Origin of the sequence: Janthinobacterium sp. PSRC1-1 (assembly GCF_049897525.1) — a bacterium.
GTDB lineage: Bacteria > Pseudomonadota > Gammaproteobacteria > Burkholderiales > Burkholderiaceae_D > Janthinobacterium > Janthinobacterium tructae.
The window spans coordinates 1-56,744 of record NZ_JAFCWK010000012.1 but is presented as its reverse complement, the minus strand read 5'-3'; the positions used below and the strand labels follow the sequence as shown (position 1 = coordinate 56,744).

Sequence of the window (56,744 nt, the reverse complement as noted above, 5' to 3'; positions counted from 1 at the left end):
TCTGCAGCCAGGCTTTGGCGCGCCGGAAGCGGCAGGTCCGGGTCGAGCTGCATGATGCCGCGCTTGCAGCGGCCACTGCCCGTGTAGTTAGTCCACGTCCAACGCGCGATCGAGCGTATCGTTGCCTTCAGTGACGATACAGGCAGATCCTGGGCAAAGCCTTGCTGCGTGAATCTATTCAAGTCGTGGGCTTTGGCATCGAGCCAGCGCACGAAACTGTCGTAGTTCCCACTCTGACGCTCGCGGTTGACGATGGAGTATGCGTAGTGACGCAAATGCTCGAACAACAGGCAATGGCGAGAGTGCGCAATGTCGTCTACCTTGACTCTCTTGGCCCAAGGGGCCGCCACGGCCAGGTCGACGTAGTCGGCCAGGGCGCCCAGCTCGTACACTGAGTTGTGTAACTCCTCGGTCGACCACCATGGATGTCCTGGCGTCTTGGCCACCGGCCCTGAGTGGAAATTGGGATCTGCGCGCAGCGCTATCGAGAATGCTGCGTAGACGGCCTTCATGAAAGCGATAGGCTTGTCGCGCGCGGCATCAGTCGTGCACACCGGGGGAATCGCATAATAAAGGTGGCTATTGCCGGAAGCGCGATTTCGCACGATCAGGTTTGGCGCAGGCAGGCCTGCATCTTCCCATATCATGGAATTTGCATGGTCGAGGTCAAAGATCAGCCAGCTGACAAGGCCTGGCCGATTGATTTGCATGTACGGATAGCGTACCGCATACTCGCGCGGGCGAGTGCGGGTCGCTGTTTTGTTGTCGCTGCAGCGCGGAATATAGGGCGCCTCTTGCAGCACCCGGTGCAGGGCGGTACCGTGCTCGAAGTATCGAACATCGGGCTCGGCGACGCTATTCACCACTTGCTCCCAGGGGGCGGCAAGACGGTGCCAACATGTAGAGCAAACACGGTACAACGCTCAAATTTTTGGGCGAGCAGGTACTCACCTCGGCCATGATTCTTCATGGGAGCTCCAGATGCCAAGTGACAGGCGTAAAAAATCCCTTGCACTGAGTTGAGCACCGAACTAGAATCACGGCTGAAGAGTACGTGATTCATGTTTTGGCACTGCCAGAGCATTAGCAGAGGCCCGGTTCCCGCCGGGCCTTTTGCTTTTTAGGGCATCAAATTGTTAGCGTTTCAGATTAGCTCGTCATCGCAGTCCTTATATTTCGTTGATCGACCGGTTATTTCTTGTTACCATCGGCCAAGGCTTGTAACGCCTTGGTAATTTCGTTCATCGCCAGTTCGGCATCCGCATCGCTGGTAAATTCAAGACGCAGCACTTTTTTGGCCTGATGGACCTTGCAGTAAGTTGCACGTCCCGAACGCACGGTCACCGGCGCCGGCGCTACGCGCGGTGTAACAGCACGCCGGGTTGACCTGGTCGCCATCGCCACTGCCTCGGACTGGGAGGACGTGCCGCTGATGATCGATTCAATCGCTGCCATGACCCCTTCCGTATGGCCTTTGGCATGGAGCGCAGCCAACTCGGCGGCCGCATTGCGGCCAAGCTTATCCTGCTGTGCATCGAGCAGCGGTATCGCCGCAGTCGGCAGTTCGCCGAACACCATCAGGTTGGCAACAGTAGTTCGAGGCACGCCAGCATGCTTTGCGACATCGGCAATGGTCAGCGTTTGATCTTCGTCCAGCAGTTTCTTGAAGCCTACATACTTGGCATAATCCGGCAGAGTGTTGTGAAGCAAGTTCGCATAGAAAGCATCACGGTCAGCGTGTTCATCGTCCGACAGATCCAGTACGGCAGGGATGGTTGCACGGCCACGGTCGACATAAAAATCAAACCGGTTATGTCCGGAAACCACCTCATACCAGCCGTCCGGGGCAGGGCGCAGCGTCACGGGCGTAACCAACTTGTTGCTATCGAGGTTGGCGTACAGCGCGTCCCTTTCCGCATTGGTCAGCTGTCGTTGGCGCCCAGGAATCTTGCGGATGCGGGCCACTGGCGCCTCGAAGGGCACACCCGCACTGCGGGCCGCCTCGTCAAGCGCGGCTTTAAGCGACTCGACTTCGGCCTGGCTTGCTTCCTGCAGTTGCGCAAGACGCACGCGAAGCTCAGCGGACTCGGCGTCAGAGCCGCCATCAGCCTGCTTGGCCAGCGCCTCGTCGAGCTGTCGCTGTAGTTCTTCAATCTTTGCCTGGTACTTCAGTGCATCAAGGCGGAAAGCGCCCAGCTGGCCGGGCATAGTCACATTGCGCTGGTTGGCGATCGGCGTCGGAGGATTTTCGCTGACATTGCGTTCCAGGTTCGCCGTCTGGCCAAGCAGTCGTGCCGCCAACTTATTGACGCGCGGCGGGCGCTTATCGTCTTTGGTGCTCATACTGCTTCCTTCATTTCGCGGTGCGCCCAGCAAGTTTGCAGGGACACGTCGAGTTCCGCCACGACAGCATTGAACGCCTCAATCGCACGGTTATAGGTGCGCTGGCTACCGTCATAGCTCTCGAGATCGTAGATAGTCTTGAATTCCGCGTAAGCGTTTTTCACCAGATCGGTCTCCGGAATCTCGGCCGTTCCTAGCAGTTCTGGATAAGTTTGCTTGATCCACGTCTTGACAATATCGGTCATGGACACTGACGACTTCACCTTCGACAACACGATCTTGATGAACTCGAATTCCTTGTCGATATCCTTGCCTTCCCGCATCGAGTTGAACAACTCGGAAAACTGCCTGAAGAATTGCGTCGACGACGCGTAGTCCAGCGTTTCCGGGGGGAGGGGGATGATCATGCCGTCGGCAGCCATGAAGCTGGCCAGCGCCAGATACGACAATGTAGGAGGCGTGTCGATAATGATCACGTCATATTTTTCGCGCAACGGCTGCATGGCCTTGTTCAAGACGTCCCAAAACTGAAAATTCGGATCGCTTGCCTGCTTGTTGGGCAAGTAATAGTCAGCACCAAACAGGTCTGGCGACGATGGAATCAAATCAATGCCGTCCCAGTAGCTGGGCAGTGCAGCATAAAGAAGATCCTCTTTGTCTCCGTAAACGACCGGCATGACCGTCATATCCTCGTTCACCTCCGCATCTGGCACAAAACCCATCAAGGTGGTGGTTGAAGCCTGCGGATCCAGATCGACCAGGCAAACGCTATGCCCCATCAAAGTCAACCCCTGCGCCACCGCAACCGTGGTGGTGGTCTTGCCTACGCCGCCCTTGAAGTTGCCACAACAGACGACCAGGCCCAGGGTGCCGGCCGGACGCCGTTTGTGCGGGCCGATCTGCTGCACGATGGCGCGCGCCTCGGCCAGGGTGAACATGCGACTACGGCCGTTACCCTTCAACTGACCCGGTGGTATGATGCCCTTGCTGCAAAGATGATTGAGCTTCGTTCGCTCGATATGACACATTTGAGCCAGTCGCGTGCCAGATATCATGGGGGACGTTTTTCGTGGCCATGGCGCCAACAAGTCGTCACGCAGCTGCAGCAGGGTCGCCTCAGCGCGATCGGCGATGCGGATCAGCCCGTCGATATCGACGACGTTTCGTGCAGGCAGAATTCGTTTGGCGGACATGCGCTTACCTCGGTGATTGGTGGTTTTTGGCACTGTCGCCGCTTTTTGCAAAAAAACACAGAAAGCGATGACGCGACCGGATATTAACGTTTACAGTCAAAAACGTATATAACTTTCCTTGGTTTACAAGCAAAATATTGCACAGCTGTCGAAATTGCTCAAATATTCACCAAAATTCGACTCAAATGGTTTCATTTAAAGCAATAAAAAGAGGGAAGACGGCTCGTACGAGGCGCCTTCCACTCAACATCAATCCAACGCATCCCTCAAGATGTCGACTTTCTGGAGCAGAAACCGAATCACATCTGCCGAAGTCCGATCGAACGCTTCGACGTTTTCCCGTACCCAATCCTCACGTTCGAACATCGAGCCCTGCAGTGAATGCCAGCGCTCGATACCGTCGCCGGCTTCTGTGGCGTTCACCGATCCCTGCCGTTGCGCCCGGTCCCCTAACCACTGGGTCAGGCTTTCGGGCAACCGCACTGCATGGATCGCGCGGGTCAAGGCCACATACAGGAGGTTGATTTCCTCCGGGTTGTATTGCTTTTCCGGTGGCAGCTGGATAAAGTCATCTAGCATATACACCTGCTCGAACTCCAGGCCTTTTGCACGATGGGCGGTCGTCAAAATGACATCCGCCTTCTCTTTCAGATTGACCTGCGACGCTTTCATGGCTTCGTAGATATGCGGAATCTGGCCTTGGTATTGCTCGACGGTTTTCACCAACGCAGCGATCTCCAGGTCATCGGCCTCCATACCGTATCGCTGGAAGTCCACGAAGCTATTGAACCTGCCGACACTTGGACTTGTGATCCGCGACCGTTCGTCAGCCCAAAGAAAATAGGCATCGAGAACTTTCCCAAAGACATAGCTGTCGAAGCCGCCAATGAAATGCAACTTCACGTCGTCCAGTACCAGCTCCGCCGCACTGCTGAACAAGCCAGCGTTTGTTCTGCCGATGATCGTAAATGGCTTCGAGCGATCGACGGACCAGGCATTACTCATATCGGCGCGGCCCACGATGGCCTTGTCTTCCCCCTTAAAGTCAGCGAGCAGCGCACTTGCGATACCCGCGATCTGCTCACTGAATCGGAACGACTGCGTCAATGCAACGCGAGATTTGGCCTGCACCGTCTCCATCGCGTTGACCGCACGACGAAAGCCATAAATCCCCTGGTGCCGGTCGCCCACCAAAACTTTCTGGCAGTCCTGTCGCATCACCACGTCCAGGGTCACCGGATTGGTATCCTGTGCTTCATCGAGCAAGATAATGTCGAATGCCAGATTCGGATGTTCAAGCGCCCATATCTTCAGATACCCGTCATGCGGCATCTTGATCGGTGAGCGCTTATCCTTCATCGCTGCAAACACTTTGCCGGCGAGTTGCACGATGTCGGCCGCGCCGGCCGGATCCCCCTGCAGCTCCACATCCAGGTGTTCGTCGGAGACCAAGGTATCCGCAGAGCAAAACCAGTTGGCCAAGGTCTGCAATGCATCCTTGGCCCTTTTGGTATTGCACTGGAAAGTCTGGCCAATTTCCCAAGCCTTGGGACTGCCAAGCTTTTCCTGATAACGTTTCCCCACCTGGGTGTATGCCAGGGAATGGGTGGTTCGGCACTGCACATTTTCCGGAAACCGCGAGCAGGCCTCCGATGCGACCGATTTGTTAAAGGCGATGTACAGGATGCGTTTATCCGGCCTGCACTTCGAATACTCAACGAGAGTAGTGGTCTTGCCTGTGCCGGCAAATGCATCGACAGCAAGCAACATGCTGTCGTTTTCCACCACGGATATTTGTTCACGAGTCATTGATGACATAGCATTCTCCTATAGATAAAAAATTGGCCGGGAGAACGCAGTCCCGGATGGGAAGGAGTTCTTCCCGGCCGGGCACATACGTCAGCTACAAACTTGTTAAAAATAGTGCGCAAGTGATTAACTCCAAGCAAAAATGCGCTGGAAAATCATTGAACAAGGAAGGTCAAAAGAGGCTCACATACCTCAAAAAAAACGGTATCGGCCATGCAAGGCGTAGAAGATTTCCTACGCGGGATTTACGTCGGCGACTAACCGAAGTAAAGTTTAAAGAGAACCGGAAGCTGCAAGCTGATCAGGAAACCCACCATTGCCTTGAGCAACGTCGTATCGCTACGAAGCTTCTCAAGCTCGGTTGTCATTTTCAACTGCGAGGTTTCGATCTTCTGCAATAGTGAGGATTCAAGTCTCATCATATCCTCCGGAAATGCAACAGATCTGGACAGAACTTCGGCCATGACCTTTGCGTGAACAGCAGCTTGTACCGCGGGTACACCCGCTTCTTGAAGACGCTCGGAGTACCCTAACGAATCAAATTGAAAGCTTGACATAAAAGCTCCTTTGGTCAGCAAAACTCCCGGAGCGTCGCCCTTAGGGCTGGCCTAAGGAGCGGTGATTGTGGACATGTACCCCGAGCAAAAAGCTGCGCTAGTTTCAGGGGTTGACTAGCTTGCGCCGAATCGAAATTCAGCGTACATCAAAGGTCAGTGTAGTCCCAGTGACCAAAATCGTCCACTACCATGACATGCTACGTTTAAGAAAATCAAACAAGCAACATTGGGTCGGACCTATACACGCTACCGACAAATCCGGATCTACTCGGCCTTGGGAACACGAATGGCATTCGCCATCCTTTTGCTGTCTTCAAGCAGTGCCGTGGTTATTGTGGGAAAGCGGTTAAATAAAAGCGCTTCTGCCAGTTCAATTCGACAGGCGGAGCGCTGCCAGTGCTTCACCCGCAAGTGCAATGGCACCTGGCCCCGTTCATGTTCGTGGGCGGTTTCAGGACCAGGCATCCACACGCCGCTCGGGTACTGCAGGCCGCGCATTTTATGAGCACGGCCGCCGATTTGCAGATATTTGGTGTACTTGCGGAGCTGGTCCATTGACATTCTCATCTCTGCCGCCAGGTCTGTACCTGTGATCTGACCCGCCGCCACGATCAAATTCTCGACGCGTTTTGCTACGCGAGGGCGGACGTCTTCATTTTTCTCGCACTGCACAGCACGTTTTGTCGAACCGCAGCTGGCATCTGGCGCGACGGCCGCACCATGAAAATCATTTGTAATCATTTTCATCACAACCTCCTGTAAACGCTAACTGGCTATCGCGTCAACCATGTTTCCGGATGGACGAGCTCCCAGCCGAGCTGACGCCGAATTTCGTTCTGCGATGGAGGCGGCAACGAAGAACACCGCCGATCCTCCATCCAGCGCCGTACCTGCTCCTTCGTCGGCCGAATCACCGAAACGGGATGCCGACTTGAAAACGTATCCATATCGTTAATCTCCTTTCATCACAAGAAAATCGAAACACCATGACAGGTTTTGCGTCGAGATAACTTCTTGACGCTGCTGCAGAAAAGTCGTTTATGGATTGCCCTGCCGCATGCAGCTAACTTAGCGTGAGGTGGGCATCAGGTCCTTGGAAAAAATGTCATGCAAGGAGCTGTTATGCGCTTGCGATCAACGCGAGCATCTGGTAGCGAACGGATTAAATAAATTACCTTCCACTGAACCGTACGCAGTAAGAAAAGTGAGGAGGCGCTTGGCGCCAAGACTGTGCCGGGAAGATAAGCAACGGAGGTAGCCATGTGCTTCCCTGGAAGAGACGAATGTCTCTTCCAGGAACCCATCTGGGACTGATGCAGTTTGAAATTTGCCTTCTCCGCAGCGGCCAGTGCCAATGAAGATCTGGCGGTGATCGTCATTATGCGACGGTGCTTCTCGGGTCACCCGAATGCGAAGGCCAAGGGTGGCGACAGGTTTGCGCTAGAGAAATCCTAGCAGCAAAGGCTACAGCTCTGGGGGCGGCTGCTGCCCAGTTTTCAGCTTCCAGCGGAACCCGCGGCTTTCGAATGGCGAGCGTGTGGCCGCTTGCGCCGCTGCCATGCGAAAGCCGCGTGGACATAGAGATTGCTCTTGGCCGGATAAAAGGAGTGGGAACTGTGACTGGACCCAGGCTTTAATGCGAAAGCAGCCAGTTCCAGACTGGCTGCAGATGGGACTTTGCTTCGAGACTCCAAACTCGGAGCTCACGATCCATGCCGTCAACTTGCGGGGTTGGCCGGAGCGGATCGCTCATTGCACAAAGACTCCAGGTCCGAAGACCGTACGCGTTCCAGGAGTTGACGCGTTGCAAAGACCCAGTTTTTGATACGTCAAAAACTGGAAAACACGTGGTGAAATCGGTGCCATTCTTTCCATAGCGTACTCTCCTCAAGTCTGCAATGGAAAGAATCCCCTCGTATTGAGGGGATTCGGATCAGACCATAAAAATTGAGTTGCTAAGGTTCTGCATACTCTCAGTTTGAAACTACTCGCGACCACGGGAATTGCTGCGGAACGCTGGTTCCGGAGCGTTGCGGGCCCCCCTGGCTGGCTGACTTGCCACCCCGCCTATGCGTGAAGGGAAAGGCTTAACACTACCAGCTGGCCCGTCCGGCATGGCATCGTCCGGATTATGTTGCTCTTCCATTTGACCATCGTCATCACCGCTACGATCGTCGCCAGCGTCCTGTCCACCATGCAGGTCGGCGGACAAATCATCGGTACGCTCTTCGCGATCGCGTTGAAATACCACAACGTCATCGATCGCAATATGGGTAATAAGGAGAAGGCGCCCTTTGATGACGGCGGCCGGCTCCTGCTCACCTGTTTTACGGCCATGCTCCTTGATATCTCGCAAATAGGCATGCGCATAAGTATCGCCGACGGTGAAGGCGACGAAGATCTTACGACCAGCTTCGCTATCCTTGATCAGCTCCGAGACGAGTTCGATCGCTTCTTGGCCGCTTACCCGCAGATCCATGTAACTATACTGTGGATCGACGATTTGTCCATGCAGTGCATTGATGGCACAGGCCAAAAACGCCTCTGCTTTGCGGCCGCTACCCTTGAGAGTTACCCAACGGATCCGGTTTATATAGCCGCAGCCCTTGGTGTGCAGATCGAAGTACCCTGACGGCTCAGGTGCTTTTTTTTCCTGTACGGCTTGACGCGCCGAACCAGGAGTTTTCGAAGAATTGTTGCGGCTGTTAAATATGTTCAACATGATGATCTCCAGTCAAAAAAAAGCGAAAGGAAGACCATCCGAGCCCCAGGGGATCGAGAAGAGGTCTTCCCGATCGGGGTGGCAGAAGCGCTACAGAGACTCTGATCCCGGCAATGCTGGCCAGGACGTGTGGGTTGCAAGAGTTTGACCCACCGCAGTTGCTCAAGTGCGAGCAAATTCAATATCAACAATAGGACGAGCGGACGACGGTGTCAACCCAATTTTACGCTTGTCTCGCCGACTGCCGCCCACTGCTTTGTAGGTAAGACTGATCGCTAATTTCACTGCCTGTTAGAGAATGCTCGTCAGCGACTTTGCCCTCGCTATTCCCCAGTTCCAGCACAAAGGAACGGATCTTCTCCGCAGCGTTACAGGCTCGAAAAATGGCCTGCGAATCGTCGCGAATGACCTTGATCCAGCTACCAACATAGGCGGCATGCTGGCTCGGGTCATGGCCCAACGCGAGCTCGTCGCCAAGCATCATGCTCGCGATTTCCGCACACAGTTCTTCATATGCATATTCCTGGCTACCAAACGGATGAAAAAGATCACGGCTGAGCCTGGACGGGTGCCCAGACCAGTGCCCCAGTTCATGCGTCGCCACCTCGTAATACTCAACGGCGGAATAGAACTGACAACGCGCCGGCAGGTGTATTACGTCATCGACAACAGCATAGAATGCTCTATCACGCTGGTCATGTTTAATGGTCGCACCGGATTGCTGCAGTATCCGTTCGGCCCTCTCGATTGGATCAAATTCAAGCCGAGCTGGCTGCAGGGGATCTAACCCGCTCACCTGTTCAGCGTTGAAAACCGTTGTAAAGTACATCTTGGGCTTCCGCCCGGCCGGCTGCGGACTATCGGATGCAACACAATCATCGGCATCTTCGGGCGCGGCAACCTCGGAAAAGATCCACCGCCGAATCGCTGTCCCACGCTCGTGTCTTCTGACGCGCGCTCCTTTAAAATTCGCCTGATTGAACGTCATCCACCGTGGATCTTCAAATGGCTGGGCCATGAGATTCAAGGAATTGATACCTTTGTATCTCCGCCCGGAAACAATGTTGTATGGTGCAGTGCCGCGCGAAGATGGTGCCCAAGGCTTTTGCCATGGAGCGGTGCCCCGCTCCAGAAGAGCAATTAATTTCTTCGCGACGTCATCGCAATAGTTGGATCCTTTTTTCATGAAGAACTCCCCAAAAAAATGGCCACGAGAAGTGGCCAGATTGAACAAAGGAAGCACGCAACCGTTCATCCGCCGGGATGGGCAGCAGTGTGCAAATAGGAATGGAAGGTTAAGAGCGGAATGCTCTTGAGATTGAGGGAAACTCCCGTGCGCTGGGCACGTGCAAGGAAACGGGAGCAACTTGCACTTGGTGATCTGAAAAGATCATCATGTAACGATGTTAGGCCAGTCTAAAGTGTATGTCAATCTGGCTCCTGACCGCGTTTGATTACATTTCCGGACAACGAGTTCCAGGGCGCAGCGCAGATACGTCCAGACGGCCCATAGCGACCGCAAGGCACACGCCATGGTGACGGTGGCCCACGTTACAGGTTAGGTGGTGGTAAATTCGGGCCCACACAGCATCTTCTGCATGTGAGCAATCGCAGCCTCGGCTTGCTGTTCGCTGGTCAGGCCACTCAGTGTCAGCTCGACGGCGTACTCGCCTTCGGCATGCCTGACCCAACGCATAGACAGCGTCCAACTAGTAGTGCTCTTTATGGTTTGCTCAGTGGTCACGAACTTTCACTCCAGTTTAGGTAATGTTGGGTCGTCGCTGTCCATAATTAATTTCCCATTAATCGGTAATTGGGCCGCAAACACGCTCCAGGGCCCAAATTTGGGCATTAAGTAGGGCTCTTTCGTACCATGGAAAGGGCACGTCGTCTTGCGCCTGCATGATGTACAAATGGTGGAGATAGCCAGCACGGGCCGTTCCGGTTTTGCGCATTAGCCAACCGGTGGCGTTCATGTAGGTCACGCGAAGGCGGCTCATGATTTGATTTTCTGGTTCAGTTGGTTGGGTTGAGCAAGGTCACTTCAAAACCCTGCGGCCAACCGAGAGGATTCACGCGCATCGCGCCTTCCAAGATCAACTCGGGAGCAACATCGACATGATCCGCATCGGTGCTAGATATCATGACCAGCGCGCAGTTACCGCCCTTTGCCGCGGCGATTAAGTCGGCCACACGCTTCAGTTCCGTGGTCCAATCTTGGACTTGCTTTTTCAAGATGGTTTTTTGTTCAGTTGCGCTAAGTGCCATGATCTTTTCCGGTATCAAATCAGTTCGTCGGCCGGATCAGTTGCCCGGAGTTTTTCCAGCACCTGCTGGTAGTTTGGATGCAGATCCGGCCAACCGGTTCCAGGGCGCAGGGCAGATGCGTCCAAACGGCCCATAGCGACCGCCAGGCGCACGCCAGGAGTCGATGACCCACGGTTGCCATCCAGCCCGCACATGCAACCTCGGCGCCATCCTTGGACTGGTGGCAGGCGAACATGCTCGCACCGAAGTCAGGCCCCATGTTGCGGGTACCCGGACAGCAGTTCACCAGGCCTTCCGCCAAACTTAAATCAAAGTCGGGGATGTCTGTCGCGTCCCGGTTGACGCGCCAGGGGCACGATGGGCAAGGCTTAGAGAGAGTGGTCAGCGTACAAGACGACATAGCGTTTTCCTTACACCACAAGCGCAGTTTCAACTACGTCTGACACCCATTCGCGAGCCGCAACGACTGCTTCCGTGTATGGCTTGCCAAGCATCATGTTGCAGGCCGTAGCGAAGTCCAGCTCGAACTCACGTTCGTCCCACATCACATCGGCCCGCTGCTGCATCTGATCTTCGGACAGATTTTTCACGAATTTTGCTCGCCCGGTTAGCTTGTCTGGTTTGGCGGAGATGCCCATGAAGTTATCGAACTCAATATGAAGGCATAGAACTCAGCATCGCTCATGTCAGTGCAATCTACCCACGATGGCGAGCACAGCTGAACTTCTGCTGGGTGAACCCAAGTTGAGCCAGGACCGTCTGGATTAACCATGTAACGGTATTCTTTATCTTTAAGGGTATCTGTCATGACTCTCTCCTATTTTGCCGCGCTTGCGCTTCCGTACAAAACAGTATGGATGCCTATTTTGACACTTTCAAATATGGATCTGTAGATTCCAATCGGCGTGTCCGAGCATCAACTAACACTCCCTCACATCTATTCTCAGAACCTTCACAGGAATTTCAAACAGTCGCACCTGCCGCGATGGCTGGCAGCCCTGCGCGCGTCTGGCATTGGTCGTGATCATGCTGCCGGTGTATTCAAAGTCCACCTTCTGCAACTGGTCGGCATCGATGTCGACGGCTGGCAGGCGGCGTTGGAAACGGTGCAGGAGCAGGTACGCCAGTGCCAGGCCCATGACGGCATGTTGTCGCAGCGGTACGCGTCAAGGCAGTCGGCCGCGTCGCTGTCGGCCGAGCTGGCGCAGACGACGAAAGCCCTGGCCCGGCTGCAGGGCGCGTACCAGGAGGAACAGATCACGGTGGCCACCCTGCGGTCAAGCAACGCCGACATGGAACAGAGCCTGGCCGACCGGGCGTTTGAAACCAAGGCGCTGGGTGAGCAGCTGGCCCAGGCGCGCGTCCAGTTCGAACACTTCCAGGAAACGATCGCGACGCAACGCTTGGACGGTCGGCGGGCGTTCGATAGGCACGCCGGCCGGCTGGAGCATGACTTAGCCAGCGCCCAGCAGCAGCTGGGCCAGCTGCGCCACGAGCTTCCGGCACGCGTCGACGACGCAGGCGCGGCGCGGGAAGAACTCGCCACGGTGCTGGCCAAGCGGGCGCAGCTGACGCGCCGTTTGGCCGAGGCCGAGGAAAGAAAGCGCTGAAGCGGTCGCGGCCAAGCTTGAACGGACTGCCCAGGACGCGATCAAGGCGCGCAAGGCGCTGGCGGCGTAGCAGGGCCAGGCGGGGCAGCTTGTCGGCGTCAGCGCCGAACGCGACCAGCTGGCCCAGGAGAATGCGGCGCTGCGGGAACGCGCGCTCGCTGGCGCCCTGCGCATTCCGCTCCCCTAACGATTAACCGTGCCTCACCCGCCGATCGTCGGCGGAAGCAGCTTACGCGTAAGCGTCGTTTCTTTCCGCCAGCGCCACCCGCTGCCATTCGGAGGTTCTGTTAGGTGCTCTAAGCCGTTCAGCGACCTCAGCCGCGGGGTGGCTGCGATCAACCACCTGCTTGACCGCAGCGATCTTAAATTCTTCCGTGTAACGCTTACCACTCATGATTTCTCCTTTGCCTAAATTATGGCTCAGGAGTGCCCACATAGGTCGGGCGATTCAATGGAACATTTGAGACATTTAGATAGATTTAAAGTACCGTCAGACTAAGATTACGCACAGAGATCAAAATAAATTTTGAAAATATCTAAAATATCTCTTGACATTATCAAGAAGTAAATCAATACTTTATCCACTTTGTTAATTAATAATTATAAAAATTCTACTAATTAAATGTGAAAATGGGTTATTTCTAATCACAATAAATTCCGTATGATATTTTATAGATATATTTTTTGCCATCATCCAGAATATTCAATTTTTATAGTTATTTAAAATTAATACTAGTGCATTGCAGCCTGTTTTTTGTAAAAATACAGATTTAACGAAACCATCTCATAGTCTGCTAATCAATTCAAACTAACGGAAAAATGGTCGAGCGAAATCCCGAACCAACGATGGCACTTTCAGCCGATTTTGTGCAATTTTTTTGTCTTTCTACAACCAAGAAAGACGGGCCACGGGATTCAGTAACCGGAACGCGCCTATGGACTAGCACAAAATTGGCGAAGGCTAACATTGAAAAAACTGTGCAGTATTCTTGGCAAAGCCACAAAAGCGCGTTTCACGATTGCAGAAAATATTCTTGATGACAAAAAATTAATGGCCTACTCTATTTAGCGAAACAAACCGAACGATATCAATGTCGGATTGAATTAACTAGAAGAATATAATTAATATTTTTTCCCGCATATAATTTATCATTTTTATTACATAACAAAAATGCACAAAAATAATATTTTCAATAATATTAAATGGATAAATATATGAAACATAAATATAACAAGATATACTTTTTCATAAATTTCAAAAAAAAACATTTTGCCCATTCATTTATTTTTATTCTGTCACTTATTGCAATAAACCCTGCACTTTCCAACACCTGTTCGTGGAATAATGTTTCGAATTCTACCTCGGCAACACATACTGTCGTAACGCAAGTTATTGCTACTCAAGCACAAATAGATTCTTTTTTACCAGTTCCCGACGCAATTTTAAATTGCGGTAGTTACATACAACGTATAAGCAATAAGTATGTCATGAGAGAACCCGTAGGTGGTGACGATGTCGAGCACTATGCGTCGCTGGCGCCGGCCTATCCATTCACACAGGCAGGTCGGCTCGGCGGTTTTGAACCATACGGTTGCGGGCGTCAAGCTGATTCTTCTGGAAATATAATAATTAAATTTCGTCAAGAAATTCTAGGGGGAAATCATTTTCCTACTTTTGAAGCGTTGGCCATGCACTATGTGTGGGGCTTGGCGTGCCCCAATTGGGATGCTCCAGGCTGGCGCCCACTATATTTCTTCAAAGAATTTACAATGTCTCCTGAGGCTGATGTTTTGACTTTCGAAGGAACGACCGTGCCAGGAGAATTAGAATTTGCTTCGATAGGCATGCATGATTTGCCCATTAATGATACCCATGGTTACATAACAACAACAACGACAACAACCTATACTCAGCGCTGTACTGCACCACGTGTGGCGAATGGTCCAATATGTGAGCTTCCGCCCAATACGGCAGACCCTAAAAAAAACCTCAGTGATTCTTGCAATGATGTAGGCGATCCTTGCAATGCTTGTACCGGCAATATGCACGAGCGTGAAACAGATTATATTGGAATTGGTCCATTCCCACTGCGTGCCGAACGTACCTACAACAGCGGTTTCGTTGAGCCATCGCATTGGGGGGGGCAATGGCGAGGTAGCTATGATCGCTCGCTGCTATTCTTTACCGATGGATCGATTAGTACCGTTACGCTCGTGCGTGGCGATGGCAAACAATATTATTTCAATTTATCCGGCTCTTCTTGGGTGGGGGACTCGGATGTCGTCGGAAGTTTGGTTAGCGTTCCCGCTGCCGGCAGCGAACCAACCGGTTGGATTTATAAAAATGAAGCGGAAGAGACTGAAGTCTACGATGCGGTCGGCAAGCTTATATCAATCGCTAACCGTGCAGGCTTGAAACAGAATCTGACTTACAACTATTGTGCGACAACTATATGTTCACCGGCCGAGGCGACGTTATTTTCAGTGGTTGATCCGGCAGGCCGGTCTCTCATCTTCACCTATGACACATCCAAGCATGTTACGTCTATGAGGGATCCCAATGGTGGAATTTATTACTACGGCTATAGCGATAGATCTATAGACGCAAATCTAACTTATGTTCGCCCCGCAGGAGGCAACGTGCGCGCATATCTTTATGCTGAGGCCCCACATGTATCGGATAATCCGGCTGCTGGTGTGAGTTTTAAAAACACGCTCACCGGTATTTACGACGATAACAGCGCGTATCGGTTCAGCACCTGGAACTATGATGACCAAGGTAGGGTGATTTCATCCGAGCTTGGTGAGGGAATTGAAAAAGTGATGCTGACCTATAACTCGGACGGCACTACCACTGTTGTAGATAGTTTGAATACCGCGCGAAACTATAGCTACAGTAACGTGATCGGTGTGACGAAAAACACCGGATCTACGCGGCCAGCCGGAGTCGGTTCCGCTACTGCGGTAACGGCTTTGACCTATGACGCCAACGGCAACGTGGCGTCACGCACCGATTTCAACGGCAATCTGAACACGTATGTCTACAACCTGACGCGCAACTTAGAAACGCGCAGGACGGAGGCGGTCGGCTCCCAATCCACCCAAGTTAAGGAGCAAGCCCGCGCAATTGCTGGCAATTCAATGAAATAGTGCTTGACGTGGCACTGGCTTTGCGCGGCCGCCGCCTTGCTGACCTCTCTTTTTTCGACAGCGGCAAGGCGGCGGCCAATGAAAGTCTTTTGATCTTCATTGGCCCTTCATGTCGCTCGCTTCCTTGCTGTCCGATTTCTCCGACCATCTTCAATCCGACCAGTTCCGTCTTATCGCCCGCCATCCTGATCATCCGACAGCGTTTCAACGGCGCCGCAAACTGCCGCTACCGTCCTTGGTGGCGCTCATGCTCACCGGCATGCGCAAGAGCGTGCAAACCGAACTTGATGAATTCTTTGGCCATCTGCAACAGCAGGCGCAACTGACGCACCAGGTGAGCGCCCAGGCTTTCGCTCAGGCACGCTCGAAACTTGCTACCACGGCCATGCCAGAGCTTAACGACTGGCTCATTGCTCAAGCACAGCAGCATGGCTACCTGCCGCGCTGGCACGGTTTCAGGCTGGTCGCCGCTGACGCCTCGACCGTTCGCTTTGGCTTGCGCGCCAGCCATGTCAAACGTGCCGCCGTGGCCGATCAGCTGGTGTTTGGCTTGTTTCTGCCCGGTGCCGAATTGATGCTCTCGGCCTCGCTATACAGCACCGACGTCGGTGAACGCCAGATGCTGTTCGAACAGCTCGACCGGCTTGGCAAGGATGATCTGCTGTTGCTCGACCGAGGCTACCCGTGCTATTGGATGCCTGCCGTATTGAACCAGCGCCGCATTGCCTTCTGCATGCGTGTCGAACAGGCGCGCGGTGGCGGCTTTCCCTGCGTCAATCAGTTTCTGAAGTCGGGGCTGCAGGAGCAGATCGTCACTCTGCGGGCGCCGGATCGACGCGATGCGCTTGACTATGAATGTCTCATTGCGCCGCAGACCGTGCGCCTGATACGCCACGTTGCCTCGACCGGCAAGGTGCGTGTTCTGATGACCAATTTACTGGACGTTGAACAATTCCCTGCCGCATTGTTCGGAGACCTCTACCACCAACGCTGGCGCATCGAGGAAGCCTTCAAGCGCCTCAAACACCGCCTCCATCTGGAGCACGTGACGGGACTATCACAGCAGGCCCTGATGCAGGATCTGGCCGCCAAGGTACTATGCGATAACCTGCAGGCGTTGGCGAGCTGTGCCGCCGGCCAGCAAGATGCATTGCCGACGGACAGACGCATCAACCGCGCCTATGTCCATTCGGTGCTCAAGCCGCTCTTGCCATCGTTGCTGCTTGGGCTGGCGGCAGCCCACTTGCTTGCCGACGCGCTGACTCTGATCGCCAAGCGAACGTTTCTACATCGCCCAGGACAATCAAGGTCACGGCAAACCAACGCCTACAAGCCACATAAATACATGGCCTACAAGGCTGCTTGATGGCAAGCCTGTTGCTTAACTTGGGTGGATTGGGTCGGCTCCGCACTGGTCAGGACGGTTTCGACGAACTGGCATGCTGCCTTCCGCTTGCCCACCAAGATCGCCGAGCCGAAACGCATCACCACGTTTACGTATGACGCATCTGGATATTTATTGTCGAAGTCCGTGCAAGCGACGTCCGATGAGAATGGCAGCCAGGGTTTCTCCGCACCGGCCATGGGGAACGCGCGGACTTGGTCGTATAGCTACAATCAGTTTGGGCAAATGTTAACTGCCACGGGCCCCCGCAGCGACGCTCTGGATATCACCACCTACGCTTATTACCCCAGCAGCAATTCGTCGGTGATGACCAGCGCCGTTCGCGAAGCCGCTATTCAGCCAGTTCCGCAAAAGATCACTATTGTTGGCCGCCAAGCCGCGTCACTGTCAAAATCGCTGACCGCTAACGCGGCTCCTCCGACCGTGTCACTGTCAACAAATCTGCTGAGTGTGACAAATGCGGCCGGCCAGATTACGACCCTGTCCAATTACGACGGGAACGGCCGCCCCGGCCTGATAGTCGGTCCCAATGGGGTGAGCATTGCTTTCACCTATAATCCACGCGGCTGGATTGAGTCAACGAGCATCAGCAGCGCCAACGGCGAGCCGGCATTGGCCACCACCTACAACTACGACTACGTCGGCCAATTAATTGGAGTGATTGCCCCCGACGGCGCTACGCTCACCTATAGATACGATGCTGGGCACCGCTTGACTGACGTCGCTGACAACCAAGGAAACACGATCCACTACACGCTTGACAACATGGGTAACCGTACAGTGGAGACGGTGAAGGATATAAACCTCACGCTGACGCGACAGACGACTCGCGTATTTGACGCACTGAACCGCTTAAACGTCATAACCGGTGGCACACAATGAATCTTATGATCTCAATATCTTCAATATCCAGGTCACTCGTGATTCGACGCCCGTTTGCCGTGCGCGCCATTCGCTGCGCAACTCTATTTTCGCTGATTTACACCCCTATTTTGGGCAGCGTGAACGCCGTCGCCCAGACAGTTCAGAATACGACCACCAGTTACAGATATGATGCCGGCGGCAACCTGACCACAGTCACAGACCCTATAGGCAAAGTGATTAACCTGAGTTACGACGCGCTCAATCGACTCAAGCAGCAAGACCATCCGCCGGCGATAGTTGGCGCCACCCGTCCCACTGTGAATTACGGCTACGACGGCCTCGACCAGATCAGCTCCGTGACTGATCCGCGCAATGTGACGACTACATACACGGTCGATGGTTTGGGCAACCGTAGCGCTCAAGCCAGCCATGACACCGGAGTCACAATCAACACCTATGACGAGGCGGGCAATGTCAAGACCCGCACCGACGCCCGCGGCAAGGTGCTCACCTACCGCTACGACGTGCTCAACCGTCTAGTCAGTATCATCGACTCCACGGGCGTCAGCGATATCTTCGAATACGACGGCGGTGCCAGTCCGGTACCGTCGGCAATCGGCCAGTTGACGAAGATGAGCGATGAGTCGGGCAGCACGGTATTCTCCTACGATGGATTCGGCCGCCTTGCTAGTAAGACCCAGAATGTCATCGCGGGTTCTTATCACCATGCCCTCACAGTATCCTATCTCTACGGACAAAGTGGCAGCGCCGCCGGCAAACTGATTAGTATGACCTACCCGAGCGGTAATCAGCTCAACTACAGCTACGACGCGGCTGGCCAGGTCAGCGGCATCGCGCTAAATCCGGTCAACGCCAACGGCATCGCTACGAACACGGAAAGCAATATCGCTCTGTTGGGCGCCATCGCTTATGTGCCATTTGGTGGGGTGACCGGCTGGCAATGGGGCGCGGGGCCGACCGGCTACGCCAGGACCTATGATCTTGATGGACGGGTGGCCAGCTACAACCTCGGTGACCCGGTAACGACCGGCGTCCTGCGCACGTTGAGCTATGACGCGGCCAGCCGCATCACCGCCTTTACCCATGCTGGCGCCAGCACCATGCCATCACCAGCTAGTTTGGATCAAACCTTCAGCTACGACGACTTGAACCGGCTGGCGGGCTTTACGGCCAGCACCACTAACGGGGCGTATCAATACGATCTAAGCGGCAACCGGACCGGCGCCACCTTTGGCGTGGCCAATTACGTCAACACCGTCGATGCATCGAGCAACCGGTTAGCCGCCACTACCGGCCCGCTGCCGGCGAAGACCAACAGCTACGACGCCAACGGTAACCTGCTTGGCGACGGCACCACGAGCTACCTCTATAATACTCGCAACCGAATGTACAGCGCCAAGGTGAGCGGCGTGATAGTGACACAGTTATTCAACGGCTTCGGTCAGCGCGTGCAGAACAACAATTACGGCAGCACGTATGTGTACGACGAGCAAGGACATCTGATCGGCGAATATGACACGACCACGGGTAACATGACGCGCGAAACCGTGTACCTGGGCGACCTGCCGGTGGCGGTGCTGAACCAGACCATCACGGGGACAGCGCCGGTCACTACAACGAATGTGTATAATATTTACCCGGATCACATCGGCACACCTCGCCTAATCACCCGAGCGACGGATGGCAAGATCGTCTGGCGATGGGACAATGGTGACCCGTTCGGACTGATTCAGCCGAATCAAAATCCGAGTGGGCTTGGCACCTTCACATTCAATCTGCGCATGCCGGGCCAGTATTATGATCGTGATACGAACCTGTTTTACAACATGTTCAGGGATTACGATCCGCAGATAGGGCGATATATCCAGAGCGATCCGATTGGACTTGGCGGTGGCATCAATACCTATATTTATGCGTTGGGAAACCCAGTAAAATACACGGACCCTACCGGTCGATTTGTTCCTCTCGTGTTTGCTGGCGTCTGCGCTGCTGGCGGATGTGAAGCGCTTTTCGCAGCGGCAGCGACAGGAGCCGTTTGGTGGGGCCTCAACCATAACAAGTTGAAGGGTCCGATTCGCAATGATTCCAAGGACGAGAAAGTTTGTCCACCCCGACCGGATTTTGATTGGAATGATCCGTCAGTCCCGCCAAAAGGCCCAGATGGCGTGGAATGGCCATGGCGTGGACCGGATGCTCCGGGAGGGGCTCTAGGGGGGTATGTGAACCCGAGTAACCCCGACCAAAGTGCTCATCCAGACTTAAATCATGGTGCGCCAGTGGGTCCACACTGGGACTTCACGGATCGAAAACAAGGCGGCTGGCGCATATTTCCCGACGGTTCGGTAAGGCCTAAATGATGGATAAGATAGTCTCAGAATCGTTACCAGTCGATGTGGCGTTTAAATACGTCCAAGAAGTTTTTCGCGTTGGGGGAGCGAGCGGAAATGGCTCAGAGGATTATAAACTGGCGGCAGAGAACATATTTGCCCTAGTGCCGGAAGGTACTGATAGTGGCCAACTCCTTGATTTTCATCAAGGTGGCATTTTGGCCCCGCTGCCGAAAATTTCGGACGGCCGCACATCCGTTCAATTCGTGCCCTCTACGGTCATGATGGCGGCAGAAATTGTGCACAAACAATTGGCACTATGCAAACACCCGAGGTTATGGCTACATGAAGCGCTTCTAACGAAAGAGCAACTAGTGGCAAAGAACTTGCCGCATGTCTCCGTTGAAGGAGCGATTTACCTTGTGTATGCCGGCGACTTAGGAGCGAGCCGTATTGCAGAGCTATTTCAATACAGCCTATTGAGCTGGCATTTTCTTGCTTTTGTCATAGACAGCACGAGCAACCCTGAGTCTGTCGCTGAACTTATTCGTGCCGCCAAGTTTATTTTGGTTGGTGCATACGATGGCGAGAGTTTTTTGTACCTGAAAGGCCCTCACGCAAGCTGATGGTCTTTGCCGATATTTAGGGACTGAGGGGAAATTCCAATATTGGAACGCGGCCTCGGCCGTAGCGCCAACTACAGAGGCCATAGAAGCAGCGCCGACGAACGAACCGAGCTTGCCGCGGTCGGTGGGATTGGGGCCGGTATGCTGTCCGCCTGTGTCATGTCAATCTTTCTTAGCATGTAAGAAAGGGCCAGTTTAACCTGCCCGGGCGATTGGAAGTTCATTCCATCGCGTCGTACAACAAGGTGTTTTGTTTTCGAACTCCATGGCCCTGCGAGGCGCCAGGCCGGCCGATGCCAGCGTCACCGAATCACGCCCAAATCGCTGATTCAACGCATCGAGCGCCGCTTTCACGCGGCCGCACTTCATCGAACAGCACGCCCTGCAGGGTTCCCCTGGGCGAAATGGGCATCAGTTGTACGCCGGCTTTTTAGATTCAGCGCAAAATGCGCCAGGCGTGACAATGCGGGTCCGGCCGAAGCGCCCGCGCTGCAATAGACCAGCGCGATGATCGCCAGTTACCAGATAGTCCGCATCGCCCGCGAGCGCCATCGCAAGCTTGCTCGACACCGACACAACGGAATCCGATCGCATCAGTAGTCTCTCCGCTGCAGGAATCGATGCATTCGCTTGCCGCGACATTGCAACCTGGGCCAGCTTGGCTTGCAGGCCCTCGTAGCCACTTGACACCCAAGCTACAGAGGCCCGCGAGGATCATTCCGGTTTGGATCGATAGTCATTTTTGGTAATGCACGCGAGGTTAGTGGCGTTCTCCTTCTTCGCACAGAATTCTTGGTGAACCGCGGCATGTTCTCGTTTATATTCAGGATTTTGCATAGCGGAGTTTAGCTCGTCATCTTTATACGACACACCGCGACGAATCTCCAAGCGATGCAAAGCTTCCGCGGCTACCGGCGACACTCTCTCGATCACTTCACGTTTCGTTAATGGTACTTTTTCGCTGGCTTTTGAGTGAGCCAGGGAAGCAGACAAAATAAGGATTGTTGCGTAAAGGTACTTTTTCATGGTTAATTCTCCGTTCAAAAAGGTTTGCCGTAGTAACTGTCAGGACGCGACGGCATGCACGTCGGTAACTTCAACTTCAATCATCAGATGGTCCATGCCATCATTAACATAGTTGTAGGTCGGTTTTCAGGACTGAGCTTCCGATGGCTCCTTAAACGACGACTAGCGACCGTCACCGCAAAAGCACCAAAAGCACGAGTAGCACAATGACAACTCTAACCTGTGTCTTGCCGACATAAACAGGGGGCCGCTTTCCTGATGCATACCCGCGATATGCGCCGACAAACGTGTAAGCCACCCATAGAAAGAGTACGGCTCCGAACAGCAACCTGAACAATTGAGCGAATTCAGCCATGGAGTAGCCGCTGCCAGCAGCGAACGCAGCATCCGGGTTCGAGAAGGACGGCGGCGTTGGAAATATGGGTGACGACGGCGATCCTGCGCCAGGGGTCGTTGGCAGTGGAAATGAGCCAGCGGCACCGGTAGGGTTCGCAGCGAGCACCTCCGCAAACGACGGCGCCACTGTAGCGAGCGCAAAGCCCCCGAATTGTGCGATGTACTGTGTCACGGGCACATTGTTGCCGTCCCGGGGTATAACGGCACCGCCACTGTCGAGATACTGCTTGAGGGAACCGATTCCGACCAGGTGGGCCCCTGCGATCAAACCCGAGGCAGTGATCTGGGTGCCATTGAGCGTTCTACCAATGTATTGGGACAAACCAAAATAGTTGATGTAACCCTGAAGTTTCCCATAGTAATCCGTGATTGCCTTGACCTGCAGGTCGGGATTGGCCAGGAACGTGTTCAGCGACGTCACACCATTCTTACCTGTGAATGTCCCTTTCCAGCTGTTGACCGCGCTACCGTTCGATCGATAGTAGCCGGCGTCTGTCATTGCCAAGGTGCCTATTTGGAATAGACCAGCATAGCCTTGGGTATTAACAATACCAGGATTGAGGCTGGACTCACGTTGTGCAATTGCTTTTAGAAAGTCAGCGAAGCCAGTGGCAGCCATGGCCAAGCCGATCATTCCAAATATTAGCCAGCTTACTACGCTGGAGCGCCAAGTTGTACGCGCAAGGTTGAAACCTGGCTTCAATGGGAGTCGCATGATTAATCTCCCCAATCCAAGTTTTGTGCACAGACAACGGCGGGCGCAATCTCGTCCGGCATGATCTCCTCCGCGGCACCTGGAATCACAGGATGCCCCAACTGGACTCCCCCTCCGCCCAGATAGATGCTCGCCCCCCAGGCGCCAGACCGTGGCGCGAAGCCGATGTAGGCTCGTTCAGCGTCGCAGGCTGTCAGGTTGCAACGGGTGAGCACGAGAACCGTTGAGTTCGCCTTTTTATGTAGGCGCAAGGTGCTCTTTGACAGGTCCATGCGCGAAAACCAAGGCGGCAGCTGCGCGGCACGGCGCAGGATCTCGGCCGTCAATCGAAGATCGACATGCGAATCGGCCACCGCCAGCGTGCCCGCAGAGGGACAAGCGCCGGTGGCATCCAACGGCCTGGCAATGCCGGTCAACGCGCACAGCGCAAAAGGCAAGGCGAGCAGCAAGCGGCTTACCAATTTCATCTTGGCCTCCATTCAACGCGCCGCCGCGCCTAATTGATCGATCATCTCCACCAGCTGGCCAGGTGGCAACGCGCCGACAATTCGACGTCCATCGGACAAGACAATGGTGGGCGTGCCGGCAATCTTGAGCCGAGCGGCGAGCTCAATCACTTCGTCAAGCGCCGATGCATCGCATGCGTTGTCCACAGGAGGATGTCGACCGGCCATCGCGGCTTCCCAGGCCTTGGCACGGTCAGCTTGGCACCATATCGAGCGCACGAGCGGCAACGCTCCTGGAGAAGCGATCGGCAACGGGAATGTGTACACCGTCAAATCTGGCAGCTGCAAAAGGAACTTGTGTACCACTTTGCATGCGGGACATGTGGGGTCTTCGAAGATTGCGATGGCGCGTTTGCCCGAGCCTTGGGTCCGCTTCAGCGCAAGTTGGAAGGGCAGGGCGCCGAAATCCACACTACTCAGTGCATCGATCCTCTTCTGAGTGAGATCTTCCTTGGTTACCAGATCCATCAACCGGCCGTCCAAAATCACGAAGCGTCCTTGGGTATCGGTATAGAAAATATCCGAGCCGGCGACCACTTCGTACAGTCCAGCGATCGGTGTTGGGGTGATTCTATCGATCACAACGCCCATGTTCGTGTGGCGCTCAATCGCCGCTTTCATTAGACCGGTGTCCGGTCGCACAGGGCCAGTCGATTCGGCACCAGCCAAACCGTGCAGCAAGCTTAAGCTTAATGCGAGCGATGGTACAAAAGATCGCAGCATAGATCCTCCTATGTGATGATTGTCTGATCTGTATCAGTCGATTTCTCTCACGCCTTTTTGCACACGGCAACGCTCCACATGTGCCCGGATAAGATCGGCTACCTTTGCCGGCGCGGGGATCGCGTTTAACACGACACGAGGCGTCGATCGATCCGATGTCAGCAAAACGATCTGGCCGCGTCCCAAGAGCCGCTGGCCGAAAGGCTGATGAACGGCGATATCCTTGACCCGATACAACTCAAGTTCGTCCACCTGGACCGCCAGTACACCGGAACGCTCCCTGAGCCGTTGAGTGGTTAGCGTGTAGGTATGGCAGGCAGTCCGAATCATTCGCCATGCCGTCCACAGTACTGGCACCAGCAGCCAGAACCCGACCAGCGAAAGGAACATCCACCGGGCGTTGACAATCTGGCCTTCGGTTGCTTTCCAGATAGGGGTGCTTTCCGGAAGCGCCTTTGCGGCACTGGCAAAGGGTGGTTCGATTACAACAGCTTCTGTCTGGTCGTCCATGTTGGCTCCATGTGAGTTGTAAACCTCTGCTTTACATCCTCTAGGGAAGATGTATGCTTGAAAGCGAGGGAGGTACATCGCGATGAAAACGAAGAAAATTTCTCGACTGCTATTTTGGTCCGCGGGGTTTTTGGTGTTTGCATTGGTTTGGGCCGGCAGGATTCTGATCGAGCTACTAGCGCTTTGCGCGGGAGGCATCGAAGAGCGCCCCCAAAGGGATGCGCGTGAGCGCCGCTTCTCGTGGGACAACGATGGCTACAGCTGGGAAGGTCGTCCCGACGAAATGAAGTAGCGTTCACTTTTTGAACCCTTTGACCACACCGGTCGCGATATTGGCTCCTGTTCGTCCGGCATCCCGTCCGGCGGTGACGGCATCGCCAAGCATCCGCTGCACCCCATTGCCGACGTTGATGCCTATCCACGCCATCATGCCGCTGAAAAGAATCGGCAGGCCGATGAACATCAGCATCAGTGCCATGTTGAGCACAATGCGCTTATAGGTGTTTTCGGTCGTGCCGTTGTCAAGCGCAAACTCCAGCAGCGCGTTGCCGCTCATACCGGGATACATTGAAGCGATCAGGTTGTCATCCATCCACCGGGCGACGTACCACATCACGGTCCAAAACTTCACCGAAAAAATACCGATAGCGCCGATGAACATGACAGCCAAGTTGTACCTGCTGAACACCAGGATGATGGGTAGGAAGATGTAAATCGCCATCAGAATAAGCGGTTGCGAGATCGTCATGAAATAAATCAAAGGCTTCATCGACGCCGATGCCTGGAACGCCTGCAAGCCGGCACCGACCGCGCCGACGATGTTCGCCGGCATGCGCATAATCCGTCCAAATGTCCCCATCTCGCTACCGATTCCGTTTGTCATCGATTCGCTGTCGACGTAAGTAGGAGCGGTCTTCTGGTAGGCCAGCCGAGCCTCCCAATCCCTGTGCTCCTCCTCGGATACACCTGGCACCAGAGAACGGACCTTGGCACCCAGCCCCTGCAGCCCGCCAATAGTCGAGCTCAACTGGTCGCGCAGTCCATTAGTACTTGCCTCCCACCACTCCTTGCAACTCGGCCTTCCCAGAGCTGGGCTGCCAGCAGATGTGTTGACATCTACGTCGCGCGAGGGATTGAATGGGAAACCGGCCACTTCACTTCGGGCATACAGATCGGCATACAACATGGGATCATCGCGAAACGCATGGCTTCCGATCCAGTCGGTATCCGCCTGTCCGTACTTCGCGATCTGCGCAGCCGCGACCGCCGACGGACTTCCGGCGGTTAGAAACCGGGATCTGGCCGGCACAAAGCACTCGCTATAAAAACGTTGCACTGAGGACCGAAGTTGTGGATCCTCGACGGTGGCAATACGGGCCAGATCCTCCAGTTGGCGGAAATCCCGAATGCCCCCCTGGATTCCGGCGCGCGTGGCGGCGTTAATGCCGCTGCTGATGCCGAGCACCGTGTACCACCATGGGGGAATGGACGCAATCCCTGGCACGGTATTGCCGAATACCTCGGGGCGGCCATAGCTGCTGTCCGATGCGCCCGGCGTAGCCTTCACCGGGGCCGGCTCAAGCGAAGTCGGCGTGGGCGCGTAATACAGTTTCATGCTCGACAGCGATGTGATGGACGAGGGAACGAGGCAAAGTGCAAACACGACAATCGCCGAAAACAACTCAACTTCCATCCGTCGGATCATCCAGGCAGTGCCTTGCGCATCGTCGTCCATCTCGTGCCCCTCACGCCAGACTTGCACGATTGTGACCAGAAACGGGAGGTAGATGATCCCGCTCGCCGATAAAACGCTCCAGATCACGCCGCTGTAGAACCACCCGTAGAGCGTGGTGTACAGCTCAAGGTAACTGTCGACACCCATACTTCCTCCGCTAAGCAGACTGGCCAACCGAAGACGCCAGCAAAATGAGTTGAAGCATCAGCAGCGCAGCAAACCACCGACCCTTCCGTTCGATCAAGGCCTGGCGCGCAGATTCCGGGACAAAACGGCGCGACACCAGCCACGCAACGACCTTCGCCCATCCAAGCCAGAAGCAGATCGTGACAGCCAGATGCATGCCGTAGGCATAAACGCGGTAACGGGCAATAAACTGAAAAAGCGCGCGGGCTTCGTCTGACACCAGCAAAAGAAGCAGGCCCAATCCGCCCAGCACTGCCATGGCCAGCATGGTCACCAGCACCATGCCCGCACCACGCAGCAGGACGCGACACAGCGACTTCTTAGGCTGGGGGTGTGCGCGTTGAATAGAGCGGATCTTGTCGGACATATCAGCCTCACCACCTCACCTGCCGGATGAAATTAACGGCAAAGGACTCGAGAAGCGCCCAAGCCTCGTCTGCCAGCCACCCTAGCACCATGCCCGATCCGCCCAGCACGACTAGGGCAAGCATCGCCATCAGCAACGTGCCCGCGAGACACAGCACGGTAAAATACGGAGTGTTCTTCAGCCGAAAGTATGCTTGTTTGAATAAATGGATATTGTTGAACATGTCAGCCTCACTTCACTCGACCGTTGGTCATGATGCTTTTATCTGCCGGCTGCTGCGTCGGTAGAGGGGCCGATATGGCCCGCCGCCCTTGATACGCCTGCAGCAGAGAACCGGCGGTGTCCGAGACCATTTCCCGCCGAACCCGGCTCTCGAACAGCAAATCCTGGATGAATTGGCTCAACATATCAGCCTTCGTTTTGGCGATCTCCAGGGCCGGCTCATGCTTCTGCACCTCGGGAAGGCTCATGCCAGATATCAACACCGCGCGTACTGCCAGCGCCTTTTCGATGGTCCGGGCAAGCGCGATCTCCTTGGCGATACGCTGGGAACTAATCGCCTGCATATCGGAAGGCAGCTCACGAATTGCGCGTATCACATCCGTCGACATCGAAACATCGGGCGCACCCGACGCAGCAAGCGTCGCATACGTCGGATTGCTGGTACTGATCGCGAGCTTGACCTGGTTGAGCGCGGTCGGGATCTCGGCGTCATATTTCGATTGCAAGCCAATCGCGGTAACGGCACCTTTTTGGGCGCAGGAAGGCTCGTCGCACGTGGCAATCAACTGGTCGCCAAGCACCGCGACGGCAAAATCTGCGGCGTCCTGCGGCCGCGGAAATGCCTTTCCTAGCGGTGTGCCGCCAGACGAATAGTCCGCCGTGTTGGAGGCGGCGACCGGCTGCATCATCGTCAGGTTATAGCCTGCCACAACGATGTCGTTCACGGGACGAATGGCCGGTTGCGCGAAACCGCCGGCGACCTTGTTACCGATCCAGGTGATCCCCCGTCTTCCGTTGTCCGCTTCGACCTTGCTTTTCGCCGAAACAACGTCCGCATTGGTGCCCGCTTCCACGTTCCACCCTTCGCCCTTGGCCAGCCCCACCCACTTCGCGTAGGGATCCTTCCCTTGCTTGATCTGCGCTTCCATCTGTTCACAGCTGTCCAGTGCCGCATTCACGGAGATCTCAGCCTTTTTGGCATACGTCTGGAAGAGTTCATACAACCCCGGTTGGGCTCGCTGCAGAAGGTAAAGTGGCAGGGCACTGATCCCGGCTTTAACGGCTCCCGTGATTTGGGTGCCGAGGTTACTGAATCCGTTCATCAAATTAGCCCAACTGAGTCCGACATCGAATTTGCCGCAGGTGTAGTTGGCGTTGAGCTTGAGGCCAAATCCCATCTTGACCGCCAGTGCGCTAGGATTCAGCGATCTTGAGGCCGGGGCACTGCCACCGATGCGGTAGTAAAGCTGGGATTGCGATCTCGGTACATCCTGCGTCTGAGCCATCACGGGTGCCGAGCCTGCACACGCCGCAACCAGCACGGCGAGCATACGATACTGGCAAAATGAGTTCATTGCCCCCCCCCCTGTTCAAAATGCGATTGATCCAATAAAGACGCCTTCGACTTTGCAGCATTCCAGGCGCCGCCATAGATTCCAGCTATAGGCCTCTTCGGCCGAACTTTGACCATCGCCCCAAGTAGTAAGGGAAAATGTGTCATTAGTACCAAACACTTCGCAGGTCGCGGAGGACTTCGGATACAGGCGCTGCCATTTCGAGTTTTTGGAATCGTTGGGTAGCACCGGCCCGAGTCCGAAGTACCGGTAGCCCGAGTCCGGAGAGAGCACGGCATACACATGCGGTTGTGCTGATTGCGAAATGATGTTTGCCACACGTTGCGCCAATACCGCAGCACCCTTGATCGGTATCTGCTGCGTGACCGCACCGATCCGGGGGTACAAGCTGCCCCACGTGTTGAGGCCTGAGTTACCAACTTCTTGCACCCCGGGCAGATAAGTCTGCGGGTACAACAGCTCGGCCGGCACAACGCCGCGCCATACCAACGCATCGAGATAGGAATGGAAGTGCACCATCAGAGCTTTTGACGTCGACGGGCACATCAAACCACTTGCGGCGGTAGGCGCCGCAAATCCCGTAGCACGCGCCAAGCCGCCGGTAGGAGCGTTGATAGTCGATGCGCCAGATGCTAATGTTTGACGCACTTGCGTTACTGCCGCCGCACCGCGTGTGTAAACGTCCGCCCCGTGTTGAAGCGCCGCGATATCGGATAATGCTGACGCGGTAGCGGTATCACCGCGATTGCCTAAGGGCGTTTTCTGCAAGAATTTTCTCAACTCGTCCACGCCCGGTATTGCTGGCTCTGAACGGCCGGCAATGCCCGGGCTGGCCGATGCCCCCAGGCCAATCAGCGACGTAGGATTGCCGATGGCATCGGCATCTCGATAGAGGACATTGCGGTCTGTTCGCTCGCCTGTGAACCTGGTACCTGCAGAATCGATTGCCATACCGACGAGGCCGGACGCGACGCTGCCTACCGTTTTGGTGACCGTGCGCCCGTAATCGGCCCAAGGATGGCTCGCCGCGTCATGCCAGGTGCTGACAACAACCTCGGGTGAAAAATGGGAGATTCTAACATTGCTGATCACGCGGCAATGCGGTGGAAATGCTTCACACTTTAGCCAGAAGCAAACGCCCGCCACCCTGTAATTGCTGCACGCGGGCACCGCCTTCAGCGTGTTTGCCACGATTTCCGCGGTATTGGTTTGCGCCCAAGCCCATGCCCCAGGCAGCGCCAAAGCCGTCACGAATACCGGTATTAGAGTGTTCACTTGCTCCCCCCACTTAAACTATTGCCGACTACTTTGGTAAAAAATGGCGCGCGCCACATCGATATCAGTTACTCCATAGATCACCGCCTCACCATTGACAACGACAGCAGGAATACGGTCAACACCGTACCGTGCAGATTGAACGATACCCTCGGCCGCCGACTTGGTTCGGCTGGCAAGCGCCGCGGCACCAAGGGCATGCAAGCGCTGGCGCAAAATGGTCTGTGCGTCCCGTTCGTTCGCCGGCAATCCAACCGAAAGCTCACTGTCGAGCACTTCCATCGCGTCCAGCAGATACACACGCGCGCCGCGGATATTTGTCAGGTAGATTGCTGAGTTTGAAAAAACTTCCACCGTTGCAACTCGGCGGGCGGTATCCGTGCCGACCGATGTGCGCTCAATCGCGACACTCGCGGGATCCGTGTTCGCGAGTCGCGCGCCCGGTACCACTACCGCGCTGGTCACTACAGCCAACAAAACCGATATGAGATTACTTGCCATCATCGCTACTCCCTTTTTGCTTACAACAGGGTCGCATCAGCGCTGTCATTTGGATCCTCGTCCCCATTTCACTGTTAGTTTGTGACCGGGCAAGGAGTTTCTGATCGGTGCTCACCCCGATAATCAGCAGAGTGCCATCGATCCCGGCGTCGACAAGACGTTTTGCGCTTTCCGTCAAAATCACCACCGTCTCCGCCCGTTGTGCACAGCAACTGATGAAGCGCTTTAGCCGCGCCGGCATGGTGGCCAGCATACTTTCCGGCCCATCTATGGCGATCAGTTCTGCCCCATACAATGCTTCAATCGGCGCGCCGGCCAGGTCGGCCAACGAGCTCCGTCTACCGCCACTGACAACACCGGCAGGGAGATGCGGATGCCCATACATGCTCACGTAGGCCTGACATACACGCCGGGTGTCGCGATCGACTAGTGCCTTGTCGATGAAATGCTCGGCCAGAGCCGCCCTGAACCTCGATTCTTCACGCTCCACGATGACAATCGGCGAGTGTCCCCTGGCTCTCACGATAGCGCCGCCAATACCGGTCCACAGATCAGACCTGTTTCTATTCATCTCATCATCCTTCACGTATCGCCGCGCTAACATGCTCACGTAGCACGTACGGCCAGCTCACGCGCGATGCGTACGGCTGCCTCCATCGCCGTGATCCCAAATTGATTCATAATCCGCTGGCGCAACGCTTTCTCGTGCCCTTCCGTCATCGCCAGTGCTATGGCCAAGGGCGGCGGAACGTTCCGGAACAGCGCCTTATGAGTACTACTGAGCAACACTCCTTCTGTGTACTTAGGTGGCTCCTTACGCGTTGACAGCATCAACAGTCGCTCCTCTTCAGTGAGCGACTTGAACCGCGACACTTGCTTCACTTCTTCCGCTTCCATAGTTAAGAGCAACCAGAACTCGCACATGTTCAACACCCGGTTCATTGATTCCGGGAAGTCCTTCATATCTTGCGTGGCGAGCCAGAACCAAAGGTCCAGCTTTCGCCACATCTTCGTTCCCTTCACAATTTTCGGCCCTAGCAGCGGATTTGTAGTGATTAAGTGGCCTTCGTCTGTCAGGAAAATATGGGGCCGCCCCTCATGCTGATGGGCCTCGCCGTTGGCGTGCACGTGGTCGAGCAGGCCCGTGTAGGCGACAGCCAAAGCGTCTTCGTATCCGTCCTTGACCAACGTGCCCAGTTCAACCAGGGTTATGTCAGCATCTGGCCACTGTTGCCCGTACCGGTTGAACAGCTTGCCTCTCAGGTCCAACGTGTAAACCATCATTGACTCACCCATGTGGTACGCGCGCTCGCGCCGCTCTTGCGGTAGCGCCTCATCTTGATTCATGTCCATGAGGGCCTTGGCCACGTCTTGCGTGAGGGGGTGCGGTTTACCACCTTTCTGCGCGCCCATCGATGCGGTGATGATGGCGCGGCTGACGACATACCGGTCTGCACGCGTCATGCGGTCAATTTCCCGTTGCTCGCCGCCGGTGATCATCATGATCGCGGCAATGGTCATCTCCCCAAGGAAATCGCGCTTCTCGTCGTCCTGGTCCATGGCGTCGGGTCCGGCAGCATCCGCCCCCTGGTCCAGCGAAACCTCCATCAAGCTTTGCTCGATTTGTTCTTCGAGCTGCTTGGCGACGGCGGCCGAGGTCTGCGCGGCGGTGTAAGCCGCAATGATTTCCGGATCCCTAACCAGCTTGGCGCCCATGGCAAACGGCGGAAGCGAGACATCGTTATTGGGCGTGAGCTCGACGTAGTGCGTAGTCAAACCCATCGATTCAAAGTAGTCCTTGAGCAGCTGGAACGATTTTCCCGCATCCGCGATTGTCAGACGTGGTCGGTGGATAGCCATTTGGAAGAGTGCCAGAAAATTCAACGTGGCCGATTTGCCTGCGCCGGTCGGGCCCAAGGTGAGCATATGAGCGTTTTTTTTCCGGTCCCGTGGATTCAGCGGGTCTATCCAAAAAGGTTCGCCACCGCGATTCCAAAAAGGAAAACCGGGATGGCCGGTTCCCCTTTGCCTTCCATACACCGGCAACATGGCCGCGATCTGCGATGCAAAGAGGTAGCGTGTACGCTTCATGTTCTTCGCATCGAAATGCGGGTCGAAGCACATAGGCAGGCCCCGAACAAAGGCGTCGAGTGAAGTCAGGTCATGGGCCGGTTCGATGAAGCGCAAACCCGAGGTGCCCATCCTGGCGTTGACTGCTGCAGTATCCTTGCGTAGCGCTTTCTCGCTGGTGCCGGAGAGGTAAAGCACCGTAAAGGTGGGCAGAAGCCAGTCACCCGTATGCATGTGCCGCAAAATTTGTTTGCATTCATCCGAGGTCTTTTCCGCATCGGGGCTCTTGGCCTTAGAATGATCACGGATCCGTTCCACTTGGTCGCGAACCACGTCCTGCGGAGTGATCACGATCGTCATCGACAACATGGCATTCTCGGGCATCCGGTCAAAGCGGGCGAACAGATGCTTTGCGTGCTTCCTTTCGGCCGTAAGGTGACCCACCTCGGGATTGGAGGTGATCTGCTGCAACGTGAGTGCTTTCATCAACACGCCGTCGAACTTAAAGCCTCCCCAGGCCGGGTCGGATTCCGGCAAGCTGAGATTGAGGAAGGTTGCGAAGTCGTGCCCAAAGACCGGCGCCTCGCCGTCAGTTTGGGATGGCGCGTCTCCGGGATAGGGAAAAGCCCTCAATAGTTCGGCAGTGGTGCCATATCTTCCGCTGCGGTTGAAGAATGGGAGCAGCCACTGATACAGATCGATTCCACCGCATCGACGCATCCGCGCACCAGCCTCCTCGAGGTTGGCCACGAGACTGTCGGCTGCTCGGTTGAGCAGGTCGGACGGCGACTCGACGCCTGGGACGACGACATAGCCACCCGGGTAGATCCGGTACAGGCAGCACCGGATTCGCCTAATCTGGCCACGCCAGGTGTGGCCGGACACCTGCGTGTCCTCGAACAAGCCACCATCCTGGGAGACGTTGGCAACGTGCAGGGCAAACTCATGCAGCACGGCCTGAGTCAGCTTGGAGCTTTTGATGGCCTTCCCACGATCAGGGTTCGCGGCATGAACCTCATCAATGTAGGCCTCCAGATCGTCCTTGAGTTGCTCAATATTGCGGTCGTCGTTGACGAAAAATTGGACGATCCAGTCTGGCGCCCCGGATTCCGGGAGGGTTTGCAATGCAGCTTGTACCTTGCGGCAATACTCCTTGAGAATCTCCTCCGCCTGGGCCTCAGTCGGTATCGGGGTCAGTTCGAAAAGCGCGCCCACGCTCACGCCGTCGTTCAGTTCAAACACCTGTGTCGATGGTTCGTAGTCGCGCCACGGCAACAGTTCTGTAAACGAGGGCGATCGGCTTGCCATATGCCTGCGCTTTGCGGTCGTCAGGGGCTGTTCCCCAGCGCCGTCGCGCGCACTCCCGTTCCGTACAACCGCGTGGTCTGCCCCACCAAGGATCGCCTTCGCTTTTCGCCATGCAAACATATGCTTCCCCAAAAACGGTCAACCTCAGTGAGAGACTGGAATCTGCTCCGCAGGAACGGTGCCACCTGGCGGGCGCGACACCGCACGCACACTGGGTGCAACTTCCCCGGGCAGGGCGTACTGGACCGATTCGAACATCGGAAAAACCGTTGCATACCCAGGAATTGGGTACTTTCCCTTCGCGAGATGCGGGTACACGTACATCTCGAGATCCGGGTTCGGTAGCCGGACAAAGCGGCTATTCATTGCGCCGACCGGACCGTCGCTGGAAGCGGTTGAGCGCGCGGGCTCGTCATACGGACGCCGTGGCAATTCCGATTGGGCAGATGCGGCGTGGCCAATGTTCTCCTCCACATGTCGCTCGTAGATGTCGATCATTTTCGGCCCACTTCTCGGGAGTGGGCTCTCGCGCGGACCAGACACCGAACAGCCCTGCAGCGATACAAGGCCCGCGATAACGGGCAGGGCCAAAATGGAAGTGAGCTTCATAGTGGAACCTCCCGGTCAGTCCAACAATTGAAGGGCGCTGGCGGGCGCCTCGCTGTTACCGAAATCAAGCTTGCGCCCATCCGACGCCTTATCGATCGCTATCTCCTGTTCGAAGTGCACGACCAAGCGATCACCAGCGGGCGTCACCACCGCGTCGAACGAATTGTTCAGTCTCCGCATGATCCAGTTGCTCACTTCATTGATACCGGAACCGGCTGCCTGGCCGAGCACATAAGTGCCTTTGTTTCCGGTCACAGCTGTGGTCGAGCCAAATGCGTTTTCTACCGTCATGGTCTCCGCCATTGCAGTCGCCTGGGCGGCGATGCTCAGCGTCTTCATCGTCACCATGTCGGCAAGATAGGATGGAGCATTCGTAACAAATTTTCCTCTGACACAAGGGTTGCCGTATTCATCTGATATCCAGGCCAACTTGTTCGATTGCGTGACCGACTGAATTGCCTGACCGCCGCCCGAGCCGCCAAGAGTCGGAGTCGCCCCATCTCTTTTCATCGACACGGTTTTAATGGTACCGTCGTCGAACACAAACGTGAGGGACTGGATCAGCCCTTCCGAGCAGCTCAACGCCATATCGCCAATCGCGATACCGGACATCACGATGCCAGCAACCGCATCCGGCACACGATGACCATTGGCGGCCAAATTATCCCTGCCTATCAGGAGTTTGAATTGCATGGGGTCATGGACCTTGCCATCGATCGGCACACGCCCCACCAGCGCGGTCATCAGCGTGGCCTTAGTCATGGTCGCATTTTCGGGAATGGTGTAAAAGGGACGCGGCGTGTGCTTCTCCTGACCGCTGGAGATACCGCGTACGGTTTCGACGCTGGAGTCGCCAGCCGCCTGTGTTGGTTCACCCTGGCGCACCGGGCGCCCCACCGAGTTCACGATGGCAACGGTGCCGTCGCCTGCCTTCGCTTCTTTATAGCCCACCGGCAGATGCCTGGTGTACGTAGCAATGGTTCTACCGTTGGACGCTGTAATTGCATCAGCCGTCTTGGAGTCATCATAGCCCAAGCCACTCGGGATACCCTTGGGATTGGATGAACCCAGCGAGTTCACCATCGTCGAATAGCCGCCAGTGGCCGCGTCCACAATGCCGCCGAGTGCAGTGGGCGATTGTTTCCCTGGCTTCGATTGTCCTGTTTGCTCGGTAACCCCAGCTTCCGGCGACACATTCGCATGCAGTCGCTGTTCGGCCAGGACCCGTTCCGTCACCTGGGCAACGATAGTCGCTTGGCTGTTCTGCAGCTTTGCATTTTCCTGCTTCAGCAGATCGTTGGCATCAATGACCTTTTGCACCTTGTCACGTAGATCGTTGTTGCTTGCCGTAACTGTCTTCAAGGTCTCGCTTGGACTATCCGCATCCGCACGGCGCGGCGCCGCTGACAGCGCCTCCACGCCAAATAGCCCACCCGAACGCGCAGGCGCCTCATCACCAGGTGCCGCCGGCACCACCAGTAGCGGATCGGCCACCTTGACGGGCGCTGATTGGCCGCCCCCGTACCGGGCAAACAGCACGTATCCCACGATCAGCAGCGCGCATATGCTGAAGATCGGTGTGAGCTTGTTCTGGGTTATCGCTGGCACAGTATCACCTCATCTGCATGAATGGAACGGCTGGCCACAGACCAGGTACAGCGTGGTGTTGTCATAATCGGATCCTGATGCCAGGACGCGATGATGCTGCAGGGCAGCAGCGATCCAGCGCCCCCTGATCTGCTCAAGGTCCAACGAGACGGAGCGCCCCTCCAGGTTGACTACCTGAACGGCCGTGACATATAGATCCCCCGAACGCCATTGCCCGATCGGGCGGCTTTTTGTACGTACACCCCGAAACAGTCCTTCGATACTCTTGTTATCGGTTGGTATGCTGCGCACGCCGTCGGAAGAGGGTTTCAGGCGCCGCGGTGCGTAGACGGTCTGCGCAGCGTACCGCGTTAGCTGAACCATATCGAGCGCAGGCGATTGCTCATCCGCGCGGTCCACCTGCTGCTGGTTTGCCGGAAGCTGATCCTCATAATAGACCTCGACTTCTGAGCTTAGCCCGTCGACTGTTCCCATTCCCAGCAGATCCATGGGAATTGTTTGTCCGGTAATAAGATCATCCACCAGCACCCTGATAGGTGCACTCCGTTGCGCCAACATCGTAAAGTACGCAGTCCGCCCGATAATTTGCATATCAACGTCTGTTTCCGCGCCGGATGGCAGCGAGATCGCCACCGGATTAGGGAATGTGACCAACCTTTCAGCCGTCCCCAGTACAATTCTCAGCGGATGACGCTTGAATTCGATGCGTTCCGGCTTTGTGTTAACGCTCCCGTCCGTCGCTGCACGTTGTCGAGCCTCCTTTGCTTTGCGTGGAGGGGGATTCGAGTTCGTCCCGGCCGACTTCGCCGGTGCCGGTGCCGCCATACCATCGCGTGATTCTGGCGCCATGCCGCTGCCGCTGGACCTCACCGCCGGGTTAGAAGTGGCATTTGCTGCTGCGATAGGTTCGACAGGTTGCGTGCCCACTTCTCCCAACTCCAGCGTAGGAGGACGGCCAGTTGCGGGCTGGGCATGTACCAAATGGGCTGCGGATATCAGGGATGCCGCTAGCAACACCATCATTGAATAAAGTCGGCCGTTCATGCCATTCTCTCCTTCGATTAATGGGGCACGCGCGGCAAGGTCGCCGGCGCCAGATCTTGGGGAGTCAGCTTTCGCTGCCCGCTGGGGATGGCGGAAGGTGGGGGCTGGATGGTCGTCGGTCCCTGCGTTTGCGGAACGCCCCCTCCCGCGAAGCTGCGATTCGCATACTCGTCGCTGTTCTGCACCACAGCGCGATTACCCTTCATAGCCACAGCCACAGCCTCAGGATCAAGCCGCTCCGGCTTTTTTTGCGCCGAATAGCAATCGATCGCCAGCTGAAACGGATTAATCTCGCGATCGACGTCATAGCGCACCACATGGAGCGGGTAGCGCACGTACGCGTCCTTTACCGGCACGCCGCGCGACGACTCGATGATCTGAGTGTCAAGCAGTACGTTCCACGACCCGTCCGCATGAACCAGCACCCGTCCATCGCGGTATCCCAGTCCGGGAATTTCCATGACGGAGCGCGTGCGCTGGTCAAGTTCCCCTTGACCCGCACGCGTTGTCATATCGTTGATCAGCTGCTGCTGGCACGCTGGCGTAAAAAACGCCTGCAGTTTGTAGATTTGGTTGCCATAATCCTGTTGCCCGTTTAAGCTCCACCGATTAAGTTGCTGCCATATATAGAACGCGAACAGATACACGTTCGGGGACGGCACCTCCTTCCGGCCCACTTTGATCACTGCTCCCGTCGTCAGATCTGGCGGGATATGCACTGTGACATCCCGCTCGGCGCTGCGCCAGCCAAACATGGCGATCACCGCCACCGTGGTCGATGCGGCAACCACTCCGAGGAGGCACTTGTTGAACCAGTTCGCCTGCGCCAGGGCGTCCGTGTAGCGTGCCATGACTAGCCTCCTGCCTTCTTGACGAGATGCTTTGATTGGCCCGACCGGCGTGGGACAGGCACGTCCCGTCCAGTCTCCCAGAAGCCGTCATGGTCGATGAAGCGACTCTTTTGCAGGCCGTTCTTAGCGAGCCACAACTTGAAGCGGTGCTGATAATAGTAGTCAGGTTTGTTGCGCTTCACCTTTGCCAGCCAGCCGGCCACTACCCACACAGTGAGCATGGGCGCCAGCGATGCGATCAGCACCCCCAGCGCCCAGATACTCGTCACAAACGCAACCACCAAGCCAATCACCGCATAAATCGGCATCACAATAAAAATGGCCATCTGCGCCTCAGAGGATGTCAATCCGCGCAGAATGACAGGCTCTCGATTTGCTCTATCGGTCAATGGTGCATGGCCACTGTTTGGATCCTTTGATCCGCCGTCGGAAATATCGTCCATGATCAAGCTCAGGGTCGCATCGTTTAACCAGATCAGAGAATGCCGGTGGCAGTCGTCAGCAGGTAAATCACCGTGACCAACATCACGACACCGATGAAGAAGAACCATTTCAGTTCGCTCAACTCGACTTTACCTCTGCGCCACTCGCCAAATTTGGCGATGGCGCCCCCGCCAACTTCGACAAAGGCCCCGGCCGCCACCATCAGTACAAGGACAGCAATGCCCTGCTTCCAGTATTGCCGTAACAGCTGCACGTAGTCCCCGGCCGCAGCACCGCCTGTGGGCTGTACGGCTGCCGGCAGCTCTGCCATTGCCGGCGCTGCCACGAACGCCGCAGCGAGCACCAACATTGCTGCGATGCAACGCCGATTTTCCGTGATGAGTGAACGAGCACCGGTTGATACCGTCTCCATTTTTTTCAAGTACGACATAGAACCTCCTTATTGAGGACCAACCAAGCGCCAGGCGTCGAACCGTCTTTTGCTTTTGTCCCGGATTAACATCAAAGATTTCGCGGTCATCAAAAACATCGGCGCCACCGCGTTTAGCACCAATCGGATACTCGCGACTGGGTCCCTATTGGCCCAGCATGTTCACTTCAAAAGATAGAAAAACACCATTAAAATTGTTACTACCCGCATCACCAGCCAGCCATTGCGGACAAACAGCTTGGGATGTTGCATGACTTCGATGAGCAGCATGCGGACGGCATTCGCTCCCCATACAACGAGAGAAGCGGCCAATGCGAGACCAATGACCAAGGCTACGCCTGCCGCGGTGCCGCCTGACGCGGCGTCAAAGGCAATACGCATAGTAGCGGTCATGGTTTAGCCCTCTCCATCGACGTTCTAGTTTCTGTAATCGCCCGCTAGCGGCTGCACACGTTGCGGCTGGCGTGGCCGTTGCAAATGGTCATCCACACCTGCACGAACCAGCCGCAAATCACGCGTGAGCAAGTCATATCGGAAGCGTGCTCCGCCACTGGTTTCCGCCTCTTTAGCGGCATCGCTGATCATTCTTTGCAGCTGGCTCAGTTCATAGCTGATCCTCGTCAGGTTCTCCCGCTCCGTATCTTCATCGGCATGCGAGACAGAGGCAGCGGTCATTGCAATCGATATGACCAGCAACGCGGCCGATCGGAATCTCTTTATCAGCAACACGGACGAAAATTTCATCACGCCTCCCCTCACAAGTATTTTTTGAAAGTGCTGACATACATGGACAGCGAAGCTGCTACCAGCACGGTAAAGACCAGCACCATGTACGCCGGGTTGAAGCCGCCGAAAGGCCACGCCAGGTATATCCCGAAACCACCCGATATCGACCAGACCGTTGCTTTTTTTGCTCGGTGGTAGACAAAGCTCGACTCGCGTCCACCGCCCCAGCGGCGCAGGTCACGACGCACCAGGCCATCGACGATCCCCAGCAAGCAGGCAAGCAGGAACGAAGGTAGCGCGAATATGACAACGAACAGTCGCATCGCTGTATCCATGGCGATGTACATCGCCACCATGAAAACCTTGGCAAGCTCCCGTTTGAGCAACGCTAGGGTCTTGCTGAGGCTATCGGCTGAATCAGGAATCGGCTTCAAACTGGCTTCGTAGTATTTCAACGCTCCCATCGCGATGAATGGGCGGGACACAGCCTTGATGACTTTGTGTTCGAACGCCACGGTATCTTGGATCAAGACCGATCGTGGATACTCGCTGATGAAACGAAGATTCTCCTCGACAAGTCCGCGAGCGTGATCTACCCCCTTGTCGGCCCACAGCCACGAGGTCTGCATGCCCCCGTAGGCAATCATGACCCCTATCCCCCAAGCAAAAATCGTCGCCAGCGCGCCGCCAAAAGCGATTTCGATGACAATGCCTACTGGCCCTCTGCTAACCGGTCCGACCGGGGCGGCATTGGTCCCAGAGCTCGCTGCGTGGGCTGTCATGTCTGATCTCCGTCACCATCATCCAGCGTCTCACCAGACGCAGTGGTGCCGAGATCCCGCAGCGATGCCAACACAGGCATATCAGCTTCAGGCTCAACATTCTCCTGCCCCTGCGCCATCTGGGCATCTAACTCAGTCGGCACGAAAATAGGTGTTGCAATCGGAAGCGTGACATCCGCATCGGAAAACCAGTCATTTTCCTTCCACCACTGCTCTGAGGTCCGATAGCGGCTACGCATATCTTCACAGACGGCTTTCAATGAGGCAGGGATATGCATGTCGTCAGTCGGATCGGCCAATGGAATCCGTAGCTTGTAGAGGCGGTTACCTTCGAGGAGCGCAAATGCCTGCCCGGTGGGCAGCTGCATGATGTCGGCGACATCGATTAGCGGCACCTCCTTGGTCGCCACCCGGTCTTGGTTGTTCGAGATGAAGTCGATGCCGTCACCCTCTGCTGCCTTGTCGGTAACGCCGGATACCAGCGTGAGGGTGGCAACTTCCACTTTCGGTACCTGGTCGGCGATGAACTTGGCGCTGTCGAGGTCTTTGGTGCGCAAGGTGATAACGTGGTTGAAGTTCCCCAGTAGCTGTTTTGCCTTGGCGGCGTCTTTCAACTTTGCCTGCAGGTCCGAAACGGTCTGGGTGTAGGCGGTCACACGCATGCCGGCGCCGCCCATTCGATTCACCATCGGAATGAACTCGTCTCCAAGTATTGCTTCGACCTCATCGAAATGGCCGCAAATGTGCGGAAGCAGGATCTTGCCGTCAGCTCTGTCCGGATCGATGCCATGCTTGTAGATCTTGCCGCCAATCGAGACGAGATCCGCGAGCATCGAATTTCCAACGGCGCCCGCGATGACAGGATCGGATAGCGCGTCGAGGCCAGCGTAGACGATGCCACCCTGCCGTATCACCTGCATCCAGTCGAAGATCGGCCGCGGATCTTCCATGTTGAAATAGTCGGGGCTGATTAACTTACCGATGGCGCCCGTCGTGAGTTTTTCCAGAAACGGGCCGAGCGAGGCAATGATCTTTTCGAAGAACGACTTCTCGTAACTGACTGCTGTGGAAAGTCCATCGAGTATCGAATCTTCGATCTTCTGTTGGAACTTTCTGGCTACGATAATCGTCGCCGCGAGGGTCGGCTGGCGGTCCTGGAGCGAGCGAGGAACAGGTATTTTCTTCTTCGCTATTTCGGTTGCACAATTGGCGACCACATTTTCCCAGCCACTGATGCGACCTGCCTTTTCTGCGCGGTCTAACGACAGTTTGGCGTACGCAATGAAGAGAGGCTCGATGTCAGTGATGTTGCGCAGGATGCCGTTGTAGGTGGGAACCTGGCCCAGTGCCACTTGCGCTTGCGCCACCAAGTTAGTGAACCGCCAAGAGAATTCCTTGAACGCGGCCGAGTTTCCACTGGATGGCAGCCCGTTGGTCGTCCGGGTGGCGATCTCGGTGATCCTGGAAAAGTTGCCAATCCCATTGTAGCGTGCGGAAAAATCCGGATAGCCGAGGTGGAACAGGTACAGATGATCGAGCCGTCCAGCCCTTGATGCCTCAGCGTATACACGCATCATCAATTCGGCATCCCCTTTGGGATCGATGATTATGACAACATAATGGTCATGGATGTCCTGAGTAACCAGCAATTCGAGCAGGCGCGTCTTGCCGACGCGCGTCGTCCCCTTGATCAGCACGTGGCCCGTTCGCGCCGACTGACGCAGTATTACCGGTTTCTCGTTCGGCTCCACGCCATGCAACACGCGTGAGCCGCCGAGATCGATCAGCGGGCGTACAGGATTCCATGGCACATCGCTCTTCGTGAGCGTCGCAAGCTTCTGGAGCATTGATGGCGAGCTGCGGCTGTCGCTGGCAGAGAACACCCAGCGCTCGTATCGTCGCACGGCTTGATCGAGCAACAGGCGCTTGCGAGACAGGTTGACGAATGGCTCCGCCTCCGGACGGTTCGCGTCGAGTTTGCGCTGGGTGTGCTTCTGGGTCCACAGAAACCCTTCGCCCAGGTACAACACATCTTTGCTACGCGCGATACGGTGCAACTGCGTGTGTGTGATCTTGTAGTGCTTCAAGCCGTACTGATACTTGCCGACACTTCGCGCCTGCTGAAATCTCACTGCAGCAAAGCCGAGCGCGATGGCGCCGGTTGCATAGCCCAGCCTTGCTGGCAGCATCAATGCCCAAGGCGCGCACAATGCCAAGATGCCGCACGCTGCCGCCACAGCCGCGCTTTGATACTCGACCTTTGGACGGAGCAAAGGCTCCAGCACGTACGAATGGTTGCTCATCGTCCGCTCCCGATGTCCCGGCCAGCTGGAAACTGGCCACGCAAGTCCTGGAGCACGTCCCCGTGCTCCAGCAGCAGAAACGGGTAACGGTTAATGCCATTGGTTTGCAATAGCCGAATCAGGTGCGGCGCTGGATGTGGCACCATCGGCAACGAACTGGTGCGACGCATTGCTTTGAACGTTGAAACATCGTTCACAGAAAGCACAATGCCGACAGCGCCATGACGCAACAGCACATCATGGTTTTCGGTGAGCCATTGTAAAGAGAGCGGATCGCTCCCCACGATAAAGATGGGCCGCGTGAGCCATTCTGGCATGTCGATGGCGTGATGAATGTCCTCGAGCTTTCCGGGTGACATTCCGTCGGCACGCACGGGAAAAGAGACGAGGGGTGTCTCAGTGTCGCTTTCCGAACTGTCCAGCACGTGTACCAGGTACTGGATGGAGCTCACTGTGCGCCCAGTATCAGCCAGTACCTGTGGACCGGCAATCGCAGTTCCGAAACAGGCAGAGACGACGGCGAGCATTACCTTCCAGGGGAGCCGAGCCATCATAGCTTCCCCCAATTAGATGGGATTCGACCAAGATGCCGGAATACCGAAGTGGCATAAGGATCTCCAATGGCTGGATCGGCGTTATGGTAGTTGGCTACCGCGCGAAACCAGTTTCCGGTCTTCTTGAAATGATTCTGGAGAAGTTCTGCCCCCACTTCCATATTGGGATAGGGGTCCAGCGCACGGGCCGGGTTGCGAAGCTTGATGTGATGGTACCGCCAGCATATTTGGAGCAGGCCAATATCGACGAGCAAGATCCCCATCCGTAAGCATTCGACCAAGGCAGCGAAAGCGGCACGGTAGCTGTCGAACCGCTTCGGCACGCCCTGAATGTTAAGTGTCCACGGATAAGGCAGGGCGTTTTTTCCGAAACGCATTTGTGACTCCTGCAGCGCAACGGCATACAGCACAGCAGCAGGAACACGCTTTATCTTGGCCACGTGCTGGTATCCAGGCGGTATCGGAGCAGGACGTGGCCATCGTCCTTCGGCGATGGCGTTGCTGGCGTACGCGCTGCCCAAGATAGGAGCGAAACCCAACGCCAAGAAGTTTCGCCGGGTGATCATTGTGCCCCCCCGCCTCCACGCCGGATTGGCCGTGTGCCATGACGCGGTAGATTTGCGGCATCAGTCGTACCCGTGGACATGTCGGCGGCTTGCAAGCCCGAAAAGTCGATAACCTTCTCATTCGGATACAGGCGTTGAATCGCGATTTGGTAGGCCATTGCCCAGGCCAGTACACGTTCGGTGTCCTCATGCATAGCCTTGGCGAACATTTCTGCATATTTGCGCCGTTCGGCGTCGCTGCGGGCGTGAATCCCCAGCGCTTCGACCGGTGATAGGTTCGGCACGGAGAAGCTAGCACGTGGTCCCTTGAGCAGCAGTTTTGCACGCTCAAGCTCGTCAGCGGTGAGCCCCCAAACTTGCCGTGCGATCTGGTCCGAGGCCTGTGTTGCAGTCGCTTGCGCCTCCATTTGGGCTATGGCTGTCGACTGTTGTGAGCGCGCAGTGATGGTCGTGTTCGACGATGTTTGGGCACTCACATTTGCGCCCATCAACAGGAACAAGAAAATAACGGGTTTCATAGGTGTCTCGCCGAAGGTCATTCTTCTCTGTTCAACACGACATCGCCACGGTCTGTCGCCAGAATTGCGCGTTGGCTTCCTACATCGGCTCGCTTGACAGTTACCCGTCCTTGCTTTTCACCCTCGTTCAAAAATGTCACTTCCGTACCGTCGCCGCGTTTGCGGCCTACCACCACGGAGGGTTTGTCGCCCCACAGGTCGATGGACAGCAATTGGGCCGAGTCGGGATCAGCGTTTGAACGGGTCGGCATGGTACGCGTTGGCGCTGCGGCCTCACTGGTTTTGACCGGCCGCTTTGGCACGTGGGTCAACTTTGCTACCTGCTCCTTCAAATCGACGATGCCTTGCTCAAGGCTGGCGAGCGCGTCGGCATTTTGTTGCAAGGCTTCAAGAATCTCCCGCGATCCAACATGCTCGACCGGATTGGACTGCTGGTTTCGCGCACCATCGCTTCCGGGAACTGGCCGTGACGCAGCTGCATCGGCCGAGGTCGAATTTTCCAGAGCTGGCACAGCTGGCACAGCGGGCGTTACGGCCGTTGCAGTTGCTGCACCTGCCGGCACGCTAGGATTCGCAGCCTTCATGGGTACTGGCACCACTTGAGCACTGGCGACAGGATCGGGAAGCTTTGGCGGCACTTGTGGTGCGCGTCCGTTCATCGCGAGTTGCACTGCCACTATGGCGCAGCACGCCGCAGCTGCCCACAACAGCAGCTTCCTTGACCGAACTTTCGCAGGTGCTTCCGGAGCGGCAGGACTGCCCACCGGGACCGTTGGTCCCGCAGTAGTAGAAGTTGTGTTTTGCTGGGTCATGGCATGGCCTCTTCCGGAGTCGTCTATACGTGGCTATAAATGGATTAGTCGGCAGCGTGACCGGACGCTACTGCCGCATCCGATTTGTTGCGCTGCTCGGAGGTTCCTGGCGCTCTGACAGCGGCATCGGTTTGCACCGCCGGATGAAAAGAAATACGCCTGCTGGCGTGATCGGTGCTTAAATCAAAAGCGGGGCCTATCAGGATTTTTAGCATTGTGTCCACGCGGTAAGGTCCCAGCGTCCGTTGTGAGTCCGGCAGCCGCTTGGCGAGCAGTGCAACAACCTGTGGATCCAGCTGGCTTTCTTCGACTAAGTCATATCCGGTGCGGATGAGGAGGTATCGGATCGCCTCACCGACAGTCTTGGTATTCATCCTGGGGAAATTAACTTGAGCAACGATCCGCGTCGGGTCAATGTCGGCTGCACCTGGCTGCAGCGATATCGCCGTGTAACGATTCACCAATGTTTCACCTTCTCCGGCCCGCGCTGCAATCTTGTCGAGCACCAAGTTTTCGGCATTGGCGGTGGCTGATATCGTCGACGTATCGGCCAGAACGTTCCCTGCCGTAAGAAACAGCGTGATAAGAACGGGATTAAGAAAGCCCAGCCGCTGATGCATATACGTCTCCTGAGAGAAACAGCAGTTTGTTCACGCGCATCAAACATAGGAGGCTGCCCATGCATCAAACGCCGAGTCCTACAGAATTCCCCGGTGCTGACCGGGTATCTGATCGTCGCAGCATAGGAACTATCGCCAGTACCGTCCCCGACAAATCGGTCCCAGGTTGTGCCATTAGATAGTTGGCACGGTGCGCGGAATGTGATAGACCACCGCTGATTATCTTGGGCTGCCATGGCGCCACCGGATGCCACACCTCTATTTATTAGTTGTCAAGGTGGTGCTATGCTGTAATAGCAAAGTGGGGAAAGGTGTCAAATGGACCATCGCACGGATTACGGGCAAGGGTTTGACCGGTTAAGGGCCTGATCTAAAAGGGTGCCGCACGCTGCTATAACCCCGCAGCGTGCGGCAAAGGGTTTTACCGGTACCCGACATACGGGTAGGCTTTGCTCCCGTGGGCGGGAGCAAAGCAAGGCGTGGAAGGAAAAATCGAAGGCGCTCCCCGGCCATGCACGCGCTACCATGCTTTGGTTTGCGTCACAAGTAAAAAGGGAACCTTTCGAGGTCTCCTTTCACGATGATGTCAACGCAGTGTCTCTATATCGTCATACCGGTGAAACATGCAATTCGAGCCTCCAACCTCTCGATTACTCGTCGCACAAGGATCGCGCAGTACCCCTGCAATTGTCTCGGATAGTCAATTAATCGGAATTTTTGAGATCGCTGAATTGTTGGGGGAGATTGGCCTAGCCACGTGGATGCATCCATTGCTGATCTTGCTTGATACCTACGCAGAAGTCGAAGTGTTCGCTCCGAATGATGATCCATTACCAGCGGTCCGATCTTTGTTGCAGCAATACAGCCTGAACGGCAGTCCCCCCTTGGGAGGGAAATTCGCAGATGATTTGTGTAGCCTGCAAATACTGTTGTATGGAGCAGCCTGGTTCACATCCGGTTCGGCGATTCCCATATTGACCTGGAACCCGCTCCAAATGACATTTAGAGAGTTCAAGGCGCTGCAAGGGCCTGGTGACGATTGGAAAGCTTGGAAATCCTCGGTGGTCAATCCCAGTCTGGGCGAGGTGAGAAGGCATCTTTTGGCAAATTACGTCAAGGTAAATGGCTTCGTGTGACGGTGTCCGAACTCGGGGGTGTTGTGTCAGAATGGTTATTTTCCCTCGTGATCGCCACGGTGATCTGTGCTGCCGCAGCGCTCGGAATTATTGAGATTCGCTGGACCAGCAAACAGACTTTGCTGAAACGATTGGCGCAACTACTGCGTGACGCGTCCCATCATCTCGATGCCGGTACACCAGGCCTAGACAGAGTTGTTACCAGTGACCACTCTCCACCAAACATCCCCAGTAGCATTACCGGGCCTCAAAACACTCCGCCCGTGACCCGCGAGCGCATCGCCTATCGGGGATCCGAAACTGGATGGTACAACGTGCTTCCAGCGAGGGATCTCATCCGCTGTATCGAAGGCGATGAGGTGATAAGTAAAATCATCCGAGCCACCCGCATTGCACCAGACATTTTCGCGCACGATCTTCAACCCGCATTATTGAACTTTGCAGAGTTCGTCCAATTGCTTCCAGCATCCGAGTCACACCACCACGCCAATCCAGGCGGTTTGCTGGCCCATACGCTCGAAACCGTTTTGTACGCGCTGACCATCCGCACAGGTTACCTGCTACCTCTCGGAGCCGGCGCCGAAGTCATCGCCGCTCAGCGAGATTTCTGGACCTATGCCGTGTTTCTCGCGGCCCTGTTGCATGACGTCGGTAAACCAATGGCGGATCTAAAGATTCAATGGAAGCGCGGTAGGACCAGCGAACCAACGCTCTGGTCGGCGACCGCCGGCTCGTTGAACGACTGTGCAGCCACCGAATATTTTGTCGGATTCAAGAAGAAGAGCGAACGCAACTACGACTCGCACGCCAAACTTGGCGCCATGCTGCTCCAGCGACTGGTGCCCGGTTCTACGCTTGCATCAATGGCACACGTGCCTGCGGGCCTTCAAGAGTTGAACCAATACCTGGGCGGCGAACGCAGTGGTGCCCTGCACGAGATTGTCCAAAAAGCCGATCAGGAATCCACACGCCGCAATCTTGCCACCGGCTCGCGCGCGAGGTTCAGCTCTGCCAGGGCGGTGCCGTTAATCGAGCGGCTCATGGGGGCCATGACCTTGATGTTCGTGGAAGGCGGCCACTTGCCCCTCAATCGGGACGGGGCGGCGGGTTGGGTGTACGACAACTGCTTGTGGCTGGTGGCGAAGCGGTTGGCCGACAGCGTGCGTGAGTTCATCTTGCGTCAGGAGGAGGATGAAGAAGCCGGCTTCCCGGGCGATGCCAAGAATGACAGGCTTTTCGACGCATGGCAGGAATATGGCTGTATCCGTATCAATCCAGTGACAGGACAGGCGATCTGGCGCGTGGTCGTGACTGGGACGGACCAGGCGGGCGAGATCGCCTACAAGCATGAACTCAGCGTTCTATGCTTTCCTGTCGCTAAAGTATGGAGCGATCCATCCCAAATTCCAGAAGCGATGTCAGGCATGATCGAGGCCTTGCCCGCCGGATCGCAAGGAAAGCCAAACCGAGATCAGCAATCCCAGCGCCCAGTGGAAAACGGTGCATCAGCTTCCGTATCTGGTGCCCCCCCGACCGAGCCGATTGACGCGAAGAAGGTGCCAGCGCCCAAGTTTGTCTCCAAGGATAGTAGGGCCATGAAAAATTCGGAGACAACAGATACCGAAGATCTTTTGGACGAACGGGACACGGCCGAAGCAGAAGCGCGTAACGCACGCCGCGACAAGGACCGGCGCAAGCAGGAAGCAGAGAGTGAACCAGAAACAGTTCCTGCCCATCAGAACGATGCCGAGGATAACGAATCGGAACAGTCCGTGCGGCAAGAGAGCATGCCGCACGCAACGTCGTCCCTTGTCTTTCCAGTGCCACTGCCTATCGAAAAATTGCCTGTTCTTGCGCATAAAGGAGCCAAGGAACCATCGGCACTGGCCATCGACTTCATGAAGTGGGTACAGCGTAATCTGGCCGACGGGTCGATGAAGCACAACGAGGCCGGCGCGCCGGTTCATTTCATTGAATATGGGATGGCACTGGTCTCCCCGCTAATTTTTCGCTTGTATGCAACAGCAACCGAGGCCCAAAGTGCACCATCCGACGAAGACGGCGATTTTGCAATGCGTGTTCAGCGGGAACTCCTGCGGGCGCAGTGGCATGCCACTGCGCCTGGAGGGAAAAATGTCTGGACGTTATTCGTCTCGAAAAAAGGGGGGCTGGTGGCGAGCAAGTTGTCGGCAGTCGTGTTGAAAGACCCGAGACTTTGGGTAATGCCAGTGCCCCCTCCGAACCCATTTATCAGCGCAAAAAGCGATTCTTCGGAACGGCAGCCATGATTGTGAGTTCTAGCTCTATTTCTGCACGTTCTATTGGCACCGATTCTGCCGTCAAGTACAGACAAGCAGCGTGACCGGGAGATTATCATCGCAACGATTGTATTCGGCAAAGGCATTGAACCTAGTGGCATGGAGCTGGAGAATGTCCATTTCGAAGAAATTTGTCCGGTTTGTGCCTATGAACGTGCACGGTACCGCATATGGGAAAGTGCACAGTCTGGCGCCATCAATCTGCATGGCAGTATTTCTTGCCCGGCATGTGGCTACAAATCGATTGACGACGAAGAGCAGTAAACGACTTCCGCACCACCGTCTTGTTCAGCATCGCAAATATTGGGATCTATACTAATTGACGACCTGCGGACAGCACTTACCTTGCATCTGCAGGGCCCAGCGACCACCGGTGCGGCAATATCCAGGCCAGATTCAGGTTGCCCATTCAGCGCAGCACCGCGTCGCTAGAGCTGGTCAGTTGGTGTTTTCCAGTTCATTGATCTCTGCACGGAACTTGTTCATCAGCTGACTAGGCGCCATAAGCGTGGCCCTTTCCCATCCTGGCGGCACCAGCTCATCGGCATTCATCACCCGCTGAGCCGCATGAAAGCGCGTCAGCCCGTCACAAAAAATATTGACTAACGTGTTGACCGCCTGGCGTGAGCAGTTGAATCTGTCACCAACGACGGCCAACGTCTCGCCATCGACCAATGCCGCCCTGGCGACAGTACAGCGCTTTTTGCTGATACTAGGCAGTAATACCTGGACCGCGTCAAACTCGATCGCACTCATTCTCCGTTTTGGTCGTGGCATTGATTACCTCTAGAGTGTGAGCCTGGCACAGCTGCACCCATGCAGCTTTGCGGACTTTGGCAATTATGCCTTGTTCACCCCTCTTTTACTCATCCATGCTGGCAATCAATCGTGCCTGCACGCGCTTGGAACGGTGCTATCCGTGTGCGCAGATGCAAAAATGAAGCATGGCCAATTGGGTCATGTGGTAACTTACTGATTTTATTAACGTCAGGAAAATGACATATGAATCTTGAAAATTTCTCTATTTCCGAACTTCGCGAACTGCAAGATCAGGTCAAGAAGCAATTGAAGATAAAGGAACAGAAAGACATCAACGATGCTCGCGCGCAAATTCTGGAAATTGCACAGCGAGTAGGCGTATCGCTCAAAGACCTTGTCGGAAATGGTGCTCCTCCGAAGGTGAAGCAAACAGTTGCTGTCAAATACCGCCATCCGACCGATCCGACGCTGCAGTGGAGTGGCCGCGGCCGCCAGCCGAAATGGGTAAAAGAATGGGTCGATTCCGGTAAAAAAATTGAAGAAGCGGGCATCTGAATAGCACTGAAACCACGCCGGCTTCCACGATGCCACAGGTTAGAGCTTGCGGCATCCTGGGTTCCGAACCTCCCACCCGTACTTATTCGCGGACTCGTTTTTCATGAGTTCAACAGCACACGAGTACCCTGGAAAAGTTGTTTTCACGGTTGCCGATTTGCCCTGCGACTCGACTACTTGGGTAGCAATTTTGTCATCAGTCACCGGGTAATACAATTTAAGATATTCGCGCGCAGCCAGCGTAGCGGCGAAATCCGTGCCACTGGTGAACTGCACCGAAGCGGAAGTATGCGCAGTGGGCTCTTGTGCATTGGCGCCGGCCGCGACCAGAACAGCAACCAAAATCAGGTTTTTCAGAATGGTTTTCATTGGTAAACCTTTCATGATTTGATGTTGTAGAATGCTGTGGATGGTGCCGATTTAAATAGTAATATCAGCACTTCCCTAGATGAAGCTGACCTCGATTCCCCATGAATCGAAGCCAGCTTTTACGCTTCCATATTAGAAACTTCTCCTAGTATAGGATTGGGTTAATTATCCAGCTTTTGCCTACATGCGTTTCACAAGCTAACGCTGAACTCTCGCCTGCAGCGCACCGTGGCCGACGGTTCTTTTACCTTGCAAAGCACCACGACTCAATGCTTCCTGGTCAGCGACCAAATCAATCCGCGGTAGTTTGCTACTTAAATGCGGGGGCGCGTTGTGTTCCTTGGCGTACTTATCCATCACTGCCAGTTCACGCATAACGTCGGCGTAGGCTGGATCAATTTTTCCAGATCGAATCCGGATGATCTGACCCAGTTTGGTTCCGCACAACGCCTCGGCGCCACCTTCCGACACTTCCAAACCAGTATGTTTCAAAAAACTATAAACGATATCGGAGACGGCCTTTTGTTCTCCAATTTGGTGAAGGCGCTTGAAAGCATTGCTGATGGTCGCGATGACAGGATTGGTGTCAGTAACTGCAGGCGCACTTTCTTGTGACATGATGATTCCTCCAAAGTTTAGTACATTCAAGCAGTACAGGGCTATCACCAAACACACAGCATTAACCATCCCAGCGAGGGTTGCGCGCCGCCCACAACAGCAGCGACACTCCCTGCACCAGCAGCGATACTCCCTGCACGTCCCGGGCGGTCGACGCACTGGGTCAGCAGTTTTGGACGGACTGGTACGGTTGTGTACCGGGGTAGCAGTTTTCGACGGACTGGTACCGCTGTGAACGGGTCCAGGAGTTTTCGAAGAATTGTTGCGGCTGTTATTGGTCATCATGATGATCTCCAGTCAAAAAAAAACGAAAGGAAGACCATCCAAGCCCCAGGGGATCGAGAAGAGGTCTTCCCGATCAGGGTGGCAGAAGCGCTACAGAGACTCTGATCCCGGCGTGGCTGGCCAGGACGTGTGGGTTGCAAGAGTTTGCCCCACCGCAGTTGCATGTTCACAGCAGTGCCAGGCTACGGCCGGTAAACCATCCGCCGACCTGGTACAGGTTAGTCCAAAGCCGCGAAAATTATTGCGGCGTTCGATTGCTGGGCGAGGTATTGCCACAGCAAAATATAAGCCTCCCCGAAGCAATCAGCGTCCTCGGAAAAAGATAGATGGCTATACGCCATAGCGCACGCGATGAGACCCGCCGTCTGGGCGTTCACTTCCCCTTCGAACATATTTTCGCAACGCATCCGGAAGGTAGTATCGGCTTGCGGTGACATGTAGAAACCGCCATTCGACAACTTATAGAAATCCCAGTAGCCCCCCTGGTAGTCTTGACTCATTCTACCGAGCATGTTGTACACGGTAAATTCCAACAATACGCAGCGTCTCCCCGCCACGTTGGGAAGGCATTCCATCCGTTCGTCGACATCGGTTACCAGCACCGCAGTAATAGGGACAACCTCGTTCCGGCCTTGCAGATGGGTGTTTGCATTCGTTTCCATGATGATCTCCATTAAAAAAAGCGAAAGGAAGACCATCCGAGCCCCAGGGGATCGAGAAGAGGTCTTCCCGATCGGGGTGGCAGAAGCGCTACAGAGACTCTGATCCCGGCGTGGCTGGCCAGGATGTGTGGGTTGCAAGAGTTTGACCCACCGCGGTTGCTCAGGTGCGAGCAAATTCAATATCAACAATAGAACGAGCGGACGTCGCTGTCAACTGGATTGATGGACGTATCGCTTCATACAAAAATCGGTATTCTGGTATGGCCTGTTGAGGAAAAGCATCAATATCTTTGCGTGGTTGCGGGTGGCCAGCGTCTGGAAACACCACGGCGACTATCCTAACTATCCTTCAAATCGGACGTAGGGCACTTGTCACGTGCCAGGTCGAGAACTGGCGCACAAGTGGTCGGGACTCGTAGCGCAACCGCCTGCGACGCTATTTTATGCGTGAGATCGTTGTCATCACCGGGCTCCCCAGCTGGATTGCGAGGCAGCGATCGCGATGGCAATCGGCTGCACCCAGATGGGCATTGCGTTGAGCATGAATGTCTCGCCGGCGTCTGCCAGCAGCAGCGTGGTGCCCATCACCTCCCCGATCGCCTGTGCTGCGAGGGGCGGGATCGCATTACCGATACGTTCACGCCAGGCGCTATCACTGGAACCATCAAGCAGCCAATGCTGCTGCCGCCGCTGCGCATGGAATGCATCGATTTCTCGTTGCGTCAGCGGGTCCGTCGACCAGTATTCGTCCGGATCGATCAGCGATTGCAACGCCGCCATTTCCAGCGTGGTGAATGGGCGATGCCAGGTGCCATCGAGCGCCCGGATCATGGCCACCACCTTTTGGTCCAGTGCCGGCAGCCTGATCACATCATCAATGCGGGGATCGGCCACCGACCAGGGACCATTGTCACAGCTGGCCGAGGCACTCACCGCCCCGCAGCTGGAGTTCCAGGGCATGACCCCGTAGTGACCACCTGTCAGATATGCGTCACCGGCGCGTCGATTGTTGATTTTGCTGCGTGGATCAGCTACAGCGAAGGCGCCCTGGCCGGTGGTGCTGCCGGCAATGACGGTACCTGCAGCCTCATCGAAACGAGTGACGTTGTATTTCCCGAATGCCTCGCCTTGTCGCCGGGGATCAACAACAGCATAGGCCCCTTGGTCATCCCCGCCGATCACTGTACCGGTTCGTCTATCCCACGGCGTGACGGCATACTTGCTAAATACTGGTCCAACTGGTGGATGGATATCTAAAACACCACCAGCACTGGTCGGCCTGTAGTCACCCGCTACCGTGTCTGGCGAGCCATCCCAGGGAACGATGCGATACACATTGGCGTGTCTGGCGTGTCGATCGCCCGAAGCGCGCGGATCCGCCACCGAGTACCGCCCACCACCAGGCGCCGACTGCGCGCTGATTACGCCGCTCGTCGCGTTCCACGGCATGACGCCGTATTGACTATATTCAGCGTTGGTTTCCATGCGAGGATCGGCCACACACTGTCCCGTCCCGTGCGCGCTGGATACAACCTTCGCGGCGTCGGACCACGGGTTGATGCGGCATTCGTTACCGTGCTTGTCCGGACCAAAGTGGCGCGGGTCGGCTACGGAGAAGGATCCGGTCGCAGGCCGGCTGTTTCCAGTAACCGTTCCGGTGGGTACTTGCCAGTCACGCACACCCAGTACGCCGTTGTGCATATCCGGGACGATCAAATAATCGCGCAGATGACCGTTGGCCACGGCCAGCTTGTTCAAGCTGCGCCAGTCGCTGCCCGCCTCCACAAAGGCCAAGCGCACCCAGGTTTTCCACTGCAGGCGCGGGATGCGATGCATTGGTCCAGCAGCATCATCGCCGGGCATTGGCATGCGGCCCAGCACCTCGCCGACGGCGCGCAGGCGCTTCTTTTCTGGTTCATACAGGAACGGCGGTACCTTCTCGATATGACGGGCGACCAGCAAAAAACGTTTGCGGCTTTGAGCCAGGCCACCCAGTTCGCCGCAATCGTGCGTGGTTTCGGCCACTGCGTAGCCATACTGCTGCAGCAGCTGGTTGATCTGGTCCAACAGATGGCGCCCTCGCGTGGCCAGCCGCGGGACATTCTCGAACACGATCAAGTCGACCGGATCGTCCGCCCAAGCCTCGCACATCAGCCAGATGCAGCGTAGCGTCAGTTCATTCAACGCCTGATATTTTGCAGTCCTGCTGAGCGTTTCACTCAGCAACCCGCTGGCCCCCTTGCAAGGGGAGCTGATGACCACGACGTTTGGACTCTCGAAACCGGCTGCACGCCGGATATCGATGGGGGTCGCTTCGCGCCAACCTGGGGGTGGCTCTTTGCCATGGAAGGCAATGTACTGCGCACGGGTGAAGAGATCGAGGACCGTACCCAGCCGCCCAGGGCCGGCATTGTTGAAATCGCGGATGGCCGCCGGATCGTTGTCGACGCCTCCGATACAGCGGAACACAGCGCCGACGCTACCAACCTGCGGGCGCGCCTTGTTGAACCCTTTCTTAGCACCGCCCAGTCCACAGCAAAAGTGAAAGTGCCGAAACTCTTTAACCTCAGTGACTAGATCGCGGGGCATAGCACCCCCTCTAACATACTACGGATAGTCATGCTGCCCCCTCGCTAAGGTGAATTTGACAGGCAGTGATGCTGTTGCCACCACGTTACTAGCGCCGGCCAAGGAAGCGTGTCGTTGAATTGGGCGGCTGCCTATGCCGCCTTTAACCAAACCTCATTCTGAGCAAAGCCCCCCTTGTCCTCAGCCGTTCCTCTCCATTGTCTCAAGGAGAAGGGGATGTCAGCTGCCGCACATTCTGCGCGCAGGCTGTGAACTGCACCACCTGGCATTGGCCAACCTCCGGTGCCAGATTCACCGCCGCATACGACCCAATTAATGGAAGTACGACTACCATCGAACGCCATTATGCTGTGGGACTTGGCCAGCATATTGGTCAGACTGACGCTTTCCAACAAGGGTTCTATGCTGAGCCATCGCAATTGCACAGGGGCTGTCAACAGCCTGGGCACGTCACGATCGATCTCTTCTTGTGTAGATACGCTAATGCCAAGTCCCACGTGGAGATTTCCCTCGCCCCGATGAAACGGGAGCATATCAACTACGTTGCCAATGTGCTTGGTCAGCATCAGCCAGTCCAACTGCGGTGTATGTTGGATCAGTGCCCATAACTCCGCCCGCCTGTACGGGTCGGCCCGATAGTCGAACACATCATCGAATAACGCGCAGAACACCCGGCGCCGGCGGCCATGCTGGGCGAAAAATTCGGCGTGGACGCTATTCCAGTACAGCGGGAGCTGCCAGTCAGCTACGACGCCACACGTGCACATTTTGTCATGCCGCCACAAAATGTGACGCGCACGCGCTGGCGTATCGACCTCAGGACAGCAACGATCGCATTCCGGTGAATTTCTGCTGCAGCCCCAGGGATTGAATGTAATATCGCACCAGGAAGTGTTGATTGTTTCGTCCATGATTTCCTCCATCACTTACCTTGACGTGCCCAGCGATGAACATGTAACTCGCAGCCGATCATCAGACACACGCCGTTTGCCATCCCAGCATGGGTTGCGCGCCGTCCGCAACCGCAGTGGCATTTCCTACGCGCGCAAAGCGGTCGGAGTACCGAATATCGGATATGTTGAGCTGCCGACCCATGTACGCCCCAGTTGAGGGTGCCGCCACGCATAGCAGCCGACAACTCCGTGGGAGTGAGTGCGGATAGATCGAGCGCGTGGGTCGGACCAGTATCCGATACGTGAGTGCGAGGGAGGAAGGAATGCCGGGCCCCATCCTCAAAGCGCTCTACATGGTGCCTGCACTCACTGCAAACCCCTGTCCCCGTTGTATAGTCAACGCGCAGCCACCAGCAACCCGCCGCGCACGCATGGCGATCATCACACCCACAGCCTATGCAGTAGGCGATGCCGGTGCTGATAGCCAAGCCGTTGATCGTCAGTTTTCCAGACTGATTGTCATCCGCAACCTTCTTGTACGCTGCGGCCAATTCGATGCGGATGGTCTGTGTGGATTTACCCTGGTAGCAGTGTATATGCCATACGCCAACCTGGCCGCAGAGGCATGGAGTACCGACCAGAGAATCAATTTCATGCGGTTTCATTTTCATGATGACCACCTGAGAAAGAGTTTTCGGTGAATTCAATATAGTCTATGGAAAGCCATTGACAACCTTTTTTAGTTGTCAAAATCGATGAATGTGTTTATCCTGCCCGCCGGCCACAGCGCCACACGGCGCCACCGGCGCGGTGCGGCGCGATACTGTCAACGATGCAGCTGCTGCCCGGCACTGCCGGCGCCGCCGGCGTCTTCCACCAGCTGCTGCTGCAGCCCGGCGTGGG

The 56,744-nt window shown here is 55.7% G+C and carries 59 protein-coding genes and 1 pseudogene (1 of these 60 running past the window's edge); 12 read left to right on the top strand and 48 right to left on the bottom strand.

Annotated elements, in window-relative coordinates; genetic code table 11:
• The 11 genes from ACP7DW_RS22520 to ACP7DW_RS22470 all read right to left on the bottom strand — a co-directional run.
• Positions 1–863, bottom strand: partial view of a replication initiation protein gene (locus ACP7DW_RS22520; protein ID WP_242428564.1) — the 5' portion only. 334 nt of this gene lie to the left of the window's left edge; 863 of the gene's 1,197 nt are visible here — the first part of the coding sequence; its start codon is at positions 861–863; the stop codon falls past the left edge of the window.
• Between the two features lie 328 nt (positions 864–1,191).
• Positions 1,192–2,343: a ParB N-terminal domain-containing protein gene (locus ACP7DW_RS22515; protein WP_071080265.1), complete on the bottom strand. Its 1,152-nt coding sequence runs from the start codon at positions 2,341–2,343 to the stop codon at positions 1,192–1,194.
• On the bottom strand, positions 2,340–3,536 hold the full coding sequence (locus ACP7DW_RS22510) for a ParA family protein (protein WP_071080267.1): 1,197 nt from the start codon (positions 3,534–3,536) through the stop codon (positions 2,340–2,342). Before ACP7DW_RS22510 ends, ACP7DW_RS22515 begins: the two co-directional genes overlap by 4 nt.
• A gap of 249 nt (positions 3,537–3,785) precedes the next feature.
• Positions 3,786–5,354, bottom strand: a complete 1,569-nt coding sequence (locus tag ACP7DW_RS22505) for a UvrD-helicase domain-containing protein (RefSeq protein ID WP_081344999.1) — start codon at positions 5,352–5,354, stop codon at positions 3,786–3,788.
• A 248-nt stretch (positions 5,355–5,602) separates the two neighbouring features.
• Positions 5,603–5,902 carry a hypothetical protein gene (locus ACP7DW_RS22500; protein ID WP_071080271.1) on the bottom strand — a complete coding sequence of 100 codons (300 nt, stop codon included), beginning with the start codon at positions 5,900–5,902 and terminating at the stop codon, positions 5,603–5,605.
• A gap of 264 nt (positions 5,903–6,166) precedes the next feature.
• Positions 6,167–6,649 (bottom strand): hypothetical protein, encoded by a 483-nt coding sequence (locus tag ACP7DW_RS22495; protein ID WP_071080273.1) that lies wholly within the window; start codon positions 6,647–6,649, stop codon positions 6,167–6,169.
• A 1,237-nt stretch (positions 6,650–7,886) separates the two neighbouring features.
• On the bottom strand, positions 7,887–8,624 hold the full coding sequence (locus ACP7DW_RS22490) for a DUF3577 domain-containing protein (protein ID WP_081345000.1): 738 nt from the start codon (positions 8,622–8,624) through the stop codon (positions 7,887–7,889).
• Positions 8,625–8,847: 223 nt separating this feature from the next.
• Positions 8,848–9,810, bottom strand: coding sequence for an ArdC family protein (locus ACP7DW_RS22485; protein WP_170840589.1), 963 nt, complete (start codon positions 9,808–9,810; stop codon positions 8,848–8,850).
• A gap of 372 nt (positions 9,811–10,182) precedes the next feature.
• Positions 10,183–10,320 carry a hypothetical protein gene (locus ACP7DW_RS22480; protein ID WP_170840590.1) on the bottom strand — a complete coding sequence of 46 codons (138 nt, stop codon included), beginning with the start codon at positions 10,318–10,320 and terminating at the stop codon, positions 10,183–10,185.
• Positions 10,321–10,640: 320 nt separating this feature from the next.
• Positions 10,641–10,892 (bottom strand): hypothetical protein, encoded by a 252-nt coding sequence (locus tag ACP7DW_RS22475; RefSeq protein WP_071080283.1) that lies wholly within the window; start codon positions 10,890–10,892, stop codon positions 10,641–10,643.
• Between the two features lie 410 nt (positions 10,893–11,302).
• The gene (locus ACP7DW_RS22470; RefSeq protein WP_071080286.1) at positions 11,303–11,530 is read right to left on the bottom strand and encodes a hypothetical protein; all 228 of its coding nucleotides are present in this window, start codon (positions 11,528–11,530) and stop codon (positions 11,303–11,305) included.
• Positions 11,531–11,797: 267 nt separating this feature from the next.
• On the opposite strand from ACP7DW_RS22470, the gene ACP7DW_RS22465 reads away from it, so the two are divergent.
• Positions 11,798–12,502 (top strand): hypothetical protein, encoded by a 705-nt coding sequence (locus ACP7DW_RS22465; RefSeq protein WP_139174857.1) that lies wholly within the window; start codon positions 11,798–11,800, stop codon positions 12,500–12,502.
• Positions 12,503–12,800: 298 nt separating this feature from the next.
• Here the strand turns inward: ACP7DW_RS22465 and ACP7DW_RS22460 are convergent.
• Positions 12,801–12,896 (bottom strand): annotated as a pseudogene (locus tag ACP7DW_RS22460) (transposase); the annotation flags it as partial.
• An 821-nt stretch (positions 12,897–13,717) separates the two neighbouring features.
• Between ACP7DW_RS22460 and ACP7DW_RS22455 the strand changes: the two are divergent.
• The 5 genes from ACP7DW_RS22455 (at position 13,718) to ACP7DW_RS22435 (ending at position 20,895) form a co-directional block, all read left to right on the top strand.
• Positions 13,718–15,652, top strand: a complete 1,935-nt coding sequence (locus tag ACP7DW_RS22455; RefSeq protein ID WP_426056756.1) for a DUF6531 domain-containing protein — start codon at positions 13,718–13,720, stop codon at positions 15,650–15,652.
• A 109-nt stretch (positions 15,653–15,761) separates the two neighbouring features.
• The gene (locus ACP7DW_RS22450) at positions 15,762–17,018 is read left to right on the top strand and encodes an IS4 family transposase (RefSeq protein ID WP_139174861.1); all 1,257 of its coding nucleotides are present in this window, start codon (positions 15,762–15,764) and stop codon (positions 17,016–17,018) included.
• A gap of 87 nt (positions 17,019–17,105) precedes the next feature.
• A complete protein-coding gene (locus ACP7DW_RS22445; RefSeq protein WP_139174863.1) occupies positions 17,106–17,939 on the top strand; it encodes an RHS repeat protein in 834 nt (277 codons plus the stop codon).
• A 38-nt stretch (positions 17,940–17,977) separates the two neighbouring features.
• Positions 17,978–20,299 carry an RHS repeat-associated core domain-containing protein gene (locus ACP7DW_RS22440; protein ID WP_170840591.1) on the top strand — a complete coding sequence of 774 codons (2,322 nt, stop codon included), beginning with the start codon at positions 17,978–17,980 and terminating at the stop codon, positions 20,297–20,299.
• A complete protein-coding gene (locus tag ACP7DW_RS22435) occupies positions 20,299–20,895 on the top strand; it encodes a hypothetical protein (protein WP_426085172.1) in 597 nt (198 codons plus the stop codon). Before ACP7DW_RS22440 ends, ACP7DW_RS22435 begins: the two co-directional genes overlap by 1 nt.
• A 195-nt stretch (positions 20,896–21,090) precedes the next feature.
• Here ACP7DW_RS22435 and ACP7DW_RS22430 read toward each other — a convergent pair whose 3' ends face one another.
• From ACP7DW_RS22430 to ACP7DW_RS22400, 7 genes are all read right to left on the bottom strand, one after another.
• On the bottom strand, positions 21,091–21,264 hold the full coding sequence (locus tag ACP7DW_RS22430; RefSeq protein WP_081345003.1) for a DUF4113 domain-containing protein: 174 nt from the start codon (positions 21,262–21,264) through the stop codon (positions 21,091–21,093).
• 42 nt (positions 21,265–21,306) lie between these two features.
• Entirely contained in the window at positions 21,307–21,489 is a 183-nt protein-coding gene (locus ACP7DW_RS22425; protein WP_139174865.1) for a hypothetical protein, read from the bottom strand.
• Between the two features lie 120 nt (positions 21,490–21,609).
• Positions 21,610–21,921 carry a hypothetical protein gene (locus ACP7DW_RS22420; protein WP_139174867.1) on the bottom strand — a complete coding sequence of 104 codons (312 nt, stop codon included), beginning with the start codon at positions 21,919–21,921 and terminating at the stop codon, positions 21,610–21,612.
• Positions 21,922–22,093: 172 nt separating this feature from the next.
• Entirely contained in the window at positions 22,094–23,032 is a 939-nt protein-coding gene (locus ACP7DW_RS22415) for a DUF3262 family protein (protein WP_081345005.1), read from the bottom strand.
• A gap of 2 nt (positions 23,033–23,034) precedes the next feature.
• Positions 23,035–23,499, bottom strand: coding sequence for a hypothetical protein (locus ACP7DW_RS22410; RefSeq protein WP_139174869.1), 465 nt, complete (start codon positions 23,497–23,499; stop codon positions 23,035–23,037).
• 12 nt (positions 23,500–23,511) lie between these two features.
• Positions 23,512–24,261: a DsbC family protein gene (locus ACP7DW_RS22405; RefSeq protein WP_071080310.1), complete on the bottom strand. Its 750-nt coding sequence runs from the start codon at positions 24,259–24,261 to the stop codon at positions 23,512–23,514.
• A gap of 33 nt (positions 24,262–24,294) precedes the next feature.
• Positions 24,295–24,771, bottom strand: a complete 477-nt coding sequence (locus tag ACP7DW_RS22400) for a PH domain-containing protein (RefSeq protein WP_170840594.1) — start codon at positions 24,769–24,771, stop codon at positions 24,295–24,297.
• Between the two features lie 82 nt (positions 24,772–24,853).
• Here ACP7DW_RS22400 and ACP7DW_RS22395 point away from each other — a divergent pair, with 82 nt between their 5' ends.
• Complete coding sequence (locus ACP7DW_RS22395; protein ID WP_071080313.1) at positions 24,854–25,063, top strand: hypothetical protein; 210 nt, start codon at positions 24,854–24,856, stop codon at positions 25,061–25,063.
• A 3-nt stretch (positions 25,064–25,066) separates the two neighbouring features.
• On the opposite strand, the gene ACP7DW_RS22390 is transcribed toward ACP7DW_RS22395, so the two are convergent.
• The 23 genes from ACP7DW_RS22390 to ACP7DW_RS22280 form a co-directional block, all read right to left on the bottom strand.
• On the bottom strand, positions 25,067–26,653 hold the full coding sequence (locus ACP7DW_RS22390; protein WP_071080315.1) for a conjugal transfer protein TraG N-terminal domain-containing protein: 1,587 nt from the start codon (positions 26,651–26,653) through the stop codon (positions 25,067–25,069).
• Between the two features lie 10 nt (positions 26,654–26,663).
• On the bottom strand, positions 26,664–27,059 hold the full coding sequence (locus ACP7DW_RS22385; protein ID WP_071080317.1) for a hypothetical protein: 396 nt from the start codon (positions 27,057–27,059) through the stop codon (positions 26,664–26,666).
• 7 nt (positions 27,060–27,066) lie between these two features.
• Positions 27,067–27,282 carry a hypothetical protein gene (locus tag ACP7DW_RS22380; protein WP_071080319.1) on the bottom strand — a complete coding sequence of 72 codons (216 nt, stop codon included), beginning with the start codon at positions 27,280–27,282 and terminating at the stop codon, positions 27,067–27,069.
• A 7-nt stretch (positions 27,283–27,289) separates the two neighbouring features.
• Positions 27,290–28,636: an integrating conjugative element protein gene (locus tag ACP7DW_RS22375; RefSeq protein ID WP_071080322.1), complete on the bottom strand. Its 1,347-nt coding sequence runs from the start codon at positions 28,634–28,636 to the stop codon at positions 27,290–27,292.
• 15 nt (positions 28,637–28,651) lie between these two features.
• Positions 28,652–29,911, bottom strand: a complete 1,260-nt coding sequence (locus tag ACP7DW_RS22370) for a TraU family protein (RefSeq protein WP_170840595.1) — start codon at positions 29,909–29,911, stop codon at positions 28,652–28,654.
• A gap of 18 nt (positions 29,912–29,929) precedes the next feature.
• On the bottom strand, positions 29,930–30,415 hold the full coding sequence (locus tag ACP7DW_RS22365; protein ID WP_081345008.1) for a TIGR03757 family integrating conjugative element protein: 486 nt from the start codon (positions 30,413–30,415) through the stop codon (positions 29,930–29,932).
• On the bottom strand, positions 30,402–30,983 hold the full coding sequence (locus tag ACP7DW_RS22360) for a hypothetical protein (protein ID WP_139174873.1): 582 nt from the start codon (positions 30,981–30,983) through the stop codon (positions 30,402–30,404). The genes ACP7DW_RS22365 and ACP7DW_RS22360 overlap by 14 nt, the downstream gene beginning before the upstream one ends.
• A 35-nt stretch (positions 30,984–31,018) precedes the next feature.
• Positions 31,019–33,910 (bottom strand): conjugative transfer ATPase, encoded by a 2,892-nt coding sequence (locus ACP7DW_RS22355; protein WP_081345009.1) that lies wholly within the window; start codon positions 33,908–33,910, stop codon positions 31,019–31,021.
• A 24-nt stretch (positions 33,911–33,934) separates the two neighbouring features.
• Positions 33,935–34,399, bottom strand: a complete 465-nt coding sequence (locus ACP7DW_RS22350; protein ID WP_071080330.1) for a TIGR03751 family conjugal transfer lipoprotein — start codon at positions 34,397–34,399, stop codon at positions 33,935–33,937.
• 15 nt (positions 34,400–34,414) lie between these two features.
• Positions 34,415–36,007, bottom strand: coding sequence for a TIGR03752 family integrating conjugative element protein (locus ACP7DW_RS22345; protein ID WP_071080333.1), 1,593 nt, complete (start codon positions 36,005–36,007; stop codon positions 34,415–34,417).
• 9 nt (positions 36,008–36,016) lie between these two features.
• Positions 36,017–37,051, bottom strand: coding sequence for a TIGR03749 family integrating conjugative element protein (locus ACP7DW_RS22340; RefSeq protein WP_081345010.1), 1,035 nt, complete (start codon positions 37,049–37,051; stop codon positions 36,017–36,019).
• Between the two features lie 17 nt (positions 37,052–37,068).
• Positions 37,069–37,902: a PFL_4703 family integrating conjugative element protein gene (locus ACP7DW_RS22335; protein ID WP_071080336.1), complete on the bottom strand. Its 834-nt coding sequence runs from the start codon at positions 37,900–37,902 to the stop codon at positions 37,069–37,071.
• 2 nt (positions 37,903–37,904) lie between these two features.
• The gene (locus ACP7DW_RS22330) at positions 37,905–38,345 is read right to left on the bottom strand and encodes a TIGR03750 family conjugal transfer protein (protein ID WP_170840596.1); all 441 of its coding nucleotides are present in this window, start codon (positions 38,343–38,345) and stop codon (positions 37,905–37,907) included.
• Positions 38,346–38,377: 32 nt separating this feature from the next.
• Positions 38,378–38,776, bottom strand: coding sequence for a TIGR03745 family integrating conjugative element membrane protein (locus tag ACP7DW_RS22325; RefSeq protein ID WP_071080342.1), 399 nt, complete (start codon positions 38,774–38,776; stop codon positions 38,378–38,380).
• Positions 38,777–38,938: 162 nt separating this feature from the next.
• On the bottom strand, positions 38,939–39,169 hold the full coding sequence (locus tag ACP7DW_RS22320) for a hypothetical protein (protein ID WP_071080344.1): 231 nt from the start codon (positions 39,167–39,169) through the stop codon (positions 38,939–38,941).
• A 24-nt stretch (positions 39,170–39,193) separates the two neighbouring features.
• Complete coding sequence (locus ACP7DW_RS22315; RefSeq protein ID WP_242428565.1) at positions 39,194–39,520, bottom strand: RAQPRD family integrative conjugative element protein; 327 nt, start codon at positions 39,518–39,520, stop codon at positions 39,194–39,196.
• Between the two features lie 11 nt (positions 39,521–39,531).
• Positions 39,532–40,284, bottom strand: coding sequence for a TIGR03747 family integrating conjugative element membrane protein (locus ACP7DW_RS22310; protein ID WP_071080346.1), 753 nt, complete (start codon positions 40,282–40,284; stop codon positions 39,532–39,534).
• Positions 40,281–42,587: a type IV conjugative transfer system coupling protein TraD gene (gene traD / locus ACP7DW_RS22305; protein ID WP_071080348.1), complete on the bottom strand. Its 2,307-nt coding sequence runs from the start codon at positions 42,585–42,587 to the stop codon at positions 40,281–40,283. The genes ACP7DW_RS22310 and traD overlap by 4 nt, the downstream gene beginning before the upstream one ends.
• On the bottom strand, positions 42,584–43,114 hold the full coding sequence (locus ACP7DW_RS22300; RefSeq protein WP_071080350.1) for a PFL_4695 family integrating conjugative element protein: 531 nt from the start codon (positions 43,112–43,114) through the stop codon (positions 42,584–42,586). The genes traD and ACP7DW_RS22300 overlap by 4 nt, the downstream gene beginning before the upstream one ends.
• Positions 43,115–43,137: 23 nt before the next feature.
• Positions 43,138–43,581, bottom strand: a complete 444-nt coding sequence (locus ACP7DW_RS22295; RefSeq protein ID WP_170840597.1) for a transglycosylase SLT domain-containing protein — start codon at positions 43,579–43,581, stop codon at positions 43,138–43,140.
• 122 nt (positions 43,582–43,703) lie between these two features.
• Positions 43,704–44,246, bottom strand: a complete 543-nt coding sequence (locus tag ACP7DW_RS22290) for a hypothetical protein (protein WP_081345013.1) — start codon at positions 44,244–44,246, stop codon at positions 43,704–43,706.
• Positions 44,243–44,884 (bottom strand): hypothetical protein, encoded by a 642-nt coding sequence (locus tag ACP7DW_RS22285; RefSeq protein ID WP_139174875.1) that lies wholly within the window; start codon positions 44,882–44,884, stop codon positions 44,243–44,245. The genes ACP7DW_RS22290 and ACP7DW_RS22285 overlap by 4 nt, the downstream gene beginning before the upstream one ends.
• A gap of 197 nt (positions 44,885–45,081) precedes the next feature.
• Positions 45,082–45,657 carry a hypothetical protein gene (locus ACP7DW_RS22280; protein WP_071080358.1) on the bottom strand — a complete coding sequence of 192 codons (576 nt, stop codon included), beginning with the start codon at positions 45,655–45,657 and terminating at the stop codon, positions 45,082–45,084.
• Between the two features lie 623 nt (positions 45,658–46,280).
• Here ACP7DW_RS22280 and ACP7DW_RS22275 point away from each other — a divergent pair.
• The 3 genes from ACP7DW_RS22275 to ACP7DW_RS22265 are packed head-to-tail and all read left to right on the top strand — an operon-like array spanning position 46,281 to position 49,375.
• Positions 46,281–46,793 carry a hypothetical protein gene (locus tag ACP7DW_RS22275; RefSeq protein WP_139174877.1) on the top strand — a complete coding sequence of 171 codons (513 nt, stop codon included), beginning with the start codon at positions 46,281–46,283 and terminating at the stop codon, positions 46,791–46,793.
• Complete coding sequence (gene mobH, locus ACP7DW_RS22270; RefSeq protein WP_206780391.1) at positions 46,706–49,081, top strand: MobH family relaxase; 2,376 nt, start codon at positions 46,706–46,708, stop codon at positions 49,079–49,081. The genes ACP7DW_RS22275 and mobH overlap by 88 nt, the downstream gene beginning before the upstream one ends.
• 33 nt (positions 49,082–49,114) lie before the next feature.
• Complete coding sequence (locus ACP7DW_RS22265; RefSeq protein ID WP_139174879.1) at positions 49,115–49,375, top strand: hypothetical protein; 261 nt, start codon at positions 49,115–49,117, stop codon at positions 49,373–49,375.
• Between the two features lie 174 nt (positions 49,376–49,549).
• Here the strand turns inward: ACP7DW_RS22265 and ACP7DW_RS22260 are convergent, their stop codons facing one another.
• Positions 49,550–49,867 (bottom strand): hypothetical protein, encoded by a 318-nt coding sequence (locus ACP7DW_RS22260; protein WP_071080367.1) that lies wholly within the window; start codon positions 49,865–49,867, stop codon positions 49,550–49,552.
• Positions 49,868–50,113: 246 nt separating this feature from the next.
• Between ACP7DW_RS22260 and ACP7DW_RS22255 the strand changes: the two genes are divergently transcribed.
• Complete coding sequence (locus ACP7DW_RS22255; RefSeq protein WP_081345015.1) at positions 50,114–50,425, top strand: H-NS family nucleoid-associated regulatory protein; 312 nt, start codon at positions 50,114–50,116, stop codon at positions 50,423–50,425.
• Positions 50,426–50,464: 39 nt separating this feature from the next.
• Here the strand turns inward: ACP7DW_RS22255 and ACP7DW_RS22250 are convergent, their stop codons facing one another.
• The 5 genes from ACP7DW_RS22250 to ACP7DW_RS22230 all read right to left on the bottom strand — a co-directional run bounded on the left by ACP7DW_RS22250 (position 50,465) and on the right by ACP7DW_RS22230 (position 55,859).
• On the bottom strand, positions 50,465–50,794 hold the full coding sequence (locus tag ACP7DW_RS22250) for a hypothetical protein (RefSeq protein WP_071080374.1): 330 nt from the start codon (positions 50,792–50,794) through the stop codon (positions 50,465–50,467).
• Positions 50,795–50,992: 198 nt separating this feature from the next.
• A complete protein-coding gene (locus ACP7DW_RS22245; protein ID WP_139174881.1) occupies positions 50,993–51,412 on the bottom strand; it encodes a hypothetical protein in 420 nt (139 codons plus the stop codon).
• Between the two features lie 503 nt (positions 51,413–51,915).
• Positions 51,916–52,359: an antirestriction protein gene (locus ACP7DW_RS22240; RefSeq protein WP_170840599.1), complete on the bottom strand. Its 444-nt coding sequence runs from the start codon at positions 52,357–52,359 to the stop codon at positions 51,916–51,918.
• A 462-nt stretch (positions 52,360–52,821) separates the two neighbouring features.
• A complete protein-coding gene (locus tag ACP7DW_RS22235; RefSeq protein WP_081345017.1) occupies positions 52,822–54,948 on the bottom strand; it encodes a DNA cytosine methyltransferase in 2,127 nt (708 codons plus the stop codon).
• A 131-nt stretch (positions 54,949–55,079) separates the two neighbouring features.
• A complete protein-coding gene (locus tag ACP7DW_RS22230; RefSeq protein WP_170840600.1) occupies positions 55,080–55,859 on the bottom strand; it encodes a DUF5131 family protein in 780 nt (259 codons plus the stop codon).
• Between the two features lie 413 nt (positions 55,860–56,272).
• Between ACP7DW_RS22230 and ACP7DW_RS22225 the strand changes: the two genes are divergently transcribed.
• Complete coding sequence (locus tag ACP7DW_RS22225) at positions 56,273–56,542, top strand: hypothetical protein (protein ID WP_071080394.1); 270 nt, start codon at positions 56,273–56,275, stop codon at positions 56,540–56,542.
• Positions 56,543–56,744 lie beyond the last annotated feature (202 nt).

Excerpts from the sequence above, each read along its gene's own strand:
- ACP7DW_RS22225 (WP_071080394.1), top strand. The coding sequence starts at position 56,273 with ATGGCGATCATCACACCCACAGCCTATGCAGTAGGCGATGCCGGTGCT.
- ACP7DW_RS22300 (WP_071080350.1), bottom strand. The coding sequence starts at position 43,114 with ATGCTCGCCGTCGTCTCTGCCTGTTTCGGAACTGCGATTGCCGGTCCA.
- ACP7DW_RS22250 (WP_071080374.1), bottom strand. The coding sequence starts at position 50,794 with ATGAAAACCATTCTGAAAAACCTGATTTTGGTTGCTGTTCTGGTCGCG.
- ACP7DW_RS22320 (WP_071080344.1), bottom strand. The coding sequence starts at position 39,169 with ATGACCGCTACTATGCGTATTGCCTTTGACGCCGCGTCAGGCGGCACC.
- ACP7DW_RS22255 (WP_081345015.1), top strand. The coding sequence starts at position 50,114 with ATGAATCTTGAAAATTTCTCTATTTCCGAACTTCGCGAACTGCAAGAT.
- ACP7DW_RS22360 (WP_139174873.1), bottom strand. The coding sequence starts at position 30,983 with ATGAATAGAAACAGGTCTGATCTGTGGACCGGTATTGGCGGCGCTATC.
- ACP7DW_RS22475 (WP_071080283.1), bottom strand. The coding sequence starts at position 10,892 with ATGGCACTTAGCGCAACTGAACAAAAAACCATCTTGAAAAAGCAAGTC.
- ACP7DW_RS22485 (WP_170840589.1), bottom strand. The coding sequence starts at position 9,810 with ATGAAAAAAGGATCCAACTATTGCGATGACGTCGCGAAGAAATTAATT.
- ACP7DW_RS22375 (WP_071080322.1), bottom strand. The coding sequence starts at position 28,636 with ATGAACTCATTTTGCCAGTATCGTATGCTCGCCGTGCTGGTTGCGGCG.
- ACP7DW_RS22405 (WP_071080310.1), bottom strand. The coding sequence starts at position 24,261 with ATGCTGCGATCTTTTGTACCATCGCTCGCATTAAGCTTAAGCTTGCTG.
- ACP7DW_RS22240 (WP_170840599.1), bottom strand. The coding sequence starts at position 52,359 with ATGGAAACGAATGCAAACACCCATCTGCAAGGCCGGAACGAGGTTGTC.
- ACP7DW_RS22435 (WP_426085172.1), top strand. The coding sequence starts at position 20,299 with ATGGATAAGATAGTCTCAGAATCGTTACCAGTCGATGTGGCGTTTAAA.
- ACP7DW_RS22275 (WP_139174877.1), top strand. The coding sequence starts at position 46,281 with ATGCAATTCGAGCCTCCAACCTCTCGATTACTCGTCGCACAAGGATCG.
- traD (WP_071080348.1), bottom strand. The coding sequence starts at position 42,587 with ATGAGCAACCATTCGTACGTGCTGGAGCCTTTGCTCCGTCCAAAGGTC.
- ACP7DW_RS22315 (WP_242428565.1), bottom strand. The coding sequence starts at position 39,520 with ATGAAATTTTCGTCCGTGTTGCTGATAAAGAGATTCCGATCGGCCGCG.
- ACP7DW_RS22400 (WP_170840594.1), bottom strand. The coding sequence starts at position 24,771 with ATGGACGACCAGACAGAAGCTGTTGTAATCGAACCACCCTTTGCCAGT.
- ACP7DW_RS22325 (WP_071080342.1), bottom strand. The coding sequence starts at position 38,776 with ATGTCGTACTTGAAAAAAATGGAGACGGTATCAACCGGTGCTCGTTCA.
- ACP7DW_RS22280 (WP_071080358.1), bottom strand. The coding sequence starts at position 45,657 with ATGCATCAGCGGCTGGGCTTTCTTAATCCCGTTCTTATCACGCTGTTT.
- ACP7DW_RS22350 (WP_071080330.1), bottom strand. The coding sequence starts at position 34,399 with ATGAAGCTCACTTCCATTTTGGCCCTGCCCGTTATCGCGGGCCTTGTA.
- ACP7DW_RS22390 (WP_071080315.1), bottom strand. The coding sequence starts at position 26,653 with ATGGGTGTCGACAGTTACCTTGAGCTGTACACCACGCTCTACGGGTGG.
- ACP7DW_RS22290 (WP_081345013.1), bottom strand. The coding sequence starts at position 44,246 with ATGACCTTCGGCGAGACACCTATGAAACCCGTTATTTTCTTGTTCCTG.
- ACP7DW_RS22470 (WP_071080286.1), bottom strand. The coding sequence starts at position 11,530 with ATGGGCATCTCCGCCAAACCAGACAAGCTAACCGGGCGAGCAAAATTC.
- ACP7DW_RS22495 (WP_071080273.1), bottom strand. The coding sequence starts at position 6,649 with ATGAAAATGATTACAAATGATTTTCATGGTGCGGCCGTCGCGCCAGAT.
- ACP7DW_RS22355 (WP_081345009.1), bottom strand. The coding sequence starts at position 33,910 with ATGTTTGCATGGCGAAAAGCGAAGGCGATCCTTGGTGGGGCAGACCAC.
- ACP7DW_RS22425 (WP_139174865.1), bottom strand. The coding sequence starts at position 21,489 with ATGCGATCGGATTCCGTTGTGTCGGTGTCGAGCAAGCTTGCGATGGCG.
- ACP7DW_RS22260 (WP_071080367.1), bottom strand. The coding sequence starts at position 49,867 with ATGAGTGCGATCGAGTTTGACGCGGTCCAGGTATTACTGCCTAGTATC.
- ACP7DW_RS22490 (WP_081345000.1), bottom strand. The coding sequence starts at position 8,624 with ATGTTGAACATATTTAACAGCCGCAACAATTCTTCGAAAACTCCTGGT.
- ACP7DW_RS22395 (WP_071080313.1), top strand. The coding sequence starts at position 24,854 with ATGAAAACGAAGAAAATTTCTCGACTGCTATTTTGGTCCGCGGGGTTT.
- ACP7DW_RS22480 (WP_170840590.1), bottom strand. The coding sequence starts at position 10,320 with ATGCGTTGGGTCAGGCATGCCGAAGGCGAGTACGCCGTCGAGCTGACA.
- ACP7DW_RS22505 (WP_081344999.1), bottom strand. The coding sequence starts at position 5,354 with ATGTCATCAATGACTCGTGAACAAATATCCGTGGTGGAAAACGACAGC.
- ACP7DW_RS22455 (WP_426056756.1), top strand. The coding sequence starts at position 13,718 with ATGAAACATAAATATAACAAGATATACTTTTTCATAAATTTCAAAAAA.
- ACP7DW_RS22430 (WP_081345003.1), bottom strand. The coding sequence starts at position 21,264 with ATGAAGTGCGGCCGCGTGAAAGCGGCGCTCGATGCGTTGAATCAGCGA.
- ACP7DW_RS22235 (WP_081345017.1), bottom strand. The coding sequence starts at position 54,948 with ATGCCCCGCGATCTAGTCACTGAGGTTAAAGAGTTTCGGCACTTTCAC.
- ACP7DW_RS22380 (WP_071080319.1), bottom strand. The coding sequence starts at position 27,282 with ATGTTCAACAATATCCATTTATTCAAACAAGCATACTTTCGGCTGAAG.
- ACP7DW_RS22230 (WP_170840600.1), bottom strand. The coding sequence starts at position 55,859 with ATGGACGAAACAATCAACACTTCCTGGTGCGATATTACATTCAATCCC.
- ACP7DW_RS22335 (WP_071080336.1), bottom strand. The coding sequence starts at position 37,902 with ATGGCACGCTACACGGACGCCCTGGCGCAGGCGAACTGGTTCAACAAG.
- ACP7DW_RS22340 (WP_081345010.1), bottom strand. The coding sequence starts at position 37,051 with ATGAACGGCCGACTTTATTCAATGATGGTGTTGCTAGCGGCATCCCTG.
- ACP7DW_RS22515 (WP_071080265.1), bottom strand. The coding sequence starts at position 2,343 with ATGAGCACCAAAGACGATAAGCGCCCGCCGCGCGTCAATAAGTTGGCG.
- ACP7DW_RS22330 (WP_170840596.1), bottom strand. The coding sequence starts at position 38,345 with ATGGACGATATTTCCGACGGCGGATCAAAGGATCCAAACAGTGGCCAT.
- ACP7DW_RS22285 (WP_139174875.1), bottom strand. The coding sequence starts at position 44,884 with ATGAACGGACGCGCACCACAAGTGCCGCCAAAGCTTCCCGATCCTGTC.
- ACP7DW_RS22410 (WP_139174869.1), bottom strand. The coding sequence starts at position 23,499 with ATGAAATTGGTAAGCCGCTTGCTGCTCGCCTTGCCTTTTGCGCTGTGC.
- ACP7DW_RS22385 (WP_071080317.1), bottom strand. The coding sequence starts at position 27,059 with ATGTCCGACAAGATCCGCTCTATTCAACGCGCACACCCCCAGCCTAAG.
- ACP7DW_RS22500 (WP_071080271.1), bottom strand. The coding sequence starts at position 5,902 with ATGTCAAGCTTTCAATTTGATTCGTTAGGGTACTCCGAGCGTCTTCAA.
- ACP7DW_RS22510 (WP_071080267.1), bottom strand. The coding sequence starts at position 3,536 with ATGTCCGCCAAACGAATTCTGCCTGCACGAAACGTCGTCGATATCGAC.
- ACP7DW_RS22415 (WP_081345005.1), bottom strand. The coding sequence starts at position 23,032 with ATGCGACTCCCATTGAAGCCAGGTTTCAACCTTGCGCGTACAACTTGG.
- ACP7DW_RS22450 (WP_139174861.1), top strand. The coding sequence starts at position 15,762 with ATGTCGCTCGCTTCCTTGCTGTCCGATTTCTCCGACCATCTTCAATCC.
- ACP7DW_RS22245 (WP_139174881.1), bottom strand. The coding sequence starts at position 51,412 with ATGTCACAAGAAAGTGCGCCTGCAGTTACTGACACCAATCCTGTCATC.
- ACP7DW_RS22420 (WP_139174867.1), bottom strand. The coding sequence starts at position 21,921 with ATGAAAAAGTACCTTTACGCAACAATCCTTATTTTGTCTGCTTCCCTG.
- ACP7DW_RS22365 (WP_081345008.1), bottom strand. The coding sequence starts at position 30,415 with ATGATGGCAAGTAATCTCATATCGGTTTTGTTGGCTGTAGTGACCAGC.
- ACP7DW_RS22310 (WP_071080346.1), bottom strand. The coding sequence starts at position 40,284 with ATGACAGCCCACGCAGCGAGCTCTGGGACCAATGCCGCCCCGGTCGGA.